Genomic DNA, 57671 nt, shown 5'->3' with positions numbered 1-57671 from the left:
CCGAGACGTCCTTGCCGTCGCCGGTGACGAGGTTGATGACGCCCTTGGGCAGCCCGGCCTCCTCCAGCAGCTGCATCAGCAGCACGGCGGCGAGGGTCTGCGTCGGGGACGGCTTCCAGACCACGACGTTGCCCATGAGGGCGGGCGCGGTCGGGAGGTTGCCGGCGATCGCGGTGAAATTGAACGGCGTGATCGCGTAGACGAAGCCCTCAAGGGGGCGGTGGTCCGAGCGGTTCCAGACGCCCGGGGAGTTCGCCGGGGGCTGCTCGGCGAGGATCTGGCGTGCGAAGTGCACATTGAAGCGCCAGAAGTCGATGAGCTCACAGGGGGTGTCGATCTCGGCTTGCTGGGCGGTCTTGGACTGGCCGAGCATGGTGGCGGCGGCCAGCGTCTCGCGCCAGGGGCCGGAGAGCAGGTCGGCGGCCTTCAGGATGATCGCGGCGCGGTCGTCGAAGGACAGCGCGCGCCAGGCCGGGGCGGCGGCCAGCGCGGCGTCGACCGCGTCCTGGGCGTCGTTGACCGTGGCGTTGGCGTACGTGCCGAGGCGGGCCGAGTGGTTGTGCGGCTGCACGACGTCGAAGCGCTCGCCGCCGCCCATCCGGCGCGCACCGCCGATGGTCATCGGCAGCTCGATCGGGTTGCCGGCCAGCTCCTTGAGCTTGGCCTCCAGACGGGAACGCTCCGGGCTGCCGGGTGCGTAGGTGTGGACCGGCTCGTTAACCGGCACGGGGACCTGGGTCACAGCGTCCATAGCGGCCGTGTCTCCTTCGATTTCGCTCGTCGGTTGTCGTACGTCGTGGTGCGGCCGCGGCCGCGTCGGGTGGGCGGCTGCGGGCGGCGCCGTCCGGGTGCACACCCCGGGCTTCCAGCATCCACCCGCGCCGCCCTTCGCGGGGCGGTCAGCCTCGCGTCGCCAGCGACCTCAAGAAGAATCCGAGGTTCGCGGGGCGCTCGGCGAGCCGGCGCATGAAATATCCGTACCAGTCGGTGCCATAGGGGATGTACACCCGCATACGGTGCCCATCGGCGACCAGCCGCTGCTGCTCCCCCTCGCGGATGCCGTACAGCATCTGGAATTCGTAGTCGGCCGGCTTGCGCCCGTTGCGGTGCGCCAGCTCCTGGCCGATGGCCACCATCCGCGGGTCGTGCGACCCGATCATGGGGTAGCCCTCCCCCGCCATCAGGATCTTCAGACAGCGCACATAAGCCTTGTCGACCTCCCGCTTGTCCTGGAAGGCGACGCTCGCGGGCTCCTTGTACGCGCCCTTGACCAGCCGCACCCGGGAGCCTTCCCCGGCGAGCGCACGGCAGTCGTCCTCGGTGCGGAACAGGTAGGACTGCAGCACCGCACCGGTCTGCGGGAACAGCTCCCGCAGGTCGGCGAGGATCGCGAGGGTGGAGTCGACCGTGGTGTGGTCCTCCATGTCGAGGGTCACGGTCGTACCGGCCTCGGCGGCGGCCTCGACCACCGGCCGGATGTTCTTCAGCGCCAGCTCGTGGCCGCCGGGCAGCGCCTGCCCGAAAGCGGACAGCTTGACCGACATCTCGGCCTTGACGCCGAGCCCGTGCTCCTTGAGGGCCGCGGCCAGCTGGAGGTAGGCGTCGCGGTTGCGCAGCGCCTCGGCGGGGTCGGTGATGTCCTCGCCCAGGTGGTCGAGGGTGACCTCCAGGCCGCGGGCGGCCAGCGACCGCACGGCCGCCATGGACTCGTCCAGGCGCTCACCGGCGACGAACCGGTCCACGACGGGGCGGGTGACCGGAGCGGCCGCGACGATGCGACGGATGCTGTCGCTGCGCGCTGCGGCGAGAAGCACGGGACCCAGCATGGGCACCTCCACGATTCAGGGGACAAGTACCGGGCGGACCCCGGAGCGGGCGAACACGTCGGCAAGATTGAGCCACCTGAAATTTAAGGATCGCGCCACTTCGCGGCCATCGACAGCTGTCACGCCTTCGTGGCCAGGATCTCAGACAGTTGTATGAGAATGAGGGGAAGGAGACGATGCCAGGGATGACCGTGGTGTGACGGTTGTCCAAAGGTGCCGGTGATGCCGGTGAGGTGGCAACAGGGAGAGGAGCCGGGCGGCGGATGCGGGGCGACTACCAGCAGCTCGTGGACGAGATCTCGGCGGCACTCGGTGCCCCGGCGACGCTGGAGGACCGGGATTTCGGACTGATTGCGTTCGGGGCCCATGAGAGCGACGACGAGGTCATGGACCCGGTGCGCACCCGCTCGATCCTGCAGCGCCGTTCGTCGGCGGCCGTACGGGCCTGGTTCGAGGCGTTCGGGATCGCCCGCGCCAAGACGGCACTGCGCATCCCGCCCGACCCGGCCGCCGGCGTGTTCAAGGGGCGCATCTGTCTGCCCGTACGCCATCGCGGCATCGTGCACGGCTATGTCTGGCTGCTGGACGACGGGCATCTGACCGACCTCGAACTGGGCGGCCGGGGCGCGCCACCCGACCCGCGGATCGCGCAGGCGATGGAGACCGCGTCCCGGATCGGCGCCCTGCTGGCCGACGAGGCCCGCGCCGGGTCCGAACTCGGCGATCTGCTCCGGGAGTTGCTGGATGCGCCGGCCGCCGGACGGCCGGCCGCGGCGGCCGCGCTGCGCGATGCACTGCGGGACAGCCTGCGCTTCACCCCGGGCGTCCCGCTCACCCTGGTCGCGGTGCTGCCCTGGGACACCTCGGACACCGACACCGCGCCGCTGCCGGGCCTGCCGGGTCTGCTGGCCGCGTGCGCCCTGCCCGCGGGCGGCGGACCGGAAGGCGGCCCGGCCGCGGACGGGACACCGGCCGCCCCGCCCGGCAGTCCCGGCAGCGGCGCCACGGACCCACCGCGGCCCGCGGCGGCCGTCCCCTCCCTGGCCGCGCTGGTACGGCTGCGCTCGCCCGGGGCGCTCGCCCCGGCCCATGCGGTGGCCGAGCATCTGCTGCGCTCCCCGCGCGCGGGCGCGAGCCCGGCCGAGGCGGCGGCGCGGGGCGGCCCGGCGGCCGGCGGCGGCACCGCGAAGCCCGCGCCGCTCGGGCCGGGCGCCGCCGGAATCGGCGCCGGGACCAGCGAGTTGACCGCGCTGCCGGCCACCTGGCGGGAGGCGCTGGACGCGGCCCGCGCGGCCCTCGCCGAGCCCCGGCTGGGCCCGATCACCCAGTGGGACGCCATCGGCGCGTACCGCATGCTGACCACCCTGCCGAAGACCGCACCCGACCCGGTCATCGGCCCGCTGCTGACCCCCGCACACGCCGAACTCGCCCGCACCGCCGAGGTGTTCCTCGACTGCGCGGGCCAGGCGAGCCGGACCGCGCAGGTGCTGGGCATCCACCGCCAGACGCTCTACTACCGCCTGGGCCGGGTGGAGAAGCTCACCGGCCTCGACCTGGGCGACGGGGAGCACCGGCTGCTGCTGCACATGGCGCTCAAGGCGGCACGGCTGTGAGCCCGGCGTAGCCAGACGCCCCAGCACCGCCGGGGGCGGTCCGTCCTCGTCCTCGTGTACGGGGTTCACCATTCCCGGCGCCCCGCCCACGCGGGGCGTGCCAGTTGTCCGGATTCGCGTATTGCCCACCCAGGCCACGGCTGCCAGGCTCGCCGCATCCACCCACCCGAACGGGGGGACACCCATGTCCCGGTTCGCCACGATCCGCCACGCCCTGATCGCGACCGCGCTCGCCGCATCCACCCTCACCGTCGCCGCCCCGGCCGCCACCGCCGCGCCCGCCACCTGCTCTCCCACCTGGAAGCAGCAGGGCGCCGCCGGGAACGTCTACCTCCACGACGACACCACCAACACCACCACCTACGTCGGCCAGATCGCCGAGGAGTACGACTACTGCGGCCACGTCCGCTCCCACTTCCAGTGGTCGTACTGGTTCCGCACGCAGGCCCATCGCGGCGTCACCGGAGCGTGGGACAGCACCTTCCTGGCCAGCAAGTCCGGCTATAACGACCAGACGTGGAACGTCGGCTCCCTGGATGCCGCCGACGTGTACGCCCCCAGCGCGTCCGGCCGGTCGATCTGGGACGACTCCTTCATCACGTGGACCTCCAGCACCGAGGTCCGCTTCACCTTCTGGAACGGCACCAGCTACTGCGACGCCCGCTCGGACACGCACGACTACCACGGCACCAACCTGGGCGGCGCCCGCCCGTGCACCGTCTCGTACAGCTCCTGAGCCGCCCCCGGGCACGGAAACGGGCGCACCCGCAGACACTCGGGTGCGCCCGGCCGGCAGACGGCCGCGAAGCGGCTGTTTTCGCGGCGGCACCGGGCCCGCGTCCCCGCCGCGCCGTACGTCAGGCCGGCCCCGGCACGTCCCCCGTGGTGACCCGGCGCAGCGCCGCGGCGAGGTCCCGGCCGGTGGGCATCCGGTCCGGGGTGAGCAGCGACTGGACCATCAGGCCGGTGAGCAGGGCCCGGTAGAAGGAGCCGACGACGCGCACCGTCTCGGGGTCGGCCTCGGTGTCCGGCACCCCTTCGAACGCCGCGACGAGTTCCTCGCCGCCCTCCGGGAGCACCTCTCCGATGGCCTCGCGCAGTCCCGCGTCGCGCGGCAGCAGCCCCAGCACCTCGACCTGTGCGGCGATGAACTGCGGTTCCGTGGCGATCCGTTGCAGCACCCGGTCCCAGACCGCGGCGAAGCGGCCCAGCGGGTCCGCGTCCCGCTCCGCCTCGTCGCCGGCGGCCGGCATCCGGGCGAGGCCCGCGCCCCACTCCTCGGTGGACGCGATGACCGCCTGGCGCATCAGGGCATCCTTGGAGCCGTAGTGGTAGCCGATGGAGGCGAGGTTGGCGCCGGAGGCGGCCACGATGTCGCGGGCGGTGGTGCGCGCATAGCCCTTCTCCAGGAGACAGCGTTTGGCGCCCTCCAGGAGATCTTCACGGTGTCCCATGAAGCGAGCCTAACGCTGCGCATACGCACGTATGAGACGTCCGTACACACTCGCCGCGCCGCCCTGACGGTGTGCGGGCGGAGGCCGCATGCTCGACCGCGGCCTCCGCCGCTCCCCCGGCCCGGGGCACCCCACCCGGTTACCGGAGCCGGTCGGGCCCGGATCCCTCTCCCGGGTCCGTGCCTTCGTCGGTCTCGGGCGTCTGCTCCGTGCGGCGCCGGGCGTCCTTGTCGTCCGGGCCGCCCGGCCCCGACCGCGTCCCGGCGCCCGCCCCGGCCAGCGGCCCGTCGACCAGCTTGTTGCGCTCACCTGGCGTCCGCCCCGGGGAGCCGCCGCCCGCCGGGGGCCGGGCCCCGGCGTCCTTCGTCCCGGCCGCGCCCGCACCGGACGCCGTGCCCGCCGCGTCCGGGCCCTGGGCGGACGCGGTGTCGGCGGGCGGCGGCGCCTCCGCGGCGGCGTCCTCCGGTCCTCCCGGGCCGGACGCACCCGGCCGGGGCATCCCGTAGTGGCGATAGAGCTCGGCTTCCTCGGAGGGGTCCAGATGGCCGTCGACGTCGATCCGCGGCGCCGCCTTGATGGTGTGCTTGTCGTGCGGAACATGCAGCTCGTCGCCGGTCCGGCGGGCCCCGGCGAGCGGAATGAAGGTCTCCTTCATGCCGAACAGCCCGGTACGCACCGTGATCCACTCGGGTTCGTTGGTGGCATCGTCCCGGTAGACCTGCTGGACCTTGCCCACCTTCGTGCCGTCCGCATCGACCACCTGCAGACCGGTCAGGCTCTGCGGGGCGTCACCCAGAGGTGCATTCATGGCGTCCGCTCTCCTTCCGCACGCACCGGCCGGGGCACGCGCAGTACCCATTGCGCGACGCACACCCCTCCGCAGCGACTCGGGAGGACCGCCGGCCCGGGGCGACGGCGGTCCCACGGCGGCGCTTCCGGCCTCCACACCCCCACCCTCCGATACGCCATTCGGGTGAATGGTGGACCCGTCGGAGATCACCGGGCGCCGGGTCGCGCACCCCCGCCGCGCCCGTACGATGCCGGCACGCCAACGGGCCCGCACCCCGCCGAAGCGGAATACGGGCCCGTTGACCTGCGAAAACCTACGATCAGTCGCCGAGGTTCACCGCGCGCACCGAGGTCGCGCCGATCTCCTCACCGATCTCGGCGAGCACATTCGGCGGAATGGTGTCGTCGACGGTCAGCGCGACCAGCGCCTCGCCACCGACATCGGCCCGGGAGACCTGCATCCCGCCGATGTTGATGCCCGCCTCGCCCAGGATCCGGCCGACGGTGCCGACGACACCGGGGCGGTCGCTGTAGCGCATGAAGGCCATGTGGTCGGCGAGCGACAGGTCGATGGAGTGCTCACCGACCGCGACGATCTTCTGGATGTTCTTGTGGCCGGCCAGCGTGCCGGAGATCGACACCTCGTCGCCGCCCGCGAGGGTGCCGCGCACGGTGACCACATTGCGGTGCTCGGGCGACTCGCTGCTGGTCGTCAGCCGCACCTCCACGCCACGCTCCTGCGCGAACAGCGGGGCGTTGACGTACGACACCGTCTCGTCGACGACGTCCTCGAAGACGCCCTTGAGCGCGGAGAGTTCCAGCACCTTCACGTCGTGCTGGGTGATCTCGCCGTACACCTCGACGTCGAGGCGCATCGCGACCTCGCCGGCCAGCGCGGTGAAGATCCGGCCGAGCCGCTCGGCCAGCGGCAGGCCCGGCTTGACGTCCTCGGCGATCACTCCGCCCTGGACGTTGACCGCGTCCGGCACCAGCTCACCGGCGAGCGCGAGGCGCACCGACTTGGCGACCGCGATACCGGCCTTCTCCTGCGCCTCACCGGTCGACGCGCCCAGGTGCGGGGTGGCGACGACCTGGTCGAACTCGAACAGCGGGGAGTCCGTGCAGGGCTCGACGGCGTAGACGTCCAGGCCCGCGCCGGCCACCCGGCCCTCCTTGAGGGCAGTGGCCAGCGCCGCCTCGTCGACGATCCCGCCGCGCGCGGCGTTGACGATCCGGACCGACGGCTTGACCTTGTTCAGCGCCTCGTCGCCGATGAGACCGACGGTCTCGGGCGTCTTGGGGAGGTGCACGGTGATGAAGTCGGAGACCGCGAGCAGCTCGTCGAGGGTCAGCAGCTTGACGCCCATCTGCGCGGCACGGGCCGGCTGGACGTACGGGTCGTAGGCGACGACCTTCATACCGAACGCCGACATCCGCTGGGCGACCAGCACGCCGATCCGGCCGAGGCCGACCACACCGAGGGTCTTCTCGCTGAGCTCGACGCCGGTGTACTTGCTGCGCTTCCACTCGCCATTCTTCAGGGCAGTGTTGGCCTGCGGGATGTTGCGGGCCGTGGCGACCAGCAGACCGCAGGCGAGCTCGGCGGCGGTGACGATGTTGGAGGTCGGGGCGTTGACGACCATCACGCCGGCCTTGGTGGCGGCGGAGACGTCGACGTTGTCCAGGCCCACACCCGCGCGGGCGACGACCCGCAGCTTCTTGGCGGCGGTGATGGCCTCGGCGTCGATCTTCGTCGCACTGCGCACGAGGACGGCATCGACATCGACGATGGCGGGGAGCAGCTCGGCGCGGTCCGCGCCGTTGCAGTGCCGGATCTCGAAGTCCGGCCCGAGGGCGTCGACGGTGGCGGGCGACAGCTCTTCGGCGATGAGTACGACAGGTTTCGAGCTCACGTGGTCTTCAGTCCTCACTAGTCCTTCGCGGACGGCCGTCCCGACGGCCGAAGGCGGTGAAGGGGGAAAGCCGCGTGGAAGACGCACGACGCTGTGAGCCTGACGCGCTTGTGCATTGCAGTGTAGTGGCGGTGGGGGGTTCGTCCTGCGCCGCTGCGGAAGGGTCACCCGTGCGTGGTTCTACGCGGCGGACAAGGCGCCGCTGCGCGGCGCAACGGACGAGGGGGCCACGGCCTGCGCCGCGACCCCCTGTCCCTGGCTTACGCCTCGTCGTCCACCCAGCTCATGAGCTTGCGGAGCTTCTTGCCCGTGGTCTCCAGCAGGTGGTCCTCGTCGGCCTTCTTGTACTCGTTGTACTTCGGCAGACCGGCGTTGTACTCGGCCATCCAGTTGTTGGCGAAGGTGCCGTCCTGGATCTCGGCGAGCACCTTCTTCATCTCGGCCTTGGTTTGGTCGGTGATGATGCGGGGGCCGGTGACGTAGTCGCCCCACTCGGCGGTCTCGGAGACCGACCAGCGCATCTTCTCCAGGCCGCCCTCGTACATGAGGTCCACGATCAGCTTCAGCTCGTGGAGGCACTCGAAGTACGCGATCTCCGGCTGGTAGCCCGCCTCGACCAGGGTCTCGAAGCCGGCCTTGACCAGCGCCGAGGCGCCACCGCAGAGCACGGCCTGCTCACCGAACAGGTCGGTCTCGGTCTCCTCGGTGAAGGTGGTCTTGATGACGCCGGCGCGGGTGCCGCCGATGCCCTTGGCGTACGAGAGCGCCAGCGCGAAGGCCTTGCCGGACGCGTCCTGCTCGACGGCCGCGATGCACGGCACGCCGCGGCCCTCTTCGTACTGGCGGCGCACGAGGTGGCCCGGGCCCTTGGGGGCGACCATGCACACGTCGACGTTGGCCGGGGCCTTGATGAAGCCGAAGCGGACGTTCAGACCGTGGCCGAAGAACAGCGCGTCGCCGTCCTTGAGGTGGTCCTTGATGGACTCCTCGTAGACCTTCGCCTGGATCGGGTCCGGCACCAGGATCATGATGACGTCGGCCTCGGCCGCCGCCTCGGCCGGCGTGACCACGCGCAGGCCCTGCTCCTCGGCCTTGGCCTTGGACTTGGAGCCCTCGTGCAGACCGACGCGCACATCGACGCCCGAGTCCCGCAGCGACAGCGCGTGGGCGTGGCCCTGGCTGCCGTAGCCGATGACCGCGACCTTGCGGTTCTGGATGATGGACAGGTCGGCATCGTCGTCATAGAACAGCTCGGCCACTTCGGGTCTCTCCTTGGATCTAGCGGGTGCCCACACAGTACGTCGGGCGGGGCGGGGAAGGGCGGTGGGTCTCGCCATGCGGTCCATGTGCACCGCGGCGGGGGTCAGGCGGAACGGTCCAGGGCACGCAGCGAGCGGTCGGTGATGGACCGGGCGCCACGGCCTATGGCGATCGTGCCGGACTGGACGAGTTCCTTGATGCCGAACGGCTCCAGCATCTTGAGCATCGCCTCCAGCTTCTCACTCGACCCGGTGGCCTCGATGGTGACGGCCTCCGGGGAGACGTCGACGGTCTTGGCGCGGAAGAGCTGGACGATCTCGACGATCTGCGAGCGGGTCTCGTTGTCGGCGCGGACCTTCACCAGGACCAGCTCGCGCTGGATCGCGGAGCCCGGCTCCAGCTCGACGATCTTCAGGACGTTGACGAGCTTGTTGAGCTGCTTGGTGACCTGCTCCAGCGGCAGCGACTCGACGCTGACCACGATGGTGATGCGGGAGATGTCGGGGTGCTCGGTGACCCCGACCGCGAGCGAGTCGATGTTGAAGCCGCGGCGGGAGAACAGGGCGGCGATCCGGGCGAGGATGCCGGGGGTGTTCTCCACCAGGACGGAGAGCGTGTGCTTGGACATGGTCTTCTCTCTTCTTCCGTGCGTCCGTGTCGTCCTGGGTCAGTCGTCTTCGTTGTCGCCGAAGTCGGGACGCACGCCCCGGGCGGCCATGACCTCGTCGTTGGAGGTCCCGGCGGCGACCATCGGCCACACCTGGGCGTCCTCGTGGACGATGAAGTCGATCACGACCGGGCGGTCGTTGATGGCATTGGCCTTGGCGATGACCGCGTCCAGCTCGGCCGGGTCCTCGCAGCGCATCGCGACACAGCCCATCGCCTCGGACAGCTTCACGAAGTCCGGGACGCGGGTGCCGCCGCTGGCCTTGCCCGCCGTCACGAGCCCGTTGGACTCGGGGCCGGAGTGCAGCACGGTGTTGGAGTAGCGCTGGTTGTAGAAGAGGGTCTGCCACTGGCGGACCATGCCCAGCGCACCGTTGTTGATGATCGCGACCTTGATCGGGATGTTGTTCAGCGCGCAGGTGACCAGCTCCTGGTTGGTCATCTGGAAGCAGCCGTCGCCGTCGATCGCCCAGACCGTACGGTCCGGCTGCCCGGCCTTGGCACCCATGGCGGCGGGGACGGCGTAGCCCATCGTGCCGGCGCCACCGGAGTTCAGCCAGGTCGAGGGCTTTTCGTAGTCGATGAAGTGGGCGGCCCACATCTGGTGCTGGCCGACGCCCGCGGCGTAGATGGTGTCGGCCGGGGCGAGCTCGCCGATCCGCTGGATGACCTGCTGCGGGGAGAGGGTGCCGTCGTCCGGCAGGTCGTAGCCCAGCGGGTAGGTGTCGCGCCAGCGGTTGAGGTCCTTCCACCAGGCGCTGTAGTCGCCCCGGTGGCCGGCGTCGTGCTCGGCCTGGACGGCGACGATCAGATCGGCGATGACCTCGCGGGCGTCACCGACGATCGGCACGTCCGCGGCGCGGTTCTTGCCGATCTCCGCCGGGTCGATGTCCGCGTGCACGACCTTGGCGTACGGCGCGAACGAGTCCAGCTTGCCGGTGACCCGGTCGTCGAAGCGGGCGCCGAGGGTGATCAGCAGGTCCGACTTCTGCAGTGCGGTGACGGCGGTGACCGAACCGTGCATCCCCGGCATGCCGACGTGCTGCGGGTGGCTGTCGGGGAAGGAGCCCAGCGCCATCAGGGTGGTGGTGACGGGGGCGCCGGTCAGCTCGGCGAGCACCCTCAGCTCGGTGGTGGCGCCGGCCTTCATCACCCCGCCGCCGACGTAGAGGACCGGGCGCTTGGACTCGACGATCAGCCGGGCGGCCTCGCGGATCTGCTTGGCGTGCGGCTTGGTCACCGGGCGGTAGCCGGGGAGCTCGGTGTGCGGCGGCCAGGCGAAGGTGGTCTGCGCCTGGAGCGCGTCCTTGGCGATGTCGACCAGGACCGGGCCGGGCCGGCCGGTGGCCGCGATGTGGAACGCCTCGGCGATCGTCCGGGGGATCTCGGCGGGGTCGGTGACCAGGAAGTTGTGCTTGGTGATCGGCATCGTGATGCCGCAGATGTCCGCCTCCTGGAAGGCGTCCGTACCGATCGCCTTGGACGCGACCTGGCCGGTGATCGCCACCAGCGGGACGGAGTCCATGTGGGCGTCGGCGATCGGCGTGACGAGGTTGGTGGCACCCGGGCCCGAGGTCGCCATGCAGACGCCGACCTTGCCGGTGGCCTGCGCGTATCCCGTGGCCGCATGGCCGGCGCCCTGCTCGTGGCGCACCAGGACGTGCCGGACCTTCGAGGAGTCCATCATCGGGTCGTACGCAGGAAGGATCGCGCCGCCGGGAATGCCGAACACGGTGTCGGCCCCGACCTCCTCGAGCGAACGGATCAGGGACTGCGCGCCCGTGACGTGCTCGACGGCGGGCTGCTGCGGTCCGCCGGAGGTACGGGCCCGCGGCTGCGGATGGTGGGCCCCGGAGGCCTGCTCGGTCATCTGCGTCTCTTCTCGAAGCTGAGGGTTTTGACGGATTTGTGAGGTTGCTGTGCAACAAAAAACCCCCCGTGCCAGGTGGCAAGCGAGGGGAGCGCGTCGGTGCGGTTAGCCGGGTTTCGTCAGTGACCCGGCCTCAGCCGACGCGCTTTCCAAGTACGAGAATTCGGGTGCGCATGGCACAGACCCTCCCCCCGCCGTGCACCGGGTGTCAAGTGGGTGGGACGGAGGTCTCACTATTTGAGCGCAATGGCGGATGCACGATCGATTCCGGGCCCGCCGGGCCGCCCTGGCGTGCGGGCAGTCCGCTGCCGGTGAGCACCACCGCCCGGCCCTGGACCGCGACGTCCGGCACCGGATAGTGGGCGTGCGTCAGGGACCGCCGCAGCCGGTGTTCGTCGAGCGGCCCGGAGAAGGCCGTGCCCATGCCGTGGGTGCAGCCCATCGAGCGCAGCGCGAGCACCTGCTCGGGCAGATCGACGCCGTCCGCGACGGACTGCATGCCCAGGTCTCCGGCGATCCGCAGCAGCCCTGCGGTGATCTTGTGCAGCCGGGCGGACTCCACCACGCCGTCGACCAGCCCGCGGTCCAGCCGCAGGACGTCGACGGGGAGCCTGCGCAGCGCGCTGATCGCGGCGACTCCGCTGCCGAAGCCGTCCAGGGCGATCCGTACGCCGAGCCGGCGCAGCGCGACCAGCCGGCGCTCCAGGTCGTCCAGCGGAATGCGCGGATCGCTTTCGGACAGCTCCAGGACGAGCGCGCGCGAGGGCAGGCCGTGCCGGGTGAGCAGCGACTCCACGCCCTTGGGGGACAGCGCCTGGTCCAGCAGCCGGCGGGCCGGGAGCCGGACCGCGACCGGGACCGGATAGCCGGCGCGGTGGCGGGCCGAGGCCTGCTCGACGGCCGCCTCCAGCTGCCAGCGGTCCAGCTCCGCGGCGCGGTCGCCGTCGTCCTCCGTGAAGCGTCCGCGGTCGCCGACCCGCAGGAACTCCGCCGGGGTGAAGAAGATGCCCTGGGCGGAGCGCCAGCGGGCGTGCGCCGCGACCGCGGTGACCCGTCCGCTCGCCAGCTCCACCACCGGCTGGTGCAGCAGCGAGAAGGCGCCGTCGTGCAGGGCCGTACGGAGCTTGGTGGCGAGCTCGGCACGGTGTGCCACCTCGGTCTGCATCTGCGGGGCGTACAGCTCCACCCGGCCCTTGCCGGCCTGCTTGGCGCGGTACATCGCGAGGTCCGCGTTGCGCAGCAGGCCCGCGGGGCTGACGCCGGGCTCGGCGAAGGCCACCCCGATGCTGGCCGCCACCCGCACCTCACGGCCGTCGATGCGGTAGGGATCGGAGAGCCGGATGCGCAGCCGGTCGGCGATCTCGTGGATCCGGAACTCGCGGGCGGCCAGGTCGCGGGTGCCGTCGCCGGTGATCAGCGCGGCGAACTCGTCGCCGCCCAGCCGGGCCGCTATGTCCCCGGCGCGCACCGAGTCACCGAGCCGGCGGGCGGCCTGGATCAGCAGCTCGTCACCCGCCTGGTGCCCGATGGTGTCGTTGACCTGCTTGAAGCCGTCGAGGTCGATGTAGAGCACGGCGGTGTCGAGGTCGCTGGCGCGGCGGCCGGTGACGGCCTGGGTGACGCGTTCGGTGAACAGGGCGCGGTTGGGCAGGTCGGTGAGTGCGTCGTGCGAGGCGTTGTGCTGGAGCTGGGCCTGCAGCCGGACGCGTTCGGTGACGTCGCGGGAGTTGAAGATCAGGCCGCCGTGGTGGCGGTTGACCGTGGACTCGACGTTCAGCCAGCCGTCACCACCGGAGCGCTGTTCGCCGGCGCGGAAGCGGCATTCGATCCGGGTGGTCGGCTCGTCCTCGGGGGCGGCGGCGAGGAATCTGCGGACCTCGTGCACCACCCGGCCCAGGTCCTCGGGGTGGATCAGCGATGCCAGTTCGGAGCCGACCAGCTCCTCGGCGTCGCGCCCGTAGACACCGGCGGCGGCGGGGCTGACGTAGCGCAGCACACCGGTCGGGGCGGCGATCATGATGACGTCGCTGGAGCCCTGCACCAGGGAGCGGAAGTGGTTCTCCTTCTGCGCCAGTTCCTGGGTGAGGGTGATGTTGTCGAGCAGCATGATGCCCTGGCGGACGACCAGCGCGAGGACGACCGTGCAGCCGGTGAACAGCACCACGCGGTCGATGCGCCGCCCGTCCAGGACGTTGGTGAGGATGCCCAGCGTGCAGACCGCGGCGGCGAGGTACGGGGTCAGCGCGGCGAGCGAGCCGGCGATGGGACGGCTGCCGTGCGGCGGGATCCGGCGCGCGGCGGGCCTGGACTCCTCCTGGGCGGTCTCGTCGCCCGCGCGACGGGCGACCCAGGGCGCGTACGCGAGCAGTATCGAGCCGGCGAACCATCCGGCGTCCAGGATCTGGCCGGAGCGGTAGTGCTCGCGCAGCAGCGGGGAGCTGAACAGGGCGTCGCACAGCACCGTCAGCGCCAGCGCCGCGACCGCGGTGTTGATCGCCGAGCGGTGCACCGAGGAGCGCCGGAAGTGCAGCACGAGCACCATGCTCACCAGCACGATGTCCAGCAGCGGATAGGCCAGCGACAGCGCGCTCTGCGCCACGCTGCGGCCCTGGAAATGGGCGGTGTGGGCGAGCGCGAGGCTCCATGAGAGGGTGACCAGCGAGCCGGCGATCAGCCAGGAGTCGAGCCCCAGGCAGACCCAACCGGCCCTGGTCACTGGCCTCTTGGCGAGCACCAGCAGACCGACGATGGCCGGTGGGGCGAACAGCAGGAAGCAGAAGTCGGCCAAGGAGGGGCTGGGTACCGTGGTCCCCTCGATGACCTCGTACCAGCCCCATACGCCGTTGCCGAGGCCGGCCATCCCTGAGGAGGCGGCGAACAGCATCCAGGCGGGGCGGAAGCGGGTGCGCCGCTTGCGGGCGTACAGACCGCAGGAGACGGCCGCCAGCAGCGCCGCGAAGCTGAGGCCGAAGTCCCCCATGAACGCCGCGACTTCGGGCGACCCCCAGCCGAACGCTGCGCCGACGGCATAGCCGCCGCACACCACGGCGAGGACGATCTGCGGGACCGTGCTCGGCGGACTGCCGGCCGGTGCCGGCGGCCGGGAGAGCATCGCCCCGGGGGCGCTCACCGGATTCTCCTGCTCACCCGTACCGGGCGGCGTCGCGAGCGGCGCTCCTGGGGGCCTCGCAGTATTCCCGCGGGCGCTCGTGGATCGTGCTTCTCGCGAATCGTCCATCGGCCGTACATCGCCCGTCGCCCCCCTCGAGTCCCGGATCCTTCGCACGCGCCGTGTCCCTCCCGGCGTCGTCCCCGCTCGGGACGATACACCAGTTCCGTCACTCAGGGACATAGCCTCTCTACGGAGCGTGACTAGGGGCGGAAGAGTGCCTACTCCCCGCAGTCTTACGGACTCGTAGCGCTACTCGCGACCGCTTCAGCCGGCGGTCGCGACCACGTTCCGCAAGGGCTCTCCGGCCGCGAAAAGCGTCAACTGATCACGCAGCAGCCGCTTCGCACGGGGCAGAAAGGCAGAGCTGGGGCCGCCGACGTGTGGAGTGAGGAGCACGCCGGGAGCGTGCCACAGCGGGTGCCCGGCGGGCAGGGGTTCCGGATCGGTGACATCGAGCGCCGCACGCAGCCGCCCGGACCGGAGTTCGGTGAGGAGTGCCGCGGTGTCGACGATCCCGCCGCGCGCGATGTTCACCAGCAGTGCGCCGTCCTTCATCCGCGCCAGAAAATCGCCTCCGACCAGGCCACGCGTCGCTTCGGTGAGCGGAGCCGCGAGCACGACGACGTCCGCGTCGGGCAGGAGGGCGGACAGGTCGGAGAGTGGATGCACGGGGCCGCGCACAGTGTCACGCGCGGTGCGTGCGATGCGCGCCACCCGCGCACACTCAAAAGGTGTGAGCCGGTCTTCGATGGCACTGCCGATCGAACCATAGCCCACAATGAGGACCGATTTGTCGGCAAGCGCCGGCCGGACGTCCGGCCGCCACTCCCCCGCGTCCTGGCTCCGTACGAAGTCGGGAACGCCGCGCAGCGCCGCGAGGATCAGCGTGAGCGCGAGCTCCGCGGTGCTGGCGTCGTGCAGTCCGCGGGCGTTGCACAGCTGGGTGCCCGACGGCATCCGGGACAGCCCCGGCAGCATGTCGTCGACACCGGCCGTGAGGGTCTGCACCACCCGCACCCGGCTCATCCGGGACAGCGGGCGCAGGCTCACCCCCGTGCCCTTCATATAGGGGACCGCATAGAAGACGCACCGCTCCGGGTCGGCCGGGAAGTCGAGGCCGGCGTCCCAGTGGAGGTAGCGGAGGCCGGCGGGGAGGCCCTCGATCTCGTCGGGCGGGATCGGGAGCCATACGTCGTGCGCCTCGGTGCGCTGGTCTGCGGTTGCCATGACCGCAGGCTATGCGAAGAGATGTTCTGCTCAGACGTTAGTTTGGTCAGGCCCTTGACCGGGGGCGAGGGGATGGAGGCACAACCAGGTGGAGCGCAGGACAATCGGTGCGGCGGCCCTCGAAGTGGGCGCCATCGGACTCGGCTGTATGCCGATGAGCTGGGGGTACACCGAGTCGCAGCGCAGCTTGGACAGCTCGCTGCGAGCCGTGCACACCGCGCTGGACCGGGGGTGCAGCCTGCTCGACACCGCCGACATGTACGGCCCGTTCACCAATGAGCTGCTGGTGGGGCGGGTGCTCAAGGAGCGGCGGGCGGAGGCGTTCGTCTCGACCAAGTGCGGTCTGCTGGTGGGGGAAGCGCACATCGTCGCCAACGGGCGGCCCGGCTACGTCCGGCGGGCCTGCGACGCCTCGCTGCGGCGGCTGCAGACCGACCGTATCGACCTCTACCAGCTGCACCGGGCCGATCCCGAGGTGCCCATCGAGGAGACCTGGGGGGCGATGGCGGAGCTGGTGGCGGCCGGGAAGGTGCGATCGCTGGGGCTGTGCGCGGTGGGCGCGCGGGCAGTACGGCCGGCCCGCGCGGCCCGTACGGAGCGGCGGCCGGCCGGCGGCGGGCCGCGGCGCTCGCGGATGCACGACGGCACGCTGGCCCAACTGGAGCGCATCCAGCAGGTGTTCCCCGTCAGCAGTGTGCAGGCCGAGCTGTCGGTGTGGTCGCCGGAGGCGCTGGAGGCGCTGCTGCCGTGGTGCGAGTCGCGGGGTGTGGGCTTCCTGGCGGCGATGCCGCTGGGCAACGGCTATCTGACCGGCACCCTCACCCCGGGGCAGGGGTTCGAGCCGGAGGACATAAGAGCCCGTCACCCGCGCTTCACCGCCGAGATGATGGCCGCGAACCAGCCGGTGGTGGCCGGGCTGCGCCGGGTCGGCGCGCGCCACGGTGCGACGCCGGGGCAGGTGGCGCTGGCGTGGGTGCTGGCGCAGGGCCGGCATGTCGTCCCGGTACCGGGCACGAAGAAGGAACGCTGGGCCGCGCAGAACGCCAAGGCCGCGGCGCTGACGCTCACCCGCGAGGATCTGGCGGAGATCGCCTTGCTGCCGCCGGCGCGCGGGTCCTGGTACTAGCCGGCGCGCGGTCCTGGTACTAGGAGCCCCTCCGCAACCAGGGCCTGTCCGGCTCGCGGCGTACCCCCGGCTGCCTGCCCCCGGACACCCGCACTCGGCCGCCGGTCCGTGCCGGATCACGGCAGGTGGGAGTGGTTCAGGAGCGCCTGGGGTGCGGGCGTTGGAGCGCCTGGGGTGCGGGCGTTGTGCGGCGCGATGTGGTGTTCTTGTCCCGCCCTGCCGACGAGAGGACCCCGCCGTGGAACGCCGTACCCACACCGCCGTGTTGGCCGCCGCTTCGCTGCTCCTGGCAGCGGGCTGCTCGTCCGGTGGCGCGGCGCCGCACGGCGCCGGGACGTCCTCCGTCCCGGCGCAGAGCGGCGCCTCCCCGGGCGCCTCACCGTCGTCCGAGGCGCCGCCCGCCAAGGGCTCGGTGAAGGTGACCGCGACCCTGGTGACCGGGCTGAAGTCGCCCTGGGGCGTGGCGGTGCTGCCGGGCGGGGATCTGCTGGTCGGCTCCCGCGACACCGGGAAGGTCGTCCGGGTCTCGGCGAAGAACGGGAAGATCACCGAGCTGGGGTCGGTGCCGGGCGTGGACCCGGGCGGCGAGGGCGGGCTGCTGGGGATCGCGGTGTCCCCGTCGTTCGGCGCGGACCATCAGGTGTACGCGTACTTCACCACCGCGTCCGACAACCGCATCGCCCGCATGGTCTACGACGAGAAGCGCCCGCCGGGCAATCAGCTGGGCGCGCCCGACACGCTCTTCAAAGGCATTCCCAAGGGCGAGATCCACAACGGCGGCCGGATCGCCTTCGGCCCGGACAAGATGCTCTACGCCGGCACCGGCGAGACCGGCGACTCCGGGCTGGCCCAGGACAAGAAGTCCCCGGCCGGCAAGATCCTGCGGATGACGCCGGACGGCGAGCCGGTCCACGGCAACCCCGCGGCCGATTCGGTGGTGTACGACTACGGCCACCGCAATGTGCAGGGACTGGCCTGGGACGCCGACGACCGGCTGTGGGCCTCGGAGTTCGGCCAGGACACCTGGGACGAGCTCAACCTCATCGAGCCGGGCCGGAACTACGGCTGGCCCGAGGCCGAGGGCAAGGCCAAAGGCGCGGCGGCAGGCTCGGGGTTCGTGGACCCGGTCGAGGAGTGGCGGCCCGCGGTTGCCTCACCCAGCGGCATCGCGTACGCCAAGGGCTCGATCTGGATGGCCTCGCTGCGCGGCGAACGGCTGTGGCGGATCCCGCTGAACGGGACCAAGCCGGTGGCGGCCCCGCAGGCCTTTCTTCAGGGCACCTACGGGCGGCTGCGCACGGTGGTGGCGGCGGGCGACGGCACGTTGTGGCTGGTCACCAGCAACACGGACGGACGGGGCACGCCGCACAAGGGCGATGACCGGATCCTCCGCCTCAAGGTGAGCTGACGCGGCTGATCCCCTTTTCGGGCGACCTGCCTACACTCGGGTACAGGGGGACGGGTGCACGTCACGCCGAAGAGGGGACAGGCACCATGTTCAATGTCGTGGAAGAGCTGTTCGCGCCCGGTCGTAAGCACACCGACGAGGAGCGGCAGAAGATGTCGCTGGTCGTCGATGACGTGGGGGACGCCGACCCCGCGAAGGGCCCGATCGACCTCTCCTCGGGGACCGTGGTCGTCAAGGCGCCGCGACGGCAGCAGGATCCGTCGGACGGGCGGTAGGGGTGCTGTCCGGGGTGGTGGTGGACGGGGCTCGCTGCGGACTGGGTGGCTGGGCGAGGCTGTGGACGGGTGAGGTGGTGCCGTCCCGGCACGTCGCGTGACGACAGGGGTCTACGAGGGCATCCCCGGCGCCGGTTCGCCGAAGAGGCGCAGGCGGTGGGCCACCGCGCCCGCCTCGCCGCGGCCGGAGACGCCCAGCTTGGCGAGGATGTTGGAGACATGGACGCTGGCGGTCTTCGGGGAGATGAACAGGGCGTCGGCTATCTGGCGGTTGCTGCGCCCGTCGGCGACCAGCCGGAGCACCTCGCGTTCGCGCCGGGTCAGGCCGAGGGACGGGGCGGGGGCGGCGGGCTCCTCGGTCTCGCTGCGGCCGGCGCCGTTGCCGGTGGCCGGTATCAGGCCCGGCAGGGGGAGACGGGCCCGCTGGGCGAGGAGTTCGATCTCCTCGGCGAGGGGGCGGGCGCCCATCGTCCCGGCGGCGGTGTGCGCCTGGGCGAGCAGCAGGACGGCGGCCTCGCGCGGGGTGCGGCCCTGCAGCCCGGCGGTGGCCCGTTCGCCGGCATGGAGGAGTGATTCGGCCCAGCGGTAGCAGGCGCGGGCGAGTTCGTGCGGGCGCTCCAGCGGTTCGAAGGCGGCGACCGCCTCGGCCCAGGCGTCCGGCGTCTCGCGGCCCTCGGCGCGGCGGAGTTCGGCGTCCACCGCGAGGCCGTACGCCGCCCAGACCGGCAGCAGCCGGGGCAGCTTCTTGGCGGCCTGCCGGATACCGGCGAGGACCGCGGCCCGTCCCGGCTCGGCGGCCGGCAGGCCCCGGGCGTCCGACTCCGCGGCGGTCGCCGACCACAGCAGCGGCCAGGCGTAGCGCTGGGTACCGGGCGGGAAGCCGGCGTCCAGGGCCCGTTCGAAGAGGGACCGGGCGTCGAGGAGGCGGCCCTGGCGGGCGGCGATGCGCAGGGCGTGCCGCGCGAGGGGGATGGTGTGCTGGGGCTGGGGATCGTGGGTGCCGTAGTGCTCGCGGGTGACGGTGAGTTCCCGTTCGGCCTCGGCGAGGTCGCCGCGGTCCAGGGCGAGGTGGGTGAGGCGGTTGGCGGCCAGCGCGAGCGACCGGGGGCTCTGGGCGAAGCGGCGGGCGTCCGCGGCGGCCCGGCCCGCTTCCTGCCAGCGGCCCAGCGACTGGAGCGATTCGGCGCGGTTGCCCAGCACCCAGCTGGTGCGGTCCTTGAGGCCGTAGCGGGTGGCGAGGGCGACGCCCTGCTCGGTGACCTCGACGGCCTCACGGGAGCGACCGATGCTTTCCAGGACGGACGGGAGGTTGACGTGGCCCCGCCCGATGATGCTGAAGTAGCCGCGGTCGACGGCACGGTCGAGGGCGGAGCGGAGCTCCGCGAGGCCGGCCTCGGCCTCTCCGGCGTCCACCCGCAAACTGCCCAGGGTCACCCGGGAGTTGAGTTCCGCTTCTTCGTCCCCCACGGACAGGGCGAGTTCCACGGCGCGTTCGGCGGTCGCGTAGGTGTCGGGACCCGGTTCGTGCAGCATCGCCCAGTTGGCGACGTGCGCCATCACGGCGGCGTGCACGGGGGACGGCGGCAGGCCGCGGACCAGCTCCAGTGCGGTGCCCAGGTCCTCCCAGCCGTTGCCGCGGCCGGTGGACTGGCACAGCCGCGAGCGCTGCATCAGGAACCATGCCCTGCGCAGGGGGTCGTTCTCGCCGCGCAGGGACCGCAGGGCGCGCTTGGTGATCGTGAAGGCCCGCTCGGCATCGCCGGACAGGCGGGCGGCCACCGCGATCTCGGCGAGCAGATCGAGGAAGCGCAGGGCGTCGTCGTCGCAGCCGCAGGCCGGATAGGCCTCGGTGTAGTCGACCGGGCGCACGCCGTGCCGGACCTCCGTGGGCGCGTCGTCCCACAGCTCCAGGGCGCGGTCCAGCAGTCGCAGTTGCTCGGCGTAGGCATGGCGGCGGCGGGCCTGGACCGAGGCGGCGAGGACGGCGGGCAGCGCCTTGGCGGCGTCATGGGCCTTGTACCAGTAGCTGGCCAGCCGGGCGGCGCAGACATCGGCCCGGACCAGCGCGGGGTTGGCCTCCAGGGCTTGGGCGTAGCGGCGGTTGAGGCGGGTGCGCTCACCGGGGAGCAGGTCGTCGACGACCGCCTCGCGGGCGAGGGCGTGCCGGAAGCGGTAGCCCTTGCCGTCCTGGGTGGGCACCAAGGTGTTGCTGCCGACGGCGGCCCGCAGTGCCTCGATGAGGTCGTCCTCAGGCATCTGGCAGACGGCGGAGAGGAGTTCGTGCTCGACGGTGGAGCCGCCCTCGGCGGCCGTGCGCACCACCCGCTGGGCGTCCTCGGGGAGCGCCTCGACGCGCACCAGCAGCAGATCGCGCAGCGGGTCGCTCAGGCCGTGCAGAGCGCCGTCGGCGAGGCCGCGGGCCAGCTCCTCGACAAAGAAGGCGTTGCCCTCGGAGCGCTTGAAGACCCGGTCGACGGTGTCCTCTTCGGGAGCGCTGCCGTTGATCCCGGCGAGCTGGGAGCGGACCTCGTCGCGGTTGAAGCGGGCCAGCTCGATGCGCTGGACCGTGCGCATCCGGTCGATCTCGGCGAGGAAGGGGCGCAGCGGGTGGCGGCGGTGGATGTCGTCGGAGCGGTAGGTCGCCACCAGGAGGACGTTGGCGTCGTGCAGGGCACGCAGGAGGTAGGCGAGCAGTTCGCGGGTGGAGCGGTCGGCCCAGTGGAGGTCCTCGATGACGAGGACCAGGGTGCGGTCGACGGCGAGCCGCTCCAGGAGGCGCGCGGTCAGCTCGAAGAGGCGGGCGCGGCCGATCTCCTCGTCGTGCGCCTCGGTGGGCGTCTCCCCCAACTCGGGCAGGATGCGGGCGAGCTCGCCCTCCTGGCCGGCGACGGCGGCGGCCAGCTCGTCGCGCAGATGCCAGTTGAGGGTGTGCAGGATCGCGGAGAACGGGGCGAAGGGCAGGCCCTCGGAGCCGATCTCGATGCAGCCGCCGAGCGCGACGAGCGCGCCCTGGGCGCGGGCGGACTCGCTGAACTCCTCGATGAGGCGGGTCTTGCCGACCCCGGCCTCACCGCCGATCAGCACGGCCTGCGGCTCGCCGGACGCCGCGATACGGGCGAGCGCGCCACCGAGCGCGGTGAGTTCGGCTGCGCGGCCGACGAACACGGGACTGACGGACCTGGTCTCCACGCTGCCGAGCATCGCACAGGGGTCTGACAGTCCGGCAGCGAGTTTCTGCGGCCGGAAGGCCCGGTCCAGTGCGGGGAGCACCAGGGACCGGGCGGACGGAGTGCGGGCCGGCGGCGTGACCGAAGTGGGGGTCGTCATGGGCGGCCCGCTGTCATGCGGCGGCGCGGCGTACCCGCGCCCACCGGCTCCATGCCCTCACCCACCCCTCGGGTTCGTCGCTCCCGGAGCGGGCGGCGGCGCGGCGGCCGGCGGTCGCCTCGCGCACCAGGCGCTGCCGGTCGGCCGCGCGGCGCAGTTCTTCGTGACGGACCCGGATCTCCAGCTCGGAGTGGAACACGGTGTCTCCCTGACGGCGGTGAGGTGGTGCCTCGACGGTGTGTCGATGTGCTCCAGCCTCGTCGCCAAGGGGGGTCCGCCACATCGGGAGAGTTCCCGATCTTCAGGCCGGCACGGTCCTTAGAATCCGTTGCCGGCCGGCGGGAGGATGCCTAGGTATGGCGTACGCAAGCCCTAGAGACCCTGGAAAACCGGCCGTGGTGACGTCAGGGAGGGCACGGCGGCCCTTGTTCCTCCTTCAGCGCCGACGGGTTGTAGGCCCCGCAGGCGACCACCGCCCGGGGCCCGTCCGCCAACTGCCTGAGGATCACCAGCGCCTTCTTCAGCGGAGGCTCGTTGCTGTCCTCGGAGAACTTGACGCCCCCGGTGGCACCGTCGAAATGGACGCCGTTCCGCAGCGCGGTCAGGACGGCGTCCCGGTCCACGGATGCGCCGGAATGGGCCGCGTCCACCGCCATGGAGAGCGTATGGAAGGCGTCGTAGGAGACCGCGGAGTGCCCGTCGTGCCGCCAGGGATCTTTCGGGTACTCGGAGTTGTAATGGCCGATGAACTGCTTCGTCTGCACGCTGGCGCGGTGGTCTCCCTCGGGCAGGCGGTGCGCGGAGTAGTACAGCCGGAGCCAGGAATTGTCGTCGTACTCACCGGTCAGCGCCACGTTCGTGAGTTCATTGCCGCCCAGTACGGTGAGACCGTTCTCGTTGCAGGTTCCGTTGACGTCCATGGCATTGACGAAGGCGGTGAAGTCCCGTGCCCGCGAGGTCCAGTACACGACGGTGCGCGGATTGCCCTTCAGGGCCTGGCACACCTGACCGGCCAGCCGGTCAGGTGAGGTCGCCTTCTGCGTGTCCGCGGGCGTTTCGATGTGCTGCGGGCCCTGGGTGAAGTTGATGACCGTCTCGTCTCCCTTGAAGGACCGACGGAACCTGTCGGCGAGACTCCGGCTGTAGAGGTCGCCGGGGTTCTGCACGATGACGGCCTGCTCGGCAGGGACACAGGTCGCGGACTTCGACGTCGTCTGCGCGGTGCTCTCCACGACGTTGGAGTGCGCGACGAAGTCGGCCGCGATCTTCGCCTCCCGGCTGTTCACCGGGGTCAAGGGCCAGTACGTCTCGCCTTGCATCTCGTCCGCCGTCGCGGTCGTGCCGACCGTCGGCATCCGGATGTCGGCGTTGCCCAGCAGCCTTACGGCGTCCCGTGTCTCCGTCGTGCTCTGCCCGTAGCCCAGGACGCCGACGATCTTCTTGTCGTCGGCACCCTGCTCCTCCTGCCGGACATCCTTGATGAGGTCCCGCGCGAGGGCGCTCGCGTTCGTGAAGCCGGTGGTGGCCTGCCGCACGTCCACCCGCAGGGGTACCCGGGAGAGGTTCGAAGCGGCGTCCTTGTTCAGCCACTCCTGCCACATGGCGATGCCGCGGAGTTCGGGGATGGACCCGTCGAAGATGGTGTCCTGCGCGTCCGTCGGCGGGCTCGACTCGAAGAGCACCACGGTGCGCACCGCCCGGTCCTTGGCGTACTCCTCCGCCTTCCGGTTCTGCTGCTTGATCCGCTCCAGCGCGTCCGCATACCACTCCTTCGGCTTGAACTCGGGCAGCTTGCTCTGCCCGGCACCGGCGACCGGACGGTCCCCGCCGACGCAACTCAGGTTCCTCGTCGGCTTCCAGAGCGTCGGTGCCGCCGTCCCGGCCGCCAGGGCTGCGGCCAGCACCGCCAGTTCCAGGACGGTCACGGCGCGCCAGCCCATCCTGAACTTCCGCGGTTGCACCGGGGGAATCTGCAGCCCCAGCCGCCCGAAGGGCTCGTCCTCCAGGGGCACCATGACCGGCCGCGGGTTACTGGAGTGGAGCAAGGTGCTGGCCCGGCGGAGGTTGGTGCGTTCGACGCCCAGATCCGTCTGCAGGGCCGCGGAGGGCCTGCCCACCGCGATCACGAGCGGGCCCGGCCCGTCGAGACCGGATTGCAGAGTGTGGAACGAGCGCAGGAAGCGCTCCGCGGCGTCAGCTCCCGGGGCACCCTCCGGGGAAATCTCCACCAGGAGTACGGGGCGTGACACCCGGCGGCGGCGCTTGGGCAGGAAGCGCCCCACGGCAGGCTTGTGCAGATCCTCCAACAGGGCGCGCAGCAAAAGGAGTTCGAGGGCGGCGAGCCCTTCCTTGTGCCGGGGGTGGCCGGGTTCCAGATGCAGCCGGGGGGACTGCCGGGCCCCTACCTGGTCGAGGAGTTCGAACACCGGGGCCCCGCCGGCGGTCGCGTTGAGATGGCGGCCGAGCCAGCCGCTCCGCTTGGACCTGATGAGCCGTCGGTTCTGTCGGTGCGCCCAGGCCCAACGGGGCAGGGTCCGGGTCAGCGAGTGCCATACGAGCCCCACGAAGAAGCCGCGTACGCCGCCGATCGGTGCGGTGTCCGTGCCGCCCAGGTGCCACAGGAAGCCGGGCAGCCCGCCCCGCTCGGCCCGCTGGCGGTAGACGTGGTCCCGTAACTTCCGCGCCCCGAGGCCGCTGCTGCCCGGCCGGCTCTCCTGTATGTGGGCGACGACGTCCGCCATCAGCCAGAAGTTGGGGAACCGGTCCGGTGCCGAGTTCCGGGGCACGTCGAAGCCCAGCCCGGCGCCCGCCTGCATGCTCAGGAGGGGCACGTCCTCCTCGGCGTGCAGCACGACATGGGGGACCCGCTTGTGCTCGGGGCCCAGGGCCCAGCGCAGCGCCTCCAGGACCCGGCGGGTGCGGGCGTCCGGGCCGTCCGCCGGTGGGCTCAGGATGAGCAGCGGCGGCTTGTTCTCCAGGAAGTCCCGCCGGGCGGGGTTCACGGCGGTGCGGTACTCGCGGATGAAGTAGTCGGCACCGGCATCGTCAGGGAAGGACGGCGGCTCGATGGGATTGTTCGCGGATCTCACCTCGATGGTCAACCAGTCAGCTACGCAGGGTAGTTGTTCATGTTAGGTCGGTGAGTACGCGGGCCACAATCGACTTGGGAATTCTGGGGACAATGCCGGCCGCTGCGCCTCTCCCCCCTGTCCGCCGTCCCGGAACGACAAAGACCCACCGGCTGGACCGGTGGGTCTTGGGCGGGCGGCTCGTCGGGGCCATGGCTCCTTACGGCGCCGCCGGGCCACCGCCGCCTCCGGTGCCCTTCGGGACGACGGGCATGCTCGCGAACAGGTCGAGGTACATGCCCGCGGAGATCAGGATCCCCAGGACGCCGAGCGCCAGCCCGCCCCAGGCCACGGCCCGCACCCAGGTGGCGCGCCGACCGGTGAGCACCACCACGGCGGCGATCACGGCGAGCAGCGCGAAGACGCCGTTGACCAGCGCGGTCGTGTGCCACGGGGTGCCGTAGACGGCGGCGATCTGGTCCCTGGTCTTGCCGGTCTGGAGACCGATCTGGCCCATCAGGGTCTGCCGCTCGGCCATCAGCGTGCCCAGCCAGGTGCCGGTCACGGAGGCGAGGCCGAGCCCCGCGGCAACCACGGCACCGGCACCGGCGGCGATCCCGCCGGCGCTGTGTGCGGAAGCGGCCTCCACGTCCGCACTGCTCTCGACCTCATCGGCATCGCGCTCGCTCGCCTCGTCCTGCTCGGCGAGGGCCGCATTGTCGTCGGCCTGCTCGTCCGCCTTGGCGGCGGCCTTGCCGGCCGCCTCCGCTTCGGTGGTCTCCGGGAGCGCAGCAGTGTCCGTCGCCGCGTCGCTCTCCGTGGCGGCCTGCGCCGGCACGGTCGTCTCGTCGGTTCGCTTTTCGGTCGTCCTGGTGGTTCCCATGGGCGCGACCGTAGGTGCCGTGTCTGAGAGTCGGATGAGAACGGCTCCACCGGGCGGGCGAGGGGCGGCGGCGCGCCGTGCGGGCCGTCCGCCGGGACCCCTGGTTCAGGCCTCCACCAGCGGCTTGTCGCCGTCCCGCGAGGCCGGGACCGATGCGTCGGACGGCCGCTCCGGCGGCGGCTCGATGCTGATCCGGGGCAGCCACCGGCCGAGCCAGGACGGCAGCCACCAGTTGGCGCCGCCCAGCATGTGCATCAGGGCGGGCACCAGGAGCGTACGGAGCACGAAGGCGTCCAGGGCGACGGCGGAGGCCAGGCCGATGCCGAACATCGCAATGGTCCGGTCGCCGCTGAGGATGAAGGCCGCGAACACCGCGATCATGATGACCGCCGCCGAGTTGATCACCCGGCTGGTCTCGGTGAGGCCGACCCGTACGGCCCGTCGGTTGTCGCCGGTCAGCCGCCACTCCTCGTACATCCGGGAGACCAGGAACACCTGGTAGTCCATGGACAGCCCGAAGAGCACCGACACCATGATGACCGGCAGGAACGGTTCGATCGGTCCGGCGCTGCCCAGCCCGAGCAGCTCGCTGCCCCAGCCCCACTGGAAGACCGCGACGACGATCCCGAAGGACGAGGCGACCGCGACGATATTCATCAGCGCGGCCTTCACCGGGACGCCGATGCTGCGGAAGGCGAACAGCAGCAGGACCGAGCCCAGGGCGATGACCATGCCGATGAAGAGTGGCAGCTTGCCGACGATGATGCCGGCGAAGTCGTCGTACCCGGCGGTGATGCCGCCGACCCGCACGTCCAGCGTGGTCGCGCGCTCGGCCGCGGGCAGCACCTCGCCGCGCAACCGGGCCACCAGGGCGGAGGTCTGCCTCGACTGCGGTGCGCTGTCCGGTACGACGGTGATCACGCCGGTGCTGCGGCCGCCGTTGAACTCCGGGGCGCTGACCTGGGCGACGCCGGGCACCTCCCGCAGCCGGTGCGGCAGTTCGTCGAAGGCGATCCGGTCCTTGGCACCGTCCAGGGTGCCCACGAGCGTCAGCGGCCCGTTGAATCCGGGTCCGAAGCCGCTCCCCCGGTCCGCGCCCGGCCCGCCGCCTGCGAGCAGGTCGTAGGCCTTGCGGGTGGTGGAGGTGGCCGGGTTGTTGCCCTGGTCGGAGGTGCCCAGATGGAGGCCGAAGGCCGGCAGTGCCAGGACCAGCATGACGACGGCGGCGGTCAGGCCCAGCAGCTTGGGGTGCCGCTCGACGAAGCCGGACCAGCGGGCGGCGATGCCGATGGGCCGCTCGCGCCGCGGGCCGTGCGCGGCCAGCTGCCGGCGCTCGCGGCCGCTCAGTGCCCGCATCCCGATCAGCCCGAGCAGCGCCGGCAGCAGGGTGACGGAGGCGGCCACGGTCAGCACGACGGTGAGCGAGGCGGCGAGGGCGACGCCGTTGAGGAAGCTCAGCCGCAGGATCAGCATGCCCAGCAGCGCGATACAGACGGTGGCCCCGGCGAAGACGACCGCGCGCCCGGAGGAGGCGGCGGCGCGGGTGGCGGCCTCGTCGACGGACAGGCCCGCCCGCAGGCCCTTGCGGTGCCGGGTGACGATGAACAGCGCATAGTCGATGCCGACGCCGAGGCCGATCAGCATCCCGAGCATCGGGGCGAAGTCGGCGACGGTCATCGCATGGCTGAGCAGCGAGATGCCGGCCGAGGCGGTGCCGACGGCGGCCACCGCGGTGACGATCGGCAGGAAGGTCGCGGCGAGCGACCCGAAGGCGAGGAAGAGCACCACGGCCGCGGCGCACAGCCCGATGATTTCCGGCAGCTGGGCGCGCGGTGCCTCGGTCAGCGCGATTCCGGCGCCGCCCAGTTCGACCCGGAGGCCGCGGCCGGACGCGCGCTGCGCGGTGTCGACGACCTTGCGGACCTGGCCGGCGTCCAGTTCGTCGGTGGGGCGGTCGAAGACCACCGTGGCGTAGGCGGTGTGCCCGTCGTTGCTGATCTGGCGCGCGCCCTGCCCGTGGGAGGCGCCCGCCTTGGGCCGGTCGTAGGGGCTGCGTACCTCGGAGACGCCGGGCAGATCGGCGACCTTCTCCAGCGTGTGCGTCATCGTTTTGGTGACCGCGCCGGACCGCACCGTGCCGGAGTCCGTGTGCCACACGATCGTGTCGCTGTCCCCGGAGCTCCCGGGGAAGGCCTTGGCCAGGAGGGCGGAGGCCTGGCTGGATTCGGTCCCCGGCACCTCGTAGTTGTTCGAGTACGCAGAACCCGTCACGCCCGCGGCGACGGCGACCCCCGCGAAGGCGGCGAGCCAGAGCAAGAGCACCACGATGCGGCGCCTGAGACACCACCGAGCCAGAGCGGTCACGGACCTCGTCTGCTTCCCGGGTCGTGCGTCGATATCTCCCGAGGACGGGTGGTGCCGAGCGCGGATGAACAGTGAACGGTGAACGGTGGAAACGGTGGAACCGATGAAACGGCGAACGGGACGGGCGGGCCGCCGCATGCCCTCCGGGGCGCGGCCGTCCCACCTGTTCAGAGCAGGGTCGCAGCCCGAAAAGATCCTTAGACCGCTTTGTGGACTTCCCCACACAGAAAGGGGAATAGGGAACTGCTTTCGCGGGGGACGGGTCCGGGCTCCCGGTCCTCGCCCGGCCCCGTCCGCCCCAGCCCGTCCCGCGGACCCGTCTCCCCTCGGCCCGTCCCCCGGCCCCGCCCCCGGCCTCAGCCGGTGACCGACTCCCTCCCGTTCTCCACATGCCCCATCAGCCGACGATGGAAGGACGCGTCCTCGGCGACCGTGAGACCGAGGTCGTACCAGCCGTGCGCGTCCCGTGTGTCGTACGCGAGGGTGCGCACGGCCCCGGCCTGCACCGTCACCGTGCGCGGCGCCGCGTCCGCGTAGGCCAGCGGTTTCAGGGTGCAGGTCAGAGCGGTGCGCCCGGGATTGGTGACGGTCAGATGCAGGGTGCGCCGCCCGGCGTCGATCCGGGTGGCGAGGCCGAGGGCCGCGGCCGCGCCCTGCGCCGTCCCGGCGAACTCCCGCCGGAAGCCGTTCGGTCCGGTCACGGTGAAGCGGTAGATACCTCCCTTTACCGGGACATCCCACTCGCCCTCTCCCCGCACCTCACGATGCTGTGGCGCGTCCCACTCCTTCGCGTACGGGTAGAGCGCCAGAGGCACTGCGGCCCGGCCGGTGTTGCGCACGGCCATCCGGAAGACCGCGGCGCCCGGGTCGAAGCCGCCGTCGGCGTCCGGCTGATACGGCAGTGCCCTGGCCGGCCGGCTGCCGGGCTCCTGCCGGGGCAGTGCCTGGCGGAGCGGCGGCCACGGTGACCAGCGCCCGCTGAACGCCGGGACCGGGCCGGGCCGGCGCACCGCGGGCTGTCCGCGCCCGCGGGAGAAGTCGAAGGCGGAGGTCAGATCCCCGCAGACGGTGCGCCGCCAAGCGCTGATGTTCGGTTCCGCGATCCCCGTCCAGCGCTCCAGGAAGCGGGTGATCGAGGTGTGGTCGAAGACTTGCGAGCAGGCGTAGCCGCCGACCGACCACGGCGAGATGACCAGCATCGGCACCCGCATGCCCAGACCGGTCGGCAGCCCGTCCCAGAACTCCCCGTCCGTCCCGGGCGGCGGCACCGGCGGCGGCACATGATCGAAGAACCCGTCGTTCTCGTCGTAGGTCAGGAAGAGCACGGTGTGCCGCCAGACGTCCGGGTTCCTGCCCAGCGCGTCCAGCACCTTGTAGACGAGGGTGGCGCTCGCGGCCGGCGAGGACGCGCCGGGGTGCTCGGAATCCGCGGCGGACGGGACGAGGTAGGACACTTCGGGCAGCGTGCCGCCCGCCACATCGGCGGCGAAGGTACTCGCCGTACTACCCGGCACGCCGCGCCGCAGCGCCCGCTCGAACAGGCTCCGCTCGCCGCGGTCCAGGCCCCGGACGCCCTCCTCCAGCAGCGCCGTCAGCCGGGTGCGCCCGGCTTCGTCCGCACCGGCCAGCTTGGTGTAGAAGGCGGTCATGGTGTGCGCCCCGTCCACCTTCACCAGGGCCTTCTTCGCGACCGCCTTGAAGACGGCGTAGAACTCCAGGTTGTTGTCGGTGAAGTTGTCCCACTCCTGGTAGACCCGCCAACTGCGGCCGGCCTTCTCCAGCCGCTCGGCATACGTGGTCCAGGTGTAGCCGGTGTGGGTGTCCTCCTCGTAGGCGTCGTTGCCCACCGCCCGCCTGCCGTTGGGCTCGAAGCCCGTCCACCCGCTCACCAGATGGTTGCGGTTGGGGCTGGTGGAGGAGTGGATGGCGGAGTGGTAGGCGTCGCAGACGGTGAAGGTGTCCGCCAGCTCGTAGTGGAGCGGGACGTCCTGCCGGTCGTAATACGCCATCGTGGCGGCGGTCTTGGCGGTGACCCAGCCGTTCATCCAGCCGCCGTGCCAGGCCACGGCCCCGCCGAACCAGCTGTGGTCCAGCGCCCCGATGTATTGGAGGTCCTTCTTCTGCGCCGCGGCCGCCGCCCGCACCGGGAAGGGCAGAACGGTGCCCAGACCCAGCAGGCCGGGCTGCTCGTAGATGCTGCGGCCACCGGGAAGTTCGACGGCGTTGCGGTCCCCGTAGCCGCGGACGCCGCGCAGCGTCCCGAAGTAGTGGTCGAAGGAGCGGTTCTCCTGCATCAGCACGACGACGTGCCGGACGTCCCCCAGCCCTCCCCCGCCCCGCGCCGGCCGCGCCGCCTCGTCCGCCAGCGCCTGCTGCAACGACGGCGGCAGCAGCGAGCCGGCCATCGCCGCCCCCAGCGCCGCGGCCCCCACGCCCAGTACCCGTCTACGAGATAACTCCGGTGCCACGCTCGACCTCCCAGACGACGGCCCTCGCTACCGATCACTACGCGCCCAGCCCATCCCGTGCGACGAGGCGACGGGGACGGTAGTGGACGGGCGTGACGGAGGACAGGTGCACGGGGGGCCAACTTCGCCGGGCCGCGCGGACATCGCTGCCCCGGATGGTGGTCTGCGGCGCACGCACAAGTCCCCCTCGCGCCAAACCTCTTGACCACCCGATTGGTCTGAACCATTCTGTGGCCAGGAGCGGTGGCCACCGTCTTGCTGCAGTTCTCCCCGTGTTCCCCCCTACGGCACTGGAGACAGCCATGCCTCGCACCCCACACCCCCGGCCGGCCCGCCGCAGACGCCTGCTCGCGGCGGCACTGACGGCCCTCGCCGCCGCGGCGACCACCCTGTCCGGCTCCAGCCCGGCCGCCGCGGCCGACGTCAATGCCGCCCGGAACGCAGGCTACGAATCCGGCCTGAGCAACTGGACCTGTTCGGCGGGCAGCGGCAGCACCACCGCCTCCCCCGTCCACAGCGGCACCGGCGCCCTCAAGGCCACCCCCACCGCCTCCGACAACGCCACCTGTTCCCAGACCGTCGCGGTCAAGCCCGGCGCGACCTACCGGCTCAGCGCATACGTCCAGGGCTCCTACGTCTACCTGGGCGCCTCCGGCACCGGCACCACGGACGTCTCCACCTGGACCCCGTCCGCCACCGACTGGCAGCAGCTCAGCACCACCTTTACCACCGGCCCCACCACCACCTCGGTCACCGTCTACACCCATGGCTGGTACGGGCAACCCGCCTACTACGCCGATGACTTCAGCGTCCTGGGACCCGACGGCGGAGGCGGCACCGACCCCGGGCCACAGGTCCCGGACGCGCCCGGCGGACTCACCGCCGGCGCGGTGACCCCGTCCTCCGTGGCGCTGTCCTGGACCCCGGTCTCCGGCGCCACCGGTTACACCGTCTACCGCGACGGCACCAAGTACGGAACCGTGAACGGCACGTCGGCGACGGTCTCCGGCCTGGCAGCCGCCACCTCCTACCGCTTCCAGGTCTCGGCCACCAACGCGGCCGGCGAATCGGCCCGTTCGGCTCCGCTCACGGCCACCACCGCCCCCTCCGGCAGCGGCGGCACCCCCGCCGTCCCCCGGCACGCCGTCACCGGCTACTGGCAGAACTTCAACAACGGCGCGACGGTCCAGAAGATCAGCGACGTGCCCGCCCAGTACGACATCATCGCGGTGGCCTTCGCCGACGCCACCACCACACCGGGCGCCGTGACCTTCTCCCTCGACTCGGCCGGCCTGGGCGGCTACACCGTCGACCAGTTCAAGGCCGACATCAAGGCCAAGCAGGCGGCCGGAAAGTCGGTGGTCCTCTCCGTCGGCGGTGAACGGGGCACCGTCTCCGTCAACGACTCCGCCTCGGCCGCCAACTTCGCCACCAGCCTCTACACCCTCATGCAGCAGTACGGCTTCGACGGCGTCGACATCGACCTCGAAAACGGCCTCAACCCGACCTATATGAGCCAGGCGCTGCGCTCGCTCTCCCAGAAGGCGGGCGGCCACCTCGTCCTCACCATGGCGCCCCAGACCCTCGACATGCAGTCCACTTCGGCCGGCTACTTCCAGACCGCGCTGAACGTGAAGGACATCCTCACCGTCGTCAACATGCAGTACTACAACAGCGGTTCGATGCTCGGCTGCGACGGCAAGGTCTACTCCCAGGGGACCGTCGACTTCCTCACCGCCCTGGCCTGCATCCAGCTCGAAGGCGGCCTCGCCCCCTCCCAGGTGGGCCTGGGCCTGCCCGCCTCCGCCCGGGGCGCGGGCAGCGGCTATGTCGACCCGTCCGTCGTCAACGCCGCCCTGGACTGCCTCACCAAGGGCACCGCCTGCGGCTCCTTCAAGCCCGCCAGGACCTACCCCGGCCTCCGGGGCGCGATGACCTGGTCGACCAACTGGGACGCGGCGAGCGGCAACGCCTGGTCGAACGCGGTCGGCCCGCACGTTCACGGCTTGCCGTAACCCTTCCCGTAGCCGCGGAACTCGCACCACACGATCTTCCCCGGCACGCGCTCGCCGACGCCCCACGCGTCGGCGAGCGCGGACACCAGCAGCAGGCCCCGCCCGAACTCGCTCTCTTCCCCGTCCCGGTCGTACGGCGCGGGAGCCCGCGGCGTCCCGTCACCACTGTCGTGCACCTCCACCCGCAGCAGGCCGTCCTCGTCCAGCGCCAGCACCAGCCGGTAGCCACGGCCGGGCGGGACGCCGTGCAGCAGGGCGTTGGTGGCCAGTTCGCTGACGCAGAGCAGGACGTCGTGCGCGAGGTGGTCCAGATCCCATGCGGCAAGGGCAGCACGGGCGAACTCCCTTGCCCGCGGGACGGATCGGCGCTCGCGCCGGTAGAAGGCCGTACGGGCGCAGAGTGCCCGGATCTCCTTGTGCATAACTTCCACTGTCACAGTGCGTGACTATGCTGGACCACAGCGTCAGGTCGTACGGATGCGATGTACGACTTCTGGCGGTGTCATGCCGTCGCGGGGAGGGGAAGGCAGAGCGCATGCACCCGGCGAACAAACCGAAGAGGATCACTTCCTGGCATGTGATCGGCGCCCAGCTGAGTCACTTCCGCAGGGCCGCCCGCATCACCCAGCCCGAGCTGGCCGAGATGGTCGGGCTCCATGAGGACACCATCGGCTCGATCGAGCAGGGCCGCAGACCACTGAAGATCGACCTGGCCGAGACGCTGGATGAAATCCTCGACACCAAGGGGGCGTTGGCGGTCGCGGTGGCGAAGGTCCCGGAACGGGAGAAGCTGCCCGCGTTCGTGCAGGACCTGGTGGAGCATGAGGAGGAGGCGCTTACGCTGCTGTCGTACCAGAACCAGGTGGTGCCTGGGTTATTGCAGACGGGAGCTTATGCGCGGGCGGTATTCGACTGCCTCTATCCACCCCTCGACGAGGACCAGGCGGACGAGTGGGTGTCCGCTCGCCTCGATCGACAGAAGCTGCTGGAACGTAAGAAGCCGCGGCCGATGCTCAACTTCATCCTGGAGGAGGTGATTCTGCACCGGCCACTCGACGGGCCCGACACGCTGCGGGAACAGATCCGCCACCTCCGGCAGTGTGCTGAACTCCCCTTTCTCGGCTTGCAGATCATGCCAACGGCACGGCGAAACCACGCTGGCCTAGACGGACCGTTGATCCTGATGGAAACGCCAGCACATGACCACTTGGCTTACATCGAGGGACAGTTGGTCAGCTACCTCATCGACGATCCCGACCAGGTCAGTACCCTTCAACAGAAATATGGGATGCTGCGGTCGCAGGCCCTCACCCCCGAGGAGAGTAGAAGCCTGCTGGACGATCTGCTAGGAGGGCCATGACCAGCGCAGCTGCCCCGCTCATCTCCGACGACCTCACCTGGTTCAAGTCCAGCTATAGCGGCAGCCAGGGCGGCGACTGCATAGAGGTCGCCTACAACTGGCGCAAGTCCAGCCACAGTGGCAGCGAAGGCGGAGACTGCCTTGAAGTCGCCTATGACTGGTACAAGTCCAGCCACAGCGGCAGCGCTGGCGGGGACTGCGTAGAGGTCGCCACCTGCCCCTCCGCCATACACATCCGCGACTCCAAAAACCCCACCGGACCGTCGCTCACCCTGAGCGCCACCGCCTGGGCCGCGTTCCTCGCCGACATCACCAACTGAGCGGCGCTGGGGGGAAGATGGAACACCGGCGGCTCGGCACACACGGCCCGAGCGTTTCCGCGCTCGGCCTCGGCTGCATGGGGATGTCGACCTCGTACGGCGTCCCGGACGACGCGGAGTCCGTGCGGACCCTTGACCGCGCGGTCGAGCTCGGCGTCACCCTGCTCGACACCGCGGACGCCTACGGGCGGGGCGCCAACGAGGAGTTCCTCGGCCGCTGGCTGCGCAGCCGTACCGCCGCACAGCGGGACGGGCTGGTCGTCGCGACCAAGTTCGGGCTGCGGCACGACGCCGCCACCGGGCGGGTGAACGAGGTCGACTCCTCCGCCGCCTGGGTGCGCGAGGCCTGTCACGCCTCGCTGCGCCGCCTCGGCACGGACCGTATCGACCTCTACTACCTGCACCGCCGCGATCCAAGCGTCCCCATCGAGGAGACGGTCGGCGCGATGGCCGAGCTCGTCGCCGACGGTGCCGTACGCCATCTGGGCCTCAGCGAAGTGAGCCCGCAGACGCTGCGCCGGGCGCATGCCGTCCACCCCATCAGCGCCGTCCAGCTGGAGTATTCCCTCTTCACGCGCGATGTCGTGGAGGGCGAGATGCTGGCGACCTGCCGGGAACTCGGCATCGGCGTCGTGGCGTACTCCCCGCTCGGGCGCGGCATGCTGACGGGTGCGCTGGCGTCCCGCGACGACCTCACCGCCGAGGACGCCCGGCGCCGGTGGCCGCGGTTCTCCGCGGAGAACATCGCCCGCAATCTACGCCTCGTCCAGGCCGTTCGGACCATCGCCGAGTCCCTCGGCTGCACCCCGGCACAGGCCGTCCTCGCCTGGCTGCTCGCCCAGGGCGAGGACATCGTCCCGATCCCCGGCACCAAACGGCGTGCCTACCTGGAGGAGAACGCGGCAGCGGCCGGGATCGCGCTCGACCCGGAGCAGGCGGCCGGGCTCCGGGCGGCCGTGCCCGACGGCACCGTCGCCGGGGAGCGTTACCCGCTCGCCGCCCTGGAGCGACTGGGACACTGAGCCCGGTCGGGCGAGGCTCACATCCCGTACACGCTCGCCACGTTGTCCCGCGGCGTCGGCCGGATCTTCGCCGCGGGCGCCTCGGCGAACGCGCGGAGCAGATTCTCGGTGGTCCGGGTGACGAAGGCGCGCGTCCGGCCGTCCATGCCGTGATCGCGGCCGTCCTCGCGGGTTCCCGCCATGAGGGCCTCGACCCACCGCATCGTTCCGGAGGAGAAGACTCCGGCGCCGCTCGGCACGGTGTAGTAGGCGGAGTCCGCGTGGCTGTGCCGGCCGTTGCAGACCAGCGGGGAGTGGGCCAGGATCTCCAGCCGCGCCGGCGTGGGCGCCTGTGGGGTGACCCGGTCGTACTCCACCCCGACGAGGTGGTCGAAGGCCTCGCCGCGCTTCACGCCCGTTCCGGCGAAGAGCCAGTGGTCCGCGCTGTGGACGACGTACGGCGCATCCGTGGGGTAGCCCTCGTAGAAGACACCGGTCAGCGTGGACTCCGGGTCGGCGGCGGGCGGTTGGCGGAAGTCGTGGGTCGGCAGGGCCCGGTGCGGACCGGCGAAGTGCGGATCGTCCCGGTAGGAGGTCTTGTAGCAGACCACGGTGCGCAGGGCGCCGGACGGCGCCGGCTCCAGCCTGACCCGGCGGAAGCAGGCGTTGGCCCCGAGGAAGGCCAGATTGGTGCCGGTATCGCGGGCCCGGGTGACGTGCTGCCGCTGCTGCGGGGTCCAGTACTCGTCGTGGCCGGGCGAGAGCGCCGCCGTGGCGCCGCGCAGCGCCGACGGGGTGCGGTGGACGTCCAGACCGGTGGTGTAGGCCAGCGGGAGGCCGAGCCGCTCCGCGAGGACCACCAACGCACGCTCGTAGACCAGGAACTTTCCGGCGCCGTTGGTGTCGTAGGGCCGGTCGAAGCTGACCTCCAGCGACCGCGTCCCGTACCCGCCGTCCGCACCCCGGTAGAGGCTGTAGCCGCCCCATGCGTTGTACGCCTGCCAGGTCGTCACCGCATGCATCAGCACCGTCCGGCCCGCGGCCTGCGCCGAGCGGACGATCAGCGGGACGTACCGCTGGTGCCCGTGCTCCGCGTCCAGCCGGAGCAGATAGGCGCCCGGCGGCCAGCCGTCGGTGCGTACGCGGAGGCTGCGCTGCCAGTCCGCCCGTACGCTGCGGGTCCCGGGCAGCAGCCGCGGGGCGCGCTGGCGCCGCCCGGCGACCTGCTCCGAACGCCAGACCAACCGGGCCTGGGCGCCTCCGTACCAGCCCACCCGGTAGGCCGCAACGCGGAAGCCGGGTGCGGTGGTCGAGACGTACAGCCCGAACTCCTCGCCCGGCAGGACGCTCACCTTGTCGGTGTAGCCCTGGACGGCGTCGGGCGGACCGGCCGAACGGATCCGCCAGTCGGGGTCTCCGGGGCGCTCCCGCTCCGCGTCCAGGTCCGGCTGGTCGCCACCGGTGGGGCCGGTGCCGGGGTCCCCGCCTGACGTGGAGTCACAGCCGGCGGTCATCCCGGCGGCGAGACCGGCGGCCCCCAGGGCGGCGGCACCGAGGAATCGCCTGCGGCGCACGCCGGCGGGGCTGCCCGGGCAGTCGGGGCCGCCGCGTTCCCTGGCGCCGCGTTCCGCGCCACCCAGGCGCTGATGATCACCATGCTGTGGGTCGTCGCCCATCGCGCTGCTCCCGTGCGCACCCTTCCCACCGAGCCGTCGGGACGATCATCTGCCGACACCCGCCGCCGCACGACCCCAGGAGGCCCGAATGCGGGTACGGCGGCCTCCGGGACCGCGGACCGGAGGCGGCCACGGCGCACCCCACTCCATCGTCTACAGTCGTGTAGACGAAAGCTGGGCAGTGCTCAGCGACCCCGCGTGGTCGGCTGAACAGCGCCCGAAATGCACAAGGTTGCCGATACGGCGCAGCGCGCCGGGAGGGCGGACAGGCGATGGCGCAGTCGAGCAGCGAGGCGCTGGCACGGCCCGTGGGTGAGGGATGGTCCCACACCTCCTTGCCCGAGGGTGGACACGGACCGGGCTGGAGCAAGGTACCGCAGGTCACGGCCCTGTTCTGGGGAGTGAAGGTGCTCACCACAGGCATGGGCGAGACGGCCTCGGACTACCTCGGCCGGACGCTCGGGCCGATACCGGCCGGCAGCCTCGGACTGGCCGGGCTGGCGGCCCTGCTGATCCTCCAGTTCCGGAGCACCCGCTACCGGCCCTGGATCTACTGGTCCGCCATCGTCATGGTCAGCGTCTTCGGCACCATGGCCGCCGATGTCGTGCACGTCGTGGCGGGCATCCCCTACACGGTCTCGGTCATCGCCTTCTCGGTCGGACTGGCCGCGATCCTGACGGCCTGGTACGTGTCCGAGGGCACGCTGTCCATCCACAGCATCCGCACCCGCCGCCGCGAGACGTTCTACTGGGCGACCGTGCTCGCCACCTTCGCCCTCGGCACCGCGGTCGGCGACCTCACCGCGGGCACCCTGCGCTGGGGCTATCTGCCCTCCGGCCTCCTGTTCACCGCCCTCATCGCGGTGCCCGCCCTGTCCGGACGCTTCCTCGGGCTCAACGCCGTCGCCGCCTTCTGGTGGGCGTACGTGCTGACCCGCCCGCTCGGGGCCTCCTTCGCCGACTGGATGGGCGTCTCCACCTCCCGCGGCGGCCTCGGCTGGGGAACGGGACCGGTCACCCTGACCCTCATCGTCCCGATCGCCCTGCTCGTGGGCTACCTGGCGATCAGCCACAAGGACACCCCACCCGAGCAACTGGCCACGGGTAGCGCCGCCTGAGGGCGAAAGGGGCAGCGATAACGGTGTCGCCAGCCGGGACCGTGTCCTGCATGGCGTCGAGCACGATCCGCGGCAGGTCAAGGGATCCCCATCTTTCATGGGGATCCTCGGGCTGTTAGTTCAGTCCAGAAGGTCCCTGGCCTCGTAACCGGAGAGTCCGATGTGGAGGAGCGGAAGAACAGGTCAGCTGTCGATGGCACGTCCTGCTTCCAGGCCGGCATCAGTACTGCGAAGCCAGCAGGGCTCGAAGCGATCCAGGGATGTCAGCTCGACCCACTCATCCGAAATATGTTCAAGGATCTTTTGAGTGCCGCCCGGCCAGTCAAGGAAGTCATATTGATCGGCATTTGAAGTCGAGAGTTCGCCAGCTTTCATGAGCCCGCTGGAGAGAAGAAACTTCACGACCGAAAGTGCGGCGTCCTTGATGTCGCGAGAGGCCGGTTCGCCCGCCTGGTTCCACCAGGATTCCTTCTCACTCTCCACGAGGGCGACAACGGTAGTGAGCCCCACCCAATCTTCGAGTCCTTGAAAAAGCACTTCCTCGACAACCGGGTTTTCCAAAGACACCATCATTCCCTCCCTTGGGGATGTGCATATTTCGCCCCGTATCCTTGCCCAGCGCGGCACGGTTATTTTCGAGGATCTCTTCGGAAGAGAGATCCTCGACGGGAGTGAGGCCGCCCTCATGGGGCGGCGCCTCGCTTGCCCCTCACCCTCCACCCCCGCCGCGTCCTCCCACGCCGGCGGGCTCTCGGGCTCCGGTTTCGGCGTGGACGCCCACGATGGTCGTGACGGTGAGGGCAATGCCGGCCTTAGCCAGATTCGACTCGGTCTCACTGTGAGCTTCATCGATGGCGTGTGCGAAAGATTCGCAGGCTTAGGCGAGTTCGTCGCAGGCGTGCTTGGCCGCGGAGAGTGGCGCCTTGCCCGCGTGGTGGCCGCCCTGCGCCCGATTTGATTGACATGCGCCACCGCAGGGGCTTTGACCAACCCGATATTGGCGTGATCGTGGACCGTAATTGATCAAGATTTGATGATGGCACATCTCGCGCAGGGCGCAGGGCGCAGGGCGCAGGGAAAGTCCGAGCAGCGTAGCGGCCTGACAGCCAGGAAATGGTCTACAGCAACACCGGCGCCAGTTCCCGCAGTTGCTCCAGGCCCAGACCGCGGTCCACCGCCAGGGGCTGGACGGCGACATGGTCCGCTCCGGCGTCGTGGTGTTCCTGTACGCGCCGGCGGATGGCGTCCGCGTCACCCCATGCCACGATCGCGTCCACCAGCCGGTCGCTGCCGCCGTCGGCGAAGTCCTCGTCCCCGAAGCCGAGTCGGCGCAGATTGCCGGTGTAGTTCGGCAGCTGGAGATAGCGGCGGGTGTGGTGTTCGCGGGCCAGGGAGCGGGCCGTTGCGGGGTCGGACTCCAGCAGCACGGCCTGTTCGGGCGCGAGCAGCGGACCGGTACCGAGGATCTCGCGGGCGCGGGCGGTGTGCTCGGGAGTGACGAAATAGGAATGGGCGCCGGCCGTCCGGTCCCGCGCCAGCTCCAGCGTCTTCGGGCCGAGCGCCGCCAGCACCCGGGCGGGCGGGGGATCGGCCACCGGCCCCGCGTACGGCGCCTCGTCCATCGCGTCGAGATACTCGCGCATGGCCGCGAGCGGCTTGGCGAAGGTGTGGCCGCGCGCCCCGACGATCGGCGCGTGGCTCGCCCCCAGGCCGAGCAGGAAGCGCCCTTCGTACGCCTCGGCCAGGGTCTGTGCGGCGTTGTGCGTGGCGGAGGCGTCCCGTACCCAGATGTTGGCGATGCCGGTGGCGACCGTGATCCGCTCCGTCGCGGCCAGCAGCAGCGCGGCCTGGCTCATCGACTCGGTGGTCGGCGTCTCACCGAACCACAGTGCCCCGTACCCCAGTTGCTCGATCTCGGCCGCCGCCTGACGCGCGACAGCGGCCGGCACCCGGCCAAGCCCGCCGTGCCAGACGCCGACCCGACCGATCCGGGAAGCGAGAGCGTGTTGTGGCATCGTTCCTCCACTGACTGAGGGGTGGCGAGCCCCGCCCGCCTCCGGACGGCCTACGGGGCTTCTCCTCGATCACAGCACGGCGGCCCGGCCCGGCATTCCCCGATCGGCCGTCGGGTGGGCCGATCGGGTGGACCAATTCGGGTGGACCATACGGCGAAGCGGCCGCCCTTCCGGAGAAGGACGGCCGCTCGGCGTCGTGCACGAGAAGCAGGCGCGTCAGCCCTCGACGCCCAGCCTCTCCAGGCTGTGCCCGATTATTCTTTCGCGCCGAGGCGCTCAAGAATCAGCTCGCGGACGCGGGCCGCGTCCGCCTGGCCACGGGTGGCCTTCATGACCGCGCCGACCAGGGCGCCGGCCGCGGCCACCTTGCCGCCGCGGATCTTGTCGGCGATGGCGGCGTTGGCGGCGATGGCCTCGTCGACGGCGGTGCCCAGGGCGCCCTCGTCGGAGACGACCTTCAGGCCGCGCTTCTCGACGACGGTGTCCGGGTCGCCCTCGCCGGCCAGCACGCCCTCGATGGTCTGGCGGGCCAGCTTGTCGTTGAGCGAGCCGTCGGCGACGAGTGCGGCGACCCGGGCGACCTGCTCGGGGGTGATCGGCAGGGCGGCCAGGTCGATGCCGTCCTCGTTGGCGCGGCGGGCCAGCTCGCCCATCCACCACTTACGGGCCGAGGCGGAGTCCGCGCCGGCGTCGACGGTGGCGGTGATCAGGTCGACCGCGCCCGCGTTGAGGATCGACTGCATGTCGTGCGCGGAGATGCCCCACTCCTCGCGCAGCCGGTTGCGGCGGACCCGCGGCAGCTCGGGGAGCGCGGCCCGCAGTTCCTCGACCCACTCGCGGGAGGGGGCCACCGGCACCAGGTCCGGCTCGGGGAAGTAGCGGTAGTCCTCGGCCTCTTCCTTGATGCGGCCGGCCGTCGTGGAGCCGTCCTCCTCGTGGAAGTGCCGGGTCTCCTGGATGATCGTGCCACCGGAGGAGAGCACCGCGGCGTGCCGCTGGATCTCGAAGCGGGCCGCCCGCTCCACGGAGCGCAGCGAGTTGACGTTCTTGGTCTCCGACCGCGTACCGAACTTCTCGGTGCCCTTGGGGCGCAGCGACAGGTTCACGTCGCAGCGCATCTGCCCCTGTTCCATCCGGGCCTCGGAGACGTCCAGCGCCTTGATGAGCTCGCGCAGTTCGGCGACGTACGCCTTGGCGACCTCGGGAGCCCGCTCGCCCGCGCCCTCGATCGGCTTGGTGACGATCTCGATGAGCGGGATGCCGGCGCGGTTGTAGTCCAGGAGGGAGTGCCGGGCACCGTGGATCCGGCCGGTCGCACCACCGATGTGGGTGGACTTGCCGGTGTCCTCCTCCATGTGCGCGCGCTCGATGTGCACCCGGAAGATCTCGCCGTCCTCCAGCTGTACGTCGAGGTAGCCGTCGAAGGCGATCGGCTCGTCGTACTGGGAGGTCTGGAAGTTCTTCGGCATGTCCGGATAGAAGTAGTTCTTCCGGGCGAAGCGGCACCATTCGGCGATGGAGCAGTTCAGGGCCAGGCCGATCTTGACGGCGGACTCGACACCGGTCGCGTTGACGACCGGCAGCGAGCCGGGCAGGCCCAGGCAGGTGGGGCAGGTCTGCGAGTTGGCGTCCGCGCCGAGAGCCGTGGAACACCCGCAGAACATCTTGGTCTTGGTGCCGAGCTCGACATGGACCTCCAGGCCCATGACGGGGTCGTACGTCGCGAGGGCGTCCTCGTACGACACCAGGTCAGTGACAGTCACGGTGAAACTTTCCCTCTCAGCCCAGCAGGACGTCGTCGTCGCCCAGGCGCTTCAGTTCGCGGTAGAGGATCGCCAGGCCGGTGACGATCGCCGCGGCCGAAACGGCGGCATCGATCAGGCGGAGCGTGTCGTTCTCCTTGCGGGCCAGCTTGGCCTGCTTGGCGACGCTGATGGCGCCGAACGCGGTGCTGCCGATCGACAGGTACAGACCGGACTTGGACTTCTTGAAGTTCTTGGCCTTCTTGGTCATGGCGGTCACAGTGCAGGTGCCTCCTCGAGCAGCGGGTGGCCCCACTTGTCGGTGAACGCGGCCTCGACCGCGGCACCGACCTTGTAGAGCCGGTCGTCGGCCATGGCAGGGGCGATGATCTGCAGGCCCACCGGCATCCCGTCCTCGGGAGCCAGGCCGCAGGGCAGCGACATGGCCGCGTTGCCTGCCAGGTTGGTGGGGATCGTGCACAGGTCGGCGAGGTACATCGCCATCGGGTCGTCGACGCGTTCGCCGATCGGGAAGGCGGTGGTCGGCGTGGTCGGCGAGACGATCACATCGACCTGTTCGAAGGCCTTCTCGAAGTCGCGGGTGATCAGCGTCCGCACCTTCTGGGCGGAGCCGTAGTACGCGTCGTAGTAGCCGGAGCTGAGCGCGTACGTACCGAGCATGATCCGGCGCTTGACCTCGGGGCCGAAGCCGGCCTCACGGGTCAGGGCGGTGACGTCCTCGGCGGACTTGCTGCCGTCGTCGCCGACCCGCAGGCCGTAGCGCATGGCGTCGAAGCGGGCCAGGTTGGAGGAGCACTCCGAGGGCGCGATGAGGTAGTACGCGGACAGCGCCAGGTCGAAGGACGGGCAGTCCAGCTCGACGATCTCGGCGCCCAGCCCCTTCAGCAGCTCGACGGACTCGTCGAAGCGCTGGATGACACCGGCCTGGTAGCCCTCACCGCGGAACTGCTTGACGACGCCGACGCGCATGCCCGCGACGCTGCCGTTGCGGGCCGCCTCGACGACCGGCGGGACCGGCGCGTCGATGGAGGTGGAGTCCAGCGGGTCGTGGCCGGCGATCACCTCGTGCAGCAGCGCGGCGTCCAGGACCGTACGGGCACAGGGGCCGCCCTGGTCCAGGGAGCTGGAGAACGCCACCATGCCGTAACGGGAGACGCCGCCGTAGGTGGGCTTGACGCCGACCGTGCCGGTGACGGACGCGGGCTGGCGGATGGAGCCGCCGGTGTCCGTGCCGATGGCGAGCGGGGCCTGGTAGGAGGCGAGGGCGGCGCTGGAGCCGCCACCGGAGCCGCCGGGGATCTTGGTCAGATCCCAGGGGTTGCCGGTCGGCCCGTAGGCGCTGTTCTCCGTCGACGACCCCATGGCGAACTCGTCCATGTTGGTCTTGCCGAGGATGACGACGTCGGCGGCCTTGAGCTTCTTGGTGAGCGTGGCGTCGTACGGCGGGAGCCAGCCTTCGAGGATCTTCGAACCGACGGTGGTGGGAATCCCCTCCGTCGTGAAGATGTCCTTGAGCGCGAGCGGGACACCGGCCAGCGGGCCGAGCTTCTCGCCGCGGGCCCTCTTCTCGTCCACGGCGCGGGCCTGGGCGAGCGCGCCCTCGCGGTCGACGTGCAGGAAGGCGTGCACCTTCTCGTCGACGGCCTCGATACGGGCCAGATGGGCCTCGGTCACCTCGACGGCGGTGACCTCACCGGCGGCGATCTTCGCCGCGATCTCGGCGGCGGTGAGCTTGATCAGGTCTGCCATGTAGGTCACTCCTCCCCCAGGATCTGCGGCACCTTGAAACGCTGCTGCTCCTGGGCCGGGGCGCCGGACAGCGCCTGCTCGGGGGTCAGCGACGGACGGACCTCGTCCGGCCGCATCACGTTGGTCAGGGGCAGCGGGTGGGAGGTCGGCGGTACGTCTTGATCGGCGACCTCGGAGACGCGGGCGACCGCGCCGATGATGTCGTCGAGCTGTCCGGCGAAGTGGTCGAGCTCTTCGGCCTTCAGCTCCAGACGTGCCAGCCGGGCGAGGTGGGCGACCTCCTCGCGCGTGATGCCAGGCATGCAGCGATCCTCTGCTGGTTCTCGGAGTGTTTCTCGGCTGTGGCTGTATATGCGGGCCCAATCCTATTGCGTACCGCAGGGGAATCGCGCAGGGCTTTCCCGCGGGGCCCCGGGGCCCGCCGCAGGCCGCCGGCGCCCGTCGTCCGGCGGCCTGGTCAGCGGTCGCCGGACGACGGGCCGCCGGGGCGGTGATCTCCGGCCTGCGGCGCGGCGGGACGGGGCCGGGGGGCCTGCGGCTCCGGGGGGGCGGGCCGGGGTACCTGCGGCTCCGGACGGTCCGGCGCGGGCAGGGCAGGGGCGGCGGGCCCGGGGCGTGCACCCGCGCCGTCGGGCTCGGCGCCGTCGGGCTCGGCGCCGTCGGGCTCGGGGCCGTCGGGCTCGGCGGTCGCAGGCTCGGCGGCTTCGGGCTCGACGGCTTCGGGATCGTCACGGGCGGGATCGTCGTGGGCAGGCTCGGCGGACCGGTCACCCCGACCGGGCGGGAGCTGCGGCACCGGGGGCGGTGCCGGAGCCTCCGCGGGGGCTCCCTCGGCGTCTTCGTCAGGGTCTTCGTCAGGGTCTTCGTCAGGGTCTTCTTCGGAGCGGGGACACGGGACGGCCGGTGGCCGGGTCAGTTCAGGACCTGTCCCGAAGGGCGCTCGGCGGCCTTCTCCGCCGCCAGGGCGGCCGTCTCCGATTCACGCTGCCAGCCGCGCTCTCCGCGGGCTCTCAACCAGGCCGTGGTTTCGTCCGGTGGCATCGCGGCGGCCACCAGCCAGCCCTGTACGGCGTCACAGCCGAGGTCGCGCAGCCGCTCCCAGGTCTCGTCGTCCTCGACGCCCTCCGCGACGACCAGGAGGCCGAGGGAGTGGGCGAGGTCGAGAGTGCAGCGGACGATCTCCGCGTCCTCGGTGTCGACCGCGAGCCGGGCCACGAAGGAGCGGTCGATCTTCAGCTCGCTGACCGGGAGGCGCCGCAGATGGACCAGGGAGGAGTAACCGGTGCCGAAGTCGTCGAGGGACATCTTCACGCCGTGCGCGGTGAGCCCGGCGAGAGTGTCGGCGGCCCGCTGCGGATCCTCCAGGAGGACGTGCTCGGTTATCTCCAGCTGGAGGGCGCCCGGTGGGACGCGGTGCCGGGCGAGCCGGGCGGCGACCGCACCGGCGAACCCCGGGGAGTGCACATCGCGCGGGGAGACATTGACGGCGACCGGCACCTCCAGGCCCATCGCACGCCAGCGCGCCACCTGGGCGAGGGCGGTCTCCAGGACGTACTCGGTCAGCCGGGGCATCAGCCCGGAGGACTCGGCGATGGCGATGAACTCGTCCGGTGGGACCCTGCCGCGGTCCGGGTGCACCCAGCGGACCAGTGCCTCCAGCCCGGCGACATGGCCGTCGAAACCGACCTTGGGCTGGTAGTGCAGCTCGACGTCGCCCGCGTCCAGGGCGCGCCGCAGATCGCCCAACAGGCCGAGCCGGTCGGGGGTGTTGCCGTCCCGCTTGGCCTCGTAGAGCTCGACGCCGCTGCGGTCCCGCTTGGCCTGGTACATCGCCACATCGGCGCGGCGCAGCAGGCCTTCGGCGTCGAGGGCGTGGTCGGGGAAGACCGCGACCCCCGCGCTGGCTTCGAGCACGAGGGTCAGCCCGTCGAGATCCAGCGGCGAGCCGAGGGCGGCGACGAGATGGCGGGCCGCCCGCTGGGAGCTGGTGAGGGAGTCGGTGGTGGGCAGCAGGACGGCGAACTCGTCGCCGCCGAGCCGGGCCGCCTCGGCGCCGCGCGGGAGGGCGTGCCGCAGCCGGTCGGCGATCTGCAGCAGCAGCCGGTCGCCGGCGAGGTGGCCGAGGGTGTCGTTGACGGAGCGGAAGCGGTCCAGGTCGATGAGGACCAGCGCGGAGCGGGCGCCGACGCGTTCGGCGTCGTCCAGCGCGGTCCAGGTGCGCTCCAGCAGCCACTGGCGGTTGGGCAGGCCGGTGAGCGGGTCGCGCAGCTGCTCCTCGGCGCGGGCGCGGGCTATCCACAGGGTGGAGTCCAGCGCGATCAGCGGGACCGCGAACAGCGGCAGCAGCAACGGGGCGTGCACGGCGCAGACGGCGATCAGCGGGGAGATCCCGAGGAGGGCGGTGCCGACGAGTGCCTGTCGTACGACGGCCGTTCGGGGGATGGCGGGCAACTGGCCGGTGCGCGGGGTGAGGCTGAGCCAGAGCAGGCCGCGGCTGACGGCGAGATAGCCGGCGGCGGTGACGACGACTTCGGGAAGGACGGAGAGGTTCCAGGCCGGCGGGGACCACGGGTGGCGGACGCTGGAGGCCACGCCGAACGCGGCGAGGCCGAGCGCCGCGGCGCCGATGCCGAGGATGTCCACGGCGCCGTGCACCACGGCCTGCCGCCAGCGGTGGCGCCGGGCGGCGCCGACGAGGACGACGACGGAGAGGCTGACGAGGGTGGCGGGCACCCAGCCGAACAGCAGCAGGACGGCGAGGGCGAGCGCGGCGCCGGAGCCCGTGCCGCCCCACCAGCGGTCCCGGCCGAGGGCCACCAGATGGCCCACGATGATGCCGGTGAGGACCGCCAGCGACCAGCCTATGGAGCCGCCGGGGAACAGCGCGTCACCTTCGCCGAGGTTCACGAGGACGCCCGTGGCGAGCGCGAGGCCCGCCACGGTGACGATGGTCCCGGGCAGCGCGGGCACGACGAGCCGCCGGAGCCGCGACGCCGGAGCGGCGCTGTCGGTCGGTTTCATTCCGATCCCTCTCACAGCCGGCTGTGCCCGCGCCACGGCAGGCGCACTCCTCAACAGTAGGCCGCGGAAGGCCGCCGCGGGCAGCGATCGGTGACGGTTGCCCGAATGCGACCAGGCGTCGCGGATCAATCTGGTATGCGCCGATGGGGTGACACCTCACTCCTCCTCAGGCGGAGTGACAGCTACCGCTCGTGCTGCGTCCGGACCCTGTTCCAGCAGCACCGCGAAGCCATCATCGTCCAGCACGGGGACCTTCAACTGCATGGCCTTGTCGTACTTCGAACCCGGGTTGTCGCCCACCACTACGAATCCGGTCTTCTTCGAAACGGAACCGGTCACCTTCGCTCCGAGGTTCTGGAGGGCCTCTTTCGCGCCATCTCTGGTGTGTGACTGAAGTGTGCCCGTTACGACGACGGTGACGCCTTCGAGAGGCCTCGGGCCCTCGTCACCCGTTTGCTCCTCCTCCATCCGGACACCGGCGGCCCGCCAGCTCTCGATGATCTGCTGGTGCCAGTCCACGGCGAACCACTGCTTGAGCGAGGCGGCGATGGTGGCCCCGACGCCGTCTACGGCGGCGAGTTCGGTCTCGTCCGCGTCCCGGATGCGGTCGATCGAGCGGAACTCCCGCGCCAGCGCCTCGGCGGCCACCGGGCCCACATGCCGGATCGACAGACCCGTAAGGATCCTGGCCAGCGGGCGTTGCTTGGCCGCCTGGATGTTCTCCAGCATGGCCAGCGCGTTCTTCTTCGGCTCGCCCTTTTGATTGGCGAAAAAGGTGACAACCTTTTCCTCGCCGGTCTTCGGATCGCGCTTGGGCAGGCCCGAATCGGGGTCCAGGACATAGGACTTGATGGGCAGCAGCTGCTCGATGGAGAGGCCGAAAAGATCGCCCTCGTCCCTCAGCGGCGGCTCCGCGGGCTCCAGCGGCTGGCTGAGCGCGGTCGCCGCGACATAGCCGAAGTTCTCGATGTCCAGGCACTTGCGGCCGGCGAGGTAGAACAGCCGCTCACGGATCTGGGCGGGGCAGGCACGGGCGTTGGGGCACCGCAGGTCGATATCGCCCTCCTTGGCGGGCTGCAGCGCCGTCCCGCACTCGGGGCACTCGGCCGGCATCACGAACTCCCGCTCGCTGCCGTCCCGCAGATCGACTACCGGTCCCAGGATCTCCGGAATGACGTCGCCGGCCTTGCGGATCACGACGGTGTCGCCGATGAACACGCCCTTGGCCTTGACCACGTCCTGGTTGTGCAGGGTCGCGAACTCCACCTCGGAGCCGGCCACCGTCACCGGCTCCACCACGGCATACGGCGTGACCCGTCCCGTACGGCCGACGCCGACGCGGATGTCGACCAGCTTGGTGTTGACCTCCTCCGGCGGGTACTTCCAGGCGATCGCCCAGCGCGGCGCGCGCGAGGTCGAGCCCAGTCGCCCCTGGAGCCGGATCTCGTCCAGCTTGACGACCACACCGTCGATCTCGTGCTCGACGGCCGTACGGCGGGTTTCGGCGTCGCCGTAATGGGCGATGAACTCGCGGACCGCCGCCAGGGAATCGACGACCTTGTTGTGCGCGGCCGTCGGCAGGCCCCACTCCTTGAGCAGGTCGTAGGCCTGCGACTGGCGGTCGATCACCAGGCCGTCGCGGGCGCCGACGCCATGGACGACCATGTGCAGCGGGCGGCTGGCGGTGATCTTGGGGTCCTTCTGGCGCAGCGAACCGGCCGCGGCGTTACGGGGGTTGGCGAACGGCGGCTTGCCGTCGGCGACCAGCCGCTCGTTGAGCTCCAGGAACTTCTCCATCGGGAAGTAGACCTCCCCGCGCACCTCGACCAGGTCCGGGATCCGGTCGCCCTTCAGGCGGTGCGGGATCTCCGCGATCGTGCGGACGTTGGGGGTGATGTCCTCGCCCGTACGGCCGTCCCCGCGGGTGGCGGCGCGGGTCAGCCGGCCGTGTTCGTAGGTGAGGTTGACCGCGAGGCCGTCGACCTTCAGCTCGCACAGGAAGTGATAGCCGGCGCTCCGGGGATCGCCGCCCAGCTCACCGGCGATCCGCTCGGCCCAGCCGGCCAGCTCCTCGTCGTCGAAGGCGTTGTCGAGCGAGAGCATCCGCTCGCGGTGCTCGACCTCGGTGAACTCCGTGGCGTACGCACCGGCGACCTTCTGGGTCGGTGAATCGGGGGTGCGCAGCTCGGGGTGCTCGTCCTCCAGGGCCTCCAGGGAGCGCAGCAGCCTGTCGAACTCCGCGTCGCTGACGACCGGGGCGTCCTTCACGTAATACCGGAAGCGGTGCTCCTCGATCTGCTCAGCGAGCTGCGCGTGCTGCTCCCGCGCCGCCGCGGGCACGTCGGATCCCGCTGCGTGCTGTTCGCCAGCCACCGTCTTGTCCTCCCGTGGTCCTTGAGTGCGGTCACTCAGGGTTGTCTGCGAGTGATCTCGCCGCCCGGACGCAGTGGGCGAGGGCCGAGCGGGCATAAGCGGGCGAAGCACCCGCGAGCCCGCAGGACGGAGTGATCACCACGGACTCGCTGAGAGTCCCCGGCGTCAGCCCCAGCCTGCGCCACAGCGTCCTGACACCCATGACGCTACCGGCAGGGTCTGACAATGGGCCGTCCACGCCCGGCACCACGCCTGCGAACAGCGTCGTCCCGCCCTCGACGGCCTCCCCGACCGCCTCCTCCTCACGCTCGGTGAGCAGTGAGAAATCGAACGAGACGCCCGCGACGCCGGCCCGCCGCAGCAGCCCGAAGGGCACCCCGGGGGCGCACGAGTGGACGACCACGGGACCGCCCTCCGCCACCGCGACAAGATCACGCAGCGCGCCCTCGACGACCGCCCGGTCGACGGCACGGTAGGTCCGGTAGCCGCTGGCGGTCTTCACCCGACCCTGGAGCACCGCCGTCAGCGACGGTTCGTCGAGCTGCAGCACGACCCGCGCGCCCGGCACCCGTCGCCGTACGTCCGCGAGATGGCCGCGCAGCCCCTCCGCCAGGGACGCGGCAAGATCCCGGCAGGCACCGGGGTCGCCGACCGCCGCCTCGCCGTTGCGCCGCTCCAGGGCGGTGGCCAGGGTCCACGGGCCGACCGCGGAGACCTTCAGCGGCCCCTCGTACCCCTGGGTGAACTCCTCCAGGGCATCGAGATCCTCCCCGAGCCAGGAGTGGGCCCGCCGGGTGTCGCGGCCCGGACGGTCGCTGATCCGCCAGCCGCTGGGCTCCACATGCCCGTAGACCTCGACGAGCAGCCCCAGGGTCCGCCCGATCATGTCGGCGCCGGGCCCCCGGGCCGGGAGTTCCGGCAGGTAGGGGAAGGTCTCCAGCGACCCGGTGACGGTCTTGGCCGCCTCCCGTGCGTCACCGCCCGGCATCGACCCGATCCCGGTCGCCGCACCCGCGGCCCACTTCTGCGTGCTGTTCTCGCTCACCCAGGCAGGGTATGCGGCGGCGCTCCGGAGGGGGTGCAGCGGGCGGGGTGCGGCGGGCGGGGTGCGCCGGAGGCGGGGACCGGCGGCCCCGGGCGCCGCGGCCCGCTCGCCCGGAGACATACGTCGGGCCCGCGCCGGAACGTACGGCCGCCGCGACGGACGGTCCACCTCCGGCGCCGCGAACGAGGCGCGCCGCCCACCACAGCCTGCGTACCCCGGTCACCTTCGCTGTGAAGCGCTGCTGCTGACCGCTGAGGCGAAGTTGAAGTGGAAGCCGGCCGAAGGATCGAGGCCCCGGGACGTCCCAGAGCCTCGGTGAAGCGGTACGGCGGCGGGGTCAGTCGCCGCGCCCCAGCGCCGTCAGCAGGTCATCGCGCAACGCGGCCCGCTCCTCGGGCGAAAGGTGATCCAGTGGCGAGGCGGTCCCCATCCGCCGCAGCAGATCGAGCCGCAACTCCCGCCCCGCGTCGGTGAGTACGACCTGCTTGGCCCGGCCGTCCAAGGGATGCGGCCGGCGCACGACCATGCCCTGCTTCTCCAGCTTGGAGATGACATACGTGACATTCGGCGGCTCGCAGCACAGCACCCCGGCCAGCTCCCGCGCGGTCTTCGGCTCGCCGAGCTCCTCCAGCGCCTTGGCCTGCGTCGGCGTCAGATCGAGCTCGGCGATACGGCTGCGCTGATGGCCGTCCAGCCGTCGGCTCAGCTCCGTCACGAGCCCCCGGATCTCCCGGAACCCGCACCCGGCCGCCGCGCTCGACTTCGCTTCAGTGGTCACGCATGCAGCGTACGTCGGCACCGCGGAAAGCAGCAGGGCTGTGGAAAGCAATAGGGCTGTGAAAGCAGCGGGGTTGTGGAAAACCGTGAAGCGGGGCGGGGCCGGCACCGCGGCCCCGGCGCGACCCCTTGCGGCTCAGCGCCCCGGCCGCACCGACACGTCGTTGATCTCCGCGTCCCGCGGCAGGTCGATGGCCGTGAGGATGGCCGTCGCCACCGACTCCGGATCGATCCAGCGCGCCGGGTCGTACTCCTTGCCCTCCTGCCGATGGGTGCTCTCCTGCATCGGCGTGGCCGTGCGACCCGGGTAAACCGACGTCACCCGGACCCCGTTGTCGTGCTCCTCCGCCCGCAGCGCGTCGGCCAGCGCCTTCAGACCGTGCTTGCTCGCGGCGTAGGCGCCCCACTCGGCACGCGCGCTCAGCCCGGCACCGGAGTTGACGAAGACGACATGCCCCTTGGCGACCCGTACCAGCGGGAGCAGCATCCGGGTGAGCTCGGCGGGCGCGACCAGATTGGCGGCCAGCTGCCGCTGCCAGGCCTTGGCCGGCAGATCGCCCACCGCACCCAGCTCGATCACGCCCGCGCTGTGCACCAGGGAATCGAGACGGTCCGGCAGCGGCTGCTGCCCGAAGGCCCAGGACAGCTTCTCGGGATGGGCGAGGTCACCCACGAGAGTGCGGGCGCCGGGGAACTGCTCGGCCAGCTCCTTCGCCCGGACCGCGTGGCGCGCCAGCAGCCACAGGTTCTCCCCGCGCTCCGCGAGCCGCCGTGCGACCGCCGCTCCGATGCCCGATCCTGCGCCCGTGATCAAGTGCGTACCCATGGGTTGATCCTAACGAGCAGGTGATCCTCACGAGCGGCTGACGGGACGCCGGGAGCGGCGGGACCCCGGGGCGGCGCTCAGGCCTGGATGCCCGCGCGCTCCTCCAGGTAGGCCAGCGCCCCGACGCCGTCCGCCGCGAAGAAGACCAGGTCGGTGAGTGGAACCGGCAGGAAGCCCTCCGCCTCCATCCGCTGGAACTGCTCCTTCAACCCGTCATAGAAACCAGCGGTGTTCAGCAGCACCACCGGCTTGGTGTGCATCCCGTGCTTGCGCAGCTCCAGTATCTCGGTGGCCTCGTCCAGCGTGCCCATTCCGCCGACCAGGACGACGATGGCGTCGGCGCGCGCCAGCATCTGCGCCTTCCGCTCGGCGAGATTCCGGGTGACGAGCATCTCGTCGGCACCCTCATAGGCCTTGTGCGCCAGGAACTCCACGGAGACGCCGATCAGCTTCCCGCCGGCTTGCTGCACTCCGTCGGCCATGACCTTCATCAGGCCGGCGTCCGAGCCGCCCCAGACCAGCGCATGCCCGCCCTTGCCCATCAACTCGGCGAACTGGCGGGCGGGGACGACATAGCGGTCGTCGAGATCGGCGGCGGAGCAGAAGACGCAGATGTTCATGCGGTCACTTTACGAGCCGGGGGGGTGGGAGGTTCGCGGAAGCCGGGCGGGGGTGGCCGGCGCGGGGAAGGCGGGGCGTGGAGGTGCCTCGCGGACGGGGCGCGGTGCCCGTCGCGGGTGGTCGGGGCGCGGTGCCCGTCGCGGGTGGTCGGGGCGCGGCGCCCGGCGCGGGTGGTCGGGGCGCGGCGCCCGGCGCGGGCGGTCGGGGCGCCTCGCCGGCGGGGCGGTTGGGGCACCTCGCGGGACCGCCGGAGCTCTCCCCCGCCCCCTCCCCCTCTCCCCCTTCGGGGGAGGGGGCGGGGGGTGGGTTCGGGGGTGGGGGGGGAAGAGCGGGTTCAGAAGCGGGAGATCAGATCAACCCCTGGTCCAGCATCGCGTCCGCCACCCGCTCGAAGCCCGCGATGTTGGCGCCCGCGACATAGTCACCGGGCAGCCCGAAGCGCTCCGCGGTCTCGTAGCAGCGCCGGTGGATGCCGCGCATGATCGTCGCGAGTTCGCCCTCCGTACGCTCGAAGGCCCACGCCTCCCGCGAGGAGTTCTGCCGCATCTCCAGCGCGCTGGTCGCCACACCGCCCGCGTTGGCCGCCTTACCGGGACCGAAGGCCACCCCGGCCGCCTTCAGGAGCGAGACCGCCTCGGGGGTCGTCGGCATGTTGGCGCCCTCGGAGACCGCCTTGACGCCGTTACGGACCAGGATCCGGGCGGCGTCCTCGTTCAGCTCGTTCTGGGTCGCCGACGGGAGCGCCACATCGCACGCCACGTCCCACACCCGCCCGCCGGGCACATAGGTGGCCGACACCCCGCGCCGCTCGGCGTACTCGCTGATCCGGCCGCGCTCGACCTCCTTGATCTGCCGCAGCAGCGCCAGATCGATGCCCTTCTCGTCGACGACATAGCCGCCGGAGTCCGAGCAGGTCAGCACGTTGGCGCCGAGCGCCTGGGCCTTCTCGATGGTGTAGATGGCGACATTTCCGGACCCGGAGACCACCACCTGCTGCCCGTCCAGCTCCTCACCGCGCTGCTTGAGCATCTCCTCGGTGAAGAGCACGTTCCCGTAACCGGTGGCCTCGGTACGGGCCTTGGAGCCGCCCCAGGCCAGTCCCTTGCCGGTGAGCACACCGGCCTCCCAGCGGTTGGTGATCCGCCGGTACTGCCCGAAGAGATAGCCGATCTCACGGCCGCCGACGCCGATGTCACCCGCCGGTACGTCGGTGTGCTCGCCGAGATGGCGGTACAGCTCCGTCATGAACGACTGGCAGAAGCGCATGACTTCGGCGTCGGACTTCCCGTGCGGGTCGAAGTCGCTGCCGCCCTTGCCGCCGCCGATGTTCAGCCCGGTAAGGGAGTTCTTGAAAATCTGTTCGAAGCCGAGGAACTTCACGATCCCCAGATTCACCGACGAGTGGAAGCGCAGGCCGCCCTTGTACGGGCCGAGCGCGCTGTTGAATTCCACCCGGAAGCCCCGGTTGACATGAATCGTCCCGGAATCGTCCGCCCAGGGCACGCGGAACATGATCTGCCGCTCCGGCTCGCAGATCCGCTCCAGGACCTTCGCCTCGGCGAGCTCCGGACGGGCCGCCAGTACGGGGGCCAGCGTCTCCAGCACCTCAAGAGCCGCCTGGTGGAACTCGGGCTCCCCAGGGTTGCGCCGGACCAGCTCGGCGTACAGGGCCGCCGGCCCGGCCCGATGAACGCCGGGCTTGACCTCAGATTGAACAGTCGACATTGACTTCCGTTCCCTTCGTGGCCGCGGTGAGGCCGTCTGCGGTCCGGACCTGACGACCCCTCACGCGCACGAAACTCCTGGTGCACGCGGGTCGTCACCACTCCTCGTCCGGCAGCGCCGACGTCCTGTCGCACCGCCGACACTATTCGGCACCCTCGCACCGATCGTCTGTGGGATGCGCGACACGTCGATCACGTACACCCTCGCCCCACTCCCCCGCCGCGCCCCTGCCCCGCCGCATGCCCGCAGGTCAACGCCTTGACCTCGGTCGACGGGCACCGGACACCGCCCCCGCGCGCTGTGCGGCACCTCACAGTTGACCGCCCCCCACTCGGCCGACCCCGCACCCGTTGACGAGGGCGATCACTGGGCCCCTGGGCCGCTCAGCCCGCGGCGCCGACCGCCGGGGCGGCGGAGGCGGCCGTTCCCGCGTCACCGGGCGCGGTGTCCGCCGCCCGCTCCACCTCGGCCTTGACCATCTTCTCCATCGGGTCCGCGCAGCTTCCGCCCCCGAGGACCATCGCGAGCAGGATGGCCACCAGCGTCAGCACGGTCCCCAGCCAGACCATGGTGTGCACCGGAATCGTGTACGCGCCGATCGCCTTCACCACACACTCGGACAGCAGCACGGTCCCCCAGATCAGTGAGAACCTCCGCTCGGCCCGGCGGAACGGTGCGGACGCGGCCATCAGCCGGTCCCAGGCGGCCTCGCCGGCCTCGCCGCCCTTCGTCACGAACGGCTTGAGCCCGGCGGTCATCAGCGGCTTCCCCAGGAACACGGAGACGATCATCGATATCCCGATGGCGCTGCTGGTCACGCTGTCCTTGGCGAGCATCAGCCGCGGATCGCCGGTCATCGCGCTGGTGGCCAGGCCCACCGCGTTGACCACGAGCATCAGCAGCGCGAGACCGTTGACGCCGGAGCGCCGCACCAGGCTCCAGACCGTACGCAGCGCCGGCACCACACTGCTCCAGGCCAGCGCGGCCACCTCGCTCAGCCCGAAGCCATCGCTGAGCACGTAATACATGGCCAGCGGAATGCCCGCGTCCACGACCAGCGGCATCAGACTCTGCACCACCGGACTGGGACCCTTGCCGTCACCGACAGCACCCTTACTCCGACTCTGGCTCTTGCTCCGGCTCACGGCGGCTCCCCCGATGTGTTCTCTGCACTGCGTCTTTCCTCTACCTCCTCAGCTTCGGGCACGGCCGCACGCCGCAACAGTTTCGACTGTCCCGGCTTCCCCATGACATTTGTCAGGTCCGAGGTCAGTACCGAGGTCAGTTCCGGGCGACGCGCAGCGCATCGCCCAGCGCCTCGGCAAGCCGTCGCGACAGATAGCGGAACTCGCGGTCCGGCACCCTCGGATCGCCGTGCATCGCTCGCGCGTGACGCAGTAGTTCCCCGCCGATGCCGAGCTGCACCTCCTCGATGCCGTCGGCGAGATCGGTCACGGGTCCGCCCGCACCGTCCGTGATGAGGAAACAGGGCTTGTCGTCCGGCGAGGTCCACGGCAGCAACCGCATCTGCGGCGGGGAGAGTTCGGCGGGGCCGACGGATTCGCGGGGCTCGGAAAGGCCGGATCGTGGCGGTTCGTGGTCGAGGGTCAGCAAGGCAGTACTTCCGGAAGCCGTCCGACCGGACATCGGTGGGGCGGCACCAGGTTCCGCCCCACCGCCCGCCGGTGACCCGGCCGGCCAACCAAAGAACCCGGGCAGAGAGCCCCACCCACCCACCGCCGCCCAACTGCTCACCCCATCAGGTGACTTGGGAGCGAGCGCGTCCGGAATGCGGTTACGCTCGCCGCAGTTCCACTGCGATGGCAGCACCCCAACCGCACACAGAACGGCCCCCGGCGGGACGGCAATCCCAATCCGAGGGCCTGATCACAAGGAAGAAGCAACCTTCCCGATGACTTCAGCGCATTCTAACGCGCCCTCACCCGCGCCCTCGCGCGTATCCAGCGGCGTCATCCACATCCGTACGCGCCAGACCTCCCACTTCACCGTCCTCGCCAACCGCCTTGCGCAGCGGGCCGGTAGCGCGGTCACGGTCGGCGTCGCGGCATACATCCTGTCCCTCCCCGATGGCGCACCGATCACCATCGACGCGCTCTGCACGCACTTCGCCGAGGGCAAGACCGCCATCGCCGCTGCGTTACGCGAGCTGGAGGCCGAGGGCTGGCTGGAGCGCCGCGTCGAACGCGGGCCGCACGGCCGGATCGTCACCCGCACATTCGCGTACGACCTGCCGGGAGCGGCAGCGGGACCCGCCGGTACCTCCGTCCCGGAACCCGAACACACCGGCGAGCCGGAGCCCGCCGTGCCCTCGCAGTCGACTCCGGAACCCGTCCCCGAAGCTGTCGACCTCCTCACCCGCCTCCCCCACCACGACCGCCGTCTGCTGCTTTCCGAGCGGGAGATCACGACGCTCGCCCCGACCGTCACGGACTGGCTCGACCGTGGCGTGCCCCCGCAAGAGATCACCACAGCCCTGACCACCAGCCTCCCCGCACGCATCAACCGCCGCCCGGCCCGCCTCCTGGCTCACCGCCTGATCGCCCTGCGCCCACCGGCCTGCACAAGCCCGCCCCAGGAGCCCGATCGCCCACCCGTCATCCCCCTCCAGAATTGCGACGGCTGCGACCGCGCTTTTCGCGCCGGTCGTCCCGGACACTGCCAGGACTGTCGCTCTGACTCGCCGGAGGTGCGGTGTGCCGCATGACACGAACCGCGCCACGGGTGCCGTCAGGATTCCCGGCAGCTGCGGAAGGCGCGCGAGTAGGCTGGGACGCCCGGCAGAGCGAGGAGACGAGTTCCGCATGAGCAGCCAACCAGTGCACAGCGACGGTCCCCTCATGCCGATGCCTGATCTGACCCTCCCGGCCCTGCGTTCGGCGGTCGCCGCACTGGCTCCCGCCAAGCTGCCGGAGCTGGTCGAGGAGATGCAGCAGGCATTCGACCGGGCGGGCCAGGACGGCAGCACGGCACCGATCCGCATGTTCTACCGTCGCTGGGCCATCTTCGTCGCCATCGAGCGTGATCCGGCCAGAGCAGCCCGATTCCACGCGGCGGAACAAGTGCTGGAGTCCAGCGAGGCCGGAGACGAAAGACAGGCCGCCGTTCGACTGATCGGGAGCATCGTGCGCACCGCACAGTGTGAGGTCGAGGCACTGGAGGCCGGGTGAGCACGTGGACGTGGGAGTACGAGCCCGACGACTACGGTGACAGCCTGCCGCGATCGGTCAGAGCAGAGACCGAACGGATCTGTGCCGAGCTCGCCGTCGTCAACTCGATGATCTACTTAGAAGGCGCTGCCTACCAAGGACCGTCGCCGGGGCTTCGGGTCGAGCACGGAAGGACTCCCGGGGGCCGATATCTCATGCTGAGCTATCTGACGGACGTACGCGGGGAACGCATCGTGGTGGTCAGCGTCTCCTGCCTGTGAACCGCCTGGGCAGGTCCAGCCGGACCTAAGCCCCCGCCCGCACCCGCCGCTCCGTAGTGGCGATCGTCGCCGAGCCGACCACCCGCGTGCCGTCGTACAGCACGATCGC

49 protein-coding genes (2 of these 49 only partly in view) are annotated in these 57671 nt (G+C 71.2%); 14 read left to right on the top strand and 35 right to left on the bottom strand.

The window, feature by feature from the left end; all coding sequences use genetic code 11:
• On the bottom strand, positions 1-751 hold the start of the coding sequence (gene pruA, locus BKA18_RS25685) for an L-glutamate gamma-semialdehyde dehydrogenase (RefSeq protein WP_366048795.1). It extends 890 nt beyond the left edge of the window; 751 of the gene's 1641 nt are visible here — the first part of the coding sequence; it begins with the start codon at positions 749-751; its stop codon lies off the left edge, out of view.
• A 148-nt stretch (positions 752-899) separates the two neighbouring features.
• The gene (locus BKA18_RS25680; protein WP_366048796.1) at positions 900-1826 is read right to left on the bottom strand and encodes a proline dehydrogenase family protein; all 927 of its coding nucleotides are present in this window, start codon (positions 1824-1826) and stop codon (positions 900-902) included.
• A 263-nt stretch (positions 1827-2089) separates the two neighbouring features.
• Between BKA18_RS25680 and BKA18_RS25675 the strand changes: the two genes are divergently transcribed.
• Both BKA18_RS25675 and BKA18_RS25670 read left to right on the top strand, forming a co-directional pair.
• Positions 2090-3439: a PucR family transcriptional regulator gene (locus BKA18_RS25675; RefSeq protein ID WP_366048797.1), complete on the top strand. Its 1350-nt coding sequence runs from the start codon at positions 2090-2092 to the stop codon at positions 3437-3439.
• Positions 3440-3623: 184 nt separating this feature from the next.
• On the top strand, positions 3624-4175 hold the full coding sequence (locus BKA18_RS25670) for a hypothetical protein (protein ID WP_366048798.1): 552 nt from the start codon (positions 3624-3626) through the stop codon (positions 4173-4175).
• Positions 4176-4296: 121 nt separating this feature from the next.
• Here the strand turns inward: BKA18_RS25670 and BKA18_RS25665 are convergent, their stop codons facing one another.
• The 8 genes from BKA18_RS25665 to BKA18_RS25630 all read right to left on the bottom strand — a co-directional run bounded on the left by BKA18_RS25665 (position 4297) and on the right by BKA18_RS25630 (position 15790).
• Complete coding sequence (locus tag BKA18_RS25665) at positions 4297-4893, bottom strand: TetR/AcrR family transcriptional regulator (protein WP_366048799.1); 597 nt, start codon at positions 4891-4893, stop codon at positions 4297-4299.
• Positions 4894-5032: 139 nt separating this feature from the next.
• The gene (locus tag BKA18_RS25660; protein WP_429638630.1) at positions 5033-5701 is read right to left on the bottom strand and encodes a PRC-barrel domain-containing protein; all 669 of its coding nucleotides are present in this window, start codon (positions 5699-5701) and stop codon (positions 5033-5035) included.
• Between the two features lie 301 nt (positions 5702-6002).
• Entirely contained in the window at positions 6003-7595 is a 1593-nt protein-coding gene (serA, locus tag BKA18_RS25655) for a phosphoglycerate dehydrogenase (protein ID WP_366048800.1), read from the bottom strand.
• A 260-nt stretch (positions 7596-7855) separates the two neighbouring features.
• Positions 7856-8854, bottom strand: a complete 999-nt coding sequence (gene ilvC / locus BKA18_RS25650) for a ketol-acid reductoisomerase (protein WP_006602924.1) — start codon at positions 8852-8854, stop codon at positions 7856-7858.
• Positions 8855-8958: 104 nt separating this feature from the next.
• The gene (ilvN, locus tag BKA18_RS25645) at positions 8959-9483 is read right to left on the bottom strand and encodes an acetolactate synthase small subunit (protein WP_006602925.1); all 525 of its coding nucleotides are present in this window, start codon (positions 9481-9483) and stop codon (positions 8959-8961) included.
• Between the two features lie 39 nt (positions 9484-9522).
• Positions 9523-11391, bottom strand: coding sequence for an acetolactate synthase large subunit (locus BKA18_RS25640; protein WP_366045400.1), 1869 nt, complete (start codon positions 11389-11391; stop codon positions 9523-9525).
• Between the two features lie 208 nt (positions 11392-11599).
• On the bottom strand, positions 11600-14521 hold the full coding sequence (locus BKA18_RS25635; RefSeq protein WP_366045401.1) for a putative bifunctional diguanylate cyclase/phosphodiesterase: 2922 nt from the start codon (positions 14519-14521) through the stop codon (positions 11600-11602).
• 306 nt (positions 14522-14827) lie between these two features.
• Positions 14828-15790: a 2-hydroxyacid dehydrogenase gene (locus BKA18_RS25630; RefSeq protein WP_366045402.1), complete on the bottom strand. Its 963-nt coding sequence runs from the start codon at positions 15788-15790 to the stop codon at positions 14828-14830.
• Positions 15791-15878: 88 nt separating this feature from the next.
• Between BKA18_RS25630 and BKA18_RS25625 the strand changes: the two genes are divergently transcribed.
• From BKA18_RS25625 to BKA18_RS25615, 3 genes are all read left to right on the top strand, one after another.
• A complete protein-coding gene (locus BKA18_RS25625) occupies positions 15879-16916 on the top strand; it encodes an aldo/keto reductase (RefSeq protein WP_366045403.1) in 1038 nt (345 codons plus the stop codon).
• A 238-nt stretch (positions 16917-17154) separates the two neighbouring features.
• Complete coding sequence (locus BKA18_RS25620) at positions 17155-18324, top strand: PQQ-dependent sugar dehydrogenase (protein WP_366045404.1); 1170 nt, start codon at positions 17155-17157, stop codon at positions 18322-18324.
• An 86-nt stretch (positions 18325-18410) separates the two neighbouring features.
• Positions 18411-18599, top strand: coding sequence for a DUF6191 domain-containing protein (locus tag BKA18_RS25615; protein ID WP_006602931.1), 189 nt, complete (start codon positions 18411-18413; stop codon positions 18597-18599).
• A 111-nt stretch (positions 18600-18710) separates the two neighbouring features.
• On the opposite strand, the gene BKA18_RS25610 is transcribed toward BKA18_RS25615, so the two are convergent.
• The 6 genes from BKA18_RS25610 to BKA18_RS25585 all read right to left on the bottom strand — a co-directional run bounded on the left by BKA18_RS25610 (position 18711) and on the right by BKA18_RS25585 (position 30709).
• Complete coding sequence (locus tag BKA18_RS25610; protein ID WP_366045614.1) at positions 18711-21800, bottom strand: helix-turn-helix transcriptional regulator; 3090 nt, start codon at positions 21798-21800, stop codon at positions 18711-18713.
• A 139-nt stretch (positions 21801-21939) separates the two neighbouring features.
• On the bottom strand, positions 21940-22125 hold the full coding sequence (locus tag BKA18_RS25605) for a hypothetical protein (RefSeq protein WP_006602933.1): 186 nt from the start codon (positions 22123-22125) through the stop codon (positions 21940-21942).
• 205 nt (positions 22126-22330) lie between these two features.
• Positions 22331-25015 carry a type 1 periplasmic-binding domain-containing protein gene (locus BKA18_RS25600; protein ID WP_429638627.1) on the bottom strand — a complete coding sequence of 895 codons (2685 nt, stop codon included), beginning with the start codon at positions 25013-25015 and terminating at the stop codon, positions 22331-22333.
• A 199-nt stretch (positions 25016-25214) separates the two neighbouring features.
• Positions 25215-25877, bottom strand: coding sequence for a hypothetical protein (locus tag BKA18_RS25595; RefSeq protein WP_366045406.1), 663 nt, complete (start codon positions 25875-25877; stop codon positions 25215-25217).
• Between the two features lie 105 nt (positions 25878-25982).
• Positions 25983-28241: an MMPL family transporter gene (locus BKA18_RS25590; protein WP_366045407.1), complete on the bottom strand. Its 2259-nt coding sequence runs from the start codon at positions 28239-28241 to the stop codon at positions 25983-25985.
• Positions 28242-28597: 356 nt separating this feature from the next.
• Complete coding sequence (locus BKA18_RS25585) at positions 28598-30709, bottom strand: phosphocholine-specific phospholipase C (protein ID WP_366045408.1); 2112 nt, start codon at positions 30707-30709, stop codon at positions 28598-28600.
• Positions 30710-31011: 302 nt separating this feature from the next.
• Between BKA18_RS25585 and BKA18_RS25580 the strand changes: the two genes are divergently transcribed.
• Positions 31012-32724, top strand: coding sequence for a chitinase (locus BKA18_RS25580; protein WP_366045409.1), 1713 nt, complete (start codon positions 31012-31014; stop codon positions 32722-32724).
• Here BKA18_RS25580 and BKA18_RS25575 read toward each other — a convergent pair.
• Positions 32709-33146: an ATP-binding protein gene (locus tag BKA18_RS25575; protein WP_006602939.1), complete on the bottom strand. Its 438-nt coding sequence runs from the start codon at positions 33144-33146 to the stop codon at positions 32709-32711. The genes BKA18_RS25580 and BKA18_RS25575 overlap by 16 nt on opposite strands.
• 113 nt (positions 33147-33259) lie before the next feature.
• Between BKA18_RS25575 and BKA18_RS25570 the strand changes: the two genes are divergently transcribed.
• The 3 genes from BKA18_RS25570 to BKA18_RS25560 are packed head-to-tail and all read left to right on the top strand — an operon-like array spanning position 33260 to position 35426.
• Positions 33260-34084, top strand: a complete 825-nt coding sequence (locus BKA18_RS25570; protein ID WP_366045410.1) for a helix-turn-helix domain-containing protein — start codon at positions 33260-33262, stop codon at positions 34082-34084.
• The gene (locus BKA18_RS25565; RefSeq protein WP_366045411.1) at positions 34081-34404 is read left to right on the top strand and encodes a DUF397 domain-containing protein; all 324 of its coding nucleotides are present in this window, start codon (positions 34081-34083) and stop codon (positions 34402-34404) included. Before BKA18_RS25570 ends, BKA18_RS25565 begins: the two co-directional genes overlap by 4 nt.
• Positions 34405-34421: 17 nt before the next feature.
• Positions 34422-35426: an aldo/keto reductase gene (locus tag BKA18_RS25560; protein WP_366045412.1), complete on the top strand. Its 1005-nt coding sequence runs from the start codon at positions 34422-34424 to the stop codon at positions 35424-35426.
• Between the two features lie 17 nt (positions 35427-35443).
• Here the strand turns inward: BKA18_RS25560 and BKA18_RS25555 are convergent, their stop codons facing one another.
• On the bottom strand, positions 35444-37081 hold the full coding sequence (locus BKA18_RS25555) for a N,N-dimethylformamidase beta subunit family domain-containing protein (RefSeq protein ID WP_366045413.1): 1638 nt from the start codon (positions 37079-37081) through the stop codon (positions 35444-35446).
• Between the two features lie 272 nt (positions 37082-37353).
• Here BKA18_RS25555 and BKA18_RS25550 point away from each other — a divergent pair, with 272 nt between their 5' ends.
• The gene (locus BKA18_RS25550) at positions 37354-38199 is read left to right on the top strand and encodes a COG4705 family protein (protein ID WP_366045414.1); all 846 of its coding nucleotides are present in this window, start codon (positions 37354-37356) and stop codon (positions 38197-38199) included.
• Positions 38200-38382: 183 nt separating this feature from the next.
• On the opposite strand, the gene BKA18_RS25545 is transcribed toward BKA18_RS25550, so the two are convergent.
• Entirely contained in the window at positions 38383-38769 is a 387-nt protein-coding gene (locus BKA18_RS25545) for a hypothetical protein (RefSeq protein ID WP_366045415.1), read from the bottom strand.
• A gap of 19 nt (positions 38770-38788) precedes the next feature.
• Here BKA18_RS25545 and BKA18_RS25540 point away from each other — a divergent pair, with 19 nt between their 5' ends.
• The gene (locus BKA18_RS25540; protein ID WP_366045416.1) at positions 38789-39157 is read left to right on the top strand and encodes a hypothetical protein; all 369 of its coding nucleotides are present in this window, start codon (positions 38789-38791) and stop codon (positions 39155-39157) included.
• A 160-nt stretch (positions 39158-39317) separates the two neighbouring features.
• Here BKA18_RS25540 and BKA18_RS25535 read toward each other — a convergent pair whose 3' ends face one another.
• The 15 genes from BKA18_RS25535 to BKA18_RS25465 form a co-directional block, all read right to left on the bottom strand.
• The gene (locus BKA18_RS25535; RefSeq protein WP_366045417.1) at positions 39318-40214 is read right to left on the bottom strand and encodes an LLM class F420-dependent oxidoreductase; all 897 of its coding nucleotides are present in this window, start codon (positions 40212-40214) and stop codon (positions 39318-39320) included.
• 254 nt (positions 40215-40468) lie between these two features.
• Positions 40469-41977: an Asp-tRNA(Asn)/Glu-tRNA(Gln) amidotransferase subunit GatB gene (gene gatB / locus BKA18_RS25530; RefSeq protein WP_366045418.1), complete on the bottom strand. Its 1509-nt coding sequence runs from the start codon at positions 41975-41977 to the stop codon at positions 40469-40471.
• A 16-nt stretch (positions 41978-41993) separates the two neighbouring features.
• A complete protein-coding gene (locus BKA18_RS25525; protein WP_033266953.1) occupies positions 41994-42227 on the bottom strand; it encodes a hypothetical protein in 234 nt (77 codons plus the stop codon).
• 5 nt (positions 42228-42232) lie between these two features.
• A complete protein-coding gene (gatA, locus tag BKA18_RS25520) occupies positions 42233-43726 on the bottom strand; it encodes an Asp-tRNA(Asn)/Glu-tRNA(Gln) amidotransferase subunit GatA (RefSeq protein ID WP_366045419.1) in 1494 nt (497 codons plus the stop codon).
• Positions 43727-43731: 5 nt separating this feature from the next.
• Positions 43732-44028 (bottom strand): Asp-tRNA(Asn)/Glu-tRNA(Gln) amidotransferase subunit GatC, encoded by a 297-nt coding sequence (gene gatC, locus BKA18_RS25515; RefSeq protein ID WP_006602950.1) that lies wholly within the window; start codon positions 44026-44028, stop codon positions 43732-43734.
• 155 nt (positions 44029-44183) lie between these two features.
• Positions 44184-44522, bottom strand: a complete 339-nt coding sequence (locus tag BKA18_RS25510) for a hypothetical protein (RefSeq protein WP_366045420.1) — start codon at positions 44520-44522, stop codon at positions 44184-44186.
• A 116-nt stretch (positions 44523-44638) separates the two neighbouring features.
• The gene (locus BKA18_RS25505) at positions 44639-46747 is read right to left on the bottom strand and encodes a putative bifunctional diguanylate cyclase/phosphodiesterase (RefSeq protein WP_366045421.1); all 2109 of its coding nucleotides are present in this window, start codon (positions 46745-46747) and stop codon (positions 44639-44641) included.
• A gap of 156 nt (positions 46748-46903) precedes the next feature.
• A complete protein-coding gene (gene ligA, locus BKA18_RS25500) occupies positions 46904-49120 on the bottom strand; it encodes an NAD-dependent DNA ligase LigA (RefSeq protein WP_366045422.1) in 2217 nt (738 codons plus the stop codon).
• A gap of 31 nt (positions 49121-49151) precedes the next feature.
• Complete coding sequence (locus BKA18_RS25495; RefSeq protein ID WP_429638775.1) at positions 49152-50108, bottom strand: methionine synthase; 957 nt, start codon at positions 50106-50108, stop codon at positions 49152-49154.
• Between the two features lie 394 nt (positions 50109-50502).
• Positions 50503-50943: a MarR family winged helix-turn-helix transcriptional regulator gene (locus BKA18_RS25490; protein ID WP_429638623.1), complete on the bottom strand. Its 441-nt coding sequence runs from the start codon at positions 50941-50943 to the stop codon at positions 50503-50505.
• A 135-nt stretch (positions 50944-51078) separates the two neighbouring features.
• Entirely contained in the window at positions 51079-51768 is a 690-nt protein-coding gene (locus BKA18_RS25485) for an SDR family oxidoreductase (RefSeq protein ID WP_006602956.1), read from the bottom strand.
• A gap of 77 nt (positions 51769-51845) precedes the next feature.
• Positions 51846-52388 (bottom strand): LOG family protein, encoded by a 543-nt coding sequence (locus tag BKA18_RS25480; RefSeq protein ID WP_366045424.1) that lies wholly within the window; start codon positions 52386-52388, stop codon positions 51846-51848.
• 349 nt (positions 52389-52737) lie between these two features.
• Positions 52738-54114, bottom strand: a complete 1377-nt coding sequence (gdhA, locus tag BKA18_RS25475) for an NADP-specific glutamate dehydrogenase (protein ID WP_006602958.1) — start codon at positions 54112-54114, stop codon at positions 52738-52740.
• Between the two features lie 383 nt (positions 54115-54497).
• Positions 54498-55190, bottom strand: a complete 693-nt coding sequence (locus BKA18_RS25470) for a VC0807 family protein (RefSeq protein ID WP_366045616.1) — start codon at positions 55188-55190, stop codon at positions 54498-54500.
• 205 nt (positions 55191-55395) lie between these two features.
• Positions 55396-55728 carry a hypothetical protein gene (locus BKA18_RS25465; protein WP_366045425.1) on the bottom strand — a complete coding sequence of 111 codons (333 nt, stop codon included), beginning with the start codon at positions 55726-55728 and terminating at the stop codon, positions 55396-55398.
• Between the two features lie 298 nt (positions 55729-56026).
• On the opposite strand from BKA18_RS25465, the gene BKA18_RS25460 reads away from it, so the two are divergent.
• The 3 genes from BKA18_RS25460 to BKA18_RS25450 all read left to right on the top strand — a co-directional run bounded on the left by BKA18_RS25460 (position 56027) and on the right by BKA18_RS25450 (position 57562).
• Complete coding sequence (locus BKA18_RS25460) at positions 56027-56839, top strand: hypothetical protein (protein WP_366045426.1); 813 nt, start codon at positions 56027-56029, stop codon at positions 56837-56839.
• 97 nt (positions 56840-56936) lie between these two features.
• Positions 56937-57302 carry a hypothetical protein gene (locus tag BKA18_RS25455; RefSeq protein ID WP_366045427.1) on the top strand — a complete coding sequence of 122 codons (366 nt, stop codon included), beginning with the start codon at positions 56937-56939 and terminating at the stop codon, positions 57300-57302.
• Positions 57299-57562 carry a hypothetical protein gene (locus BKA18_RS25450; RefSeq protein WP_366045428.1) on the top strand — a complete coding sequence of 88 codons (264 nt, stop codon included), beginning with the start codon at positions 57299-57301 and terminating at the stop codon, positions 57560-57562. The genes BKA18_RS25455 and BKA18_RS25450 overlap by 4 nt, the downstream gene beginning before the upstream one ends.
• Before the next feature lie 25 nt (positions 57563-57587).
• Here BKA18_RS25450 and mnmA read toward each other — a convergent pair whose 3' ends face one another.
• Positions 57588-57671, bottom strand: the end of a protein-coding gene (gene mnmA / locus BKA18_RS25445) for a tRNA 2-thiouridine(34) synthase MnmA (RefSeq protein WP_040898282.1). Its footprint extends 1047 nt past the window's final position; 84 of the gene's 1131 nt are visible here — the last part of the coding sequence; its start codon lies off the right edge, out of view; the stop codon is at positions 57588-57590.

The sequence above is a fragment of the Streptomyces auratus genome (assembly GCF_050433025.1).
GTDB lineage: Bacteria > Actinomycetota > Actinomycetes > Streptomycetales > Streptomycetaceae > Streptomyces > Streptomyces sioyaensis.
The sequence above is the reverse complement of the archived record's forward strand: the minus strand, read 5'-3'. Positions and strand labels throughout refer to the sequence as shown.

Coding starts and splice junctions, on each gene's coding strand:
- BKA18_RS25680 (WP_366048796.1), bottom strand. CDS start 1,826: ATGCTGGGTCCCGTGCTTCTCGCCGCAGCGCGCAGCGACAGCATCCGT.
- BKA18_RS25675 (WP_366048797.1), top strand. CDS start 2,090: ATGCGGGGCGACTACCAGCAGCTCGTGGACGAGATCTCGGCGGCACTC.
- BKA18_RS25670 (WP_366048798.1), top strand. CDS start 3,624: ATGTCCCGGTTCGCCACGATCCGCCACGCCCTGATCGCGACCGCGCTC.
- BKA18_RS25665 (WP_366048799.1), bottom strand. CDS start 4,893: ATGGGACACCGTGAAGATCTCCTGGAGGGCGCCAAACGCTGTCTCCTG.
- BKA18_RS25660 (WP_429638630.1), bottom strand. CDS start 5,701: ATGAATGCACCTCTGGGTGACGCCCCGCAGAGCCTGACCGGTCTGCAG.
- ilvN (WP_006602925.1), bottom strand. CDS start 9,483: ATGTCCAAGCACACGCTCTCCGTCCTGGTGGAGAACACCCCCGGCATC.
- BKA18_RS25640 (WP_366045400.1), bottom strand. CDS start 11,391: ATGACCGAGCAGGCCTCCGGGGCCCACCATCCGCAGCCGCGGGCCCGT.
- BKA18_RS25630 (WP_366045402.1), bottom strand. CDS start 15,790: ATGGCAACCGCAGACCAGCGCACCGAGGCGCACGACGTATGGCTCCCG.
- BKA18_RS25615 (WP_006602931.1), top strand. CDS start 18,411: ATGTTCAATGTCGTGGAAGAGCTGTTCGCGCCCGGTCGTAAGCACACC.
- BKA18_RS25610 (WP_366045614.1), bottom strand. CDS start 21,800: ATGCTCGGCAGCGTGGAGACCAGGTCCGTCAGTCCCGTGTTCGTCGGC.
- BKA18_RS25595 (WP_366045406.1), bottom strand. CDS start 25,877: ATGGGAACCACCAGGACGACCGAAAAGCGAACCGACGAGACGACCGTG.
- BKA18_RS25580 (WP_366045409.1), top strand. CDS start 31,012: ATGCCTCGCACCCCACACCCCCGGCCGGCCCGCCGCAGACGCCTGCTC.
- BKA18_RS25575 (WP_006602939.1), bottom strand. CDS start 33,146: ATGCACAAGGAGATCCGGGCACTCTGCGCCCGTACGGCCTTCTACCGG.
- BKA18_RS25570 (WP_366045410.1), top strand. CDS start 33,260: ATGCACCCGGCGAACAAACCGAAGAGGATCACTTCCTGGCATGTGATC.
- BKA18_RS25565 (WP_366045411.1), top strand. CDS start 34,081: ATGACCAGCGCAGCTGCCCCGCTCATCTCCGACGACCTCACCTGGTTC.
- BKA18_RS25560 (WP_366045412.1), top strand. CDS start 34,422: ATGGAACACCGGCGGCTCGGCACACACGGCCCGAGCGTTTCCGCGCTC.
- BKA18_RS25555 (WP_366045413.1), bottom strand. CDS start 37,081: ATGGGCGACGACCCACAGCATGGTGATCATCAGCGCCTGGGTGGCGCG.
- BKA18_RS25550 (WP_366045414.1), top strand. CDS start 37,354: ATGGCGCAGTCGAGCAGCGAGGCGCTGGCACGGCCCGTGGGTGAGGGA.
- BKA18_RS25545 (WP_366045415.1), bottom strand. CDS start 38,769: ATGGTGTCTTTGGAAAACCCGGTTGTCGAGGAAGTGCTTTTTCAAGGA.
- BKA18_RS25535 (WP_366045417.1), bottom strand. CDS start 40,214: ATGCCACAACACGCTCTCGCTTCCCGGATCGGTCGGGTCGGCGTCTGG.
- BKA18_RS25525 (WP_033266953.1), bottom strand. CDS start 42,227: ATGACCAAGAAGGCCAAGAACTTCAAGAAGTCCAAGTCCGGTCTGTAC.
- gatA (WP_366045419.1), bottom strand. CDS start 43,726: ATGGCAGACCTGATCAAGCTCACCGCCGCCGAGATCGCGGCGAAGATC.
- gatC (WP_006602950.1), bottom strand. CDS start 44,028: ATGCCTGGCATCACGCGCGAGGAGGTCGCCCACCTCGCCCGGCTGGCA.
- BKA18_RS25505 (WP_366045421.1), bottom strand. CDS start 46,747: ATGAAACCGACCGACAGCGCCGCTCCGGCGTCGCGGCTCCGGCGGCTC.
- BKA18_RS25495 (WP_429638775.1), bottom strand. CDS start 50,108: ATGCCGGGCGGTGACGCACGGGAGGCGGCCAAGACCGTCACCGGGTCG.
- BKA18_RS25485 (WP_006602956.1), bottom strand. CDS start 51,768: ATGGGTACGCACTTGATCACGGGCGCAGGATCGGGCATCGGAGCGGCG.
- BKA18_RS25480 (WP_366045424.1), bottom strand. CDS start 52,388: ATGAACATCTGCGTCTTCTGCTCCGCCGCCGATCTCGACGACCGCTAT.
- gdhA (WP_006602958.1), bottom strand. CDS start 54,114: ATGTCGACTGTTCAATCTGAGGTCAAGCCCGGCGTTCATCGGGCCGGG.
- BKA18_RS25460 (WP_366045426.1), top strand. CDS start 56,027: ATGACTTCAGCGCATTCTAACGCGCCCTCACCCGCGCCCTCGCGCGTA.
- BKA18_RS25455 (WP_366045427.1), top strand. CDS start 56,937: ATGAGCAGCCAACCAGTGCACAGCGACGGTCCCCTCATGCCGATGCCT.